Genomic DNA, 57,671 nt, shown 5'->3' on the forward strand with positions numbered 1-57,671 from the left:
GGTATCAATGAGTGGAATTATAAAAAATATCACTGTTCCATAAATCGAACCTGCTTTCAGACCAGGATAACGTAACTGTTTCTGTTCTTTTTTCATAAGGCACCTCCTAATTCTCATCTTGATCTTTCTTAGCTTTTGTAATGCGACGGGAGATGAGGAACTGTATGCTTGCTCCGAAGAAGATAGAACCGAGAATGCTTGATACACCATTTCTTATAGTGAGAAGAGACTGAAAATAGTCTTGACCTTCATCTATGAGTATACCGAGAAGAGGAATTATAAAAAACATCCATAGACCAAAGAACAAACCTGCTTTCAGACCAGGGTAATGTAGTTGCTTACTTTCTTTCTCACTCAGCATATCTGGATCAATAGCTGTAATCCCTGTTTTTTTCATTTGGTAGGTGACATAGCCAGCAGCGATGAGGGCAATCACTAAAATCATAGGAGGATAGATTAGAGCCACTTCTTGAGGATATTTATAGGCCAGAACGAGCGGAATAAGATTTCCGAAAATCATCAGATAAAAGAGGAAGATAAAGACTTGATTGCCGATACGATCAGCCTCGCGTCGTTTGTATTCGTCAAGTGGATCAGAAATACCGTATGTGCGCTTGATCAGTTTTTCAGTGAAGGTTTCTTTTTTCATAAGTTTGCTCCTTTTTTAAAAATTATCTTCCCAAAAGAGACTATTGAGGTCAGTTTGGAGGCTGCGGGCGAGATTGAGACAGAGTTCCAGAGTTGGGTTGTACTTGTCGTTCTCGATCATATTGATGGTTTGTCTCGAGACACCGATATCCTTGGCTAGCTCGAGCTGGGAAATACCCAATTCCTTGCGAAATTCTTTCACACGATTCATCTGGACTCCTTTCTGATTCATGTCGTATATATTTGACTACATTATATTCTTCTATAGAGTGAATGTCAAGCATATTTGACATATTTCTTAAAGAAATCTTACTTTTTTTGACCTATTTGTCTGACTAGTGCAAGCTGGTCGGATTTGTGGTAAAATAGATAAGATATGACAAAAGAATTTCATCATGTAACGGTCTTACTCCACGAAACGATTGATATGCTCGACGTAAAGCCTGACGGTATCTACGTTGATGCGACTTTGGGTGGAGCGGGCCATAGCGAATATTTATTAAGTAAATTAAGTGAAAAAGGACATCTCTATGCCTTTGATCAGGATCAGAATGCCATTGACAATGCGCAAAAACGTTTGGCACCTTACATTGAGAAGGGAATGGTGACCTTTATCAAGGACAACTTCCGTCATTTACAGGCACGTTTGCGCGAAGCTGGTGTTCAAGAAATTGATGGAATTTGTTATGACTTGGGAGTGTCTAGCCCTCAATTAGACCAGCGTGAGCGTGGTTTTTCTTATAAAAAGGATGCGCCACTAGACATGCGGATGAATCAGGATGCTAGCCTGACAGCCTATGAAGTGGTGAATCACTATGACTATCATGACTTGGTTCGTATTTTCTTCAAGTATGGTGAGGATAAATTCTCTAAACAGATTGCCCGTAAGATTGAACAAGCGCGTGAAGTCAAGCCAATCGAGACTACGACTGAGTTAGCAGAGATTATCAAGTCGGCTAAACCTGCCAAGGAGCTCAAGAAGAAGGGCCATCCTGCTAAGCAGATTTTCCAGGCTATTCGAATTGAAGTCAATGATGAACTGGGAGCGGCAGATGAGTCCATCCAGCAGGCTATGGATATGTTGGCTCTGGATGGTAGGATTTCAGTGATTACCTTTCATTCCTTAGAAGACCGCTTGACCAAGCAATTATTCAAGGAAGCTTCAACAGTTGAAGTTCCAAAAGGCTTGCCTTTCATCCCAGATGATCTCAAGCCCAAGATGGAATTGGTAGCCCGTAAGCCAATCTTGCCAAGTGCAGAAGAATTAGAAGCCAATAACCGCTCGCACTCAGCCAAGTTGCGCGTGGCCAGAAAAATTCACAAGTAAGAGGAAAAAGGATGGCAGAAAGAATGGAAAAAACAGGTCAAATACTACAGATGCAACTTAAACGGTTTTCGCGTGTGGAAAAAGCTTTTTACTTTTCCATTGCTGTAACCACTCTTATTGTGGCCATTAGTATTATTTTTATGCAGACCAAGCTCTTGCAAGTGCAGAATGATTTGACAAAAATCAATGCGCAGATAGAGGAAAAGAAGACCGAATTGGACGATGCCAAGCAAGAGGTCAATGAACTATTACGTGCAGAACGTTTGAAAGAAATTGCCAATTCACACGATTTGCAATTAAACAATGAAAATATTCGAATAGCGGAGTAAGATATGAAGTGGACAAAAAGAGTAATCCGTTATGCGACGAAAAATCGGAAATCGCCGGCTGAAAACAGACGCAGAGTTGGAAAAAGTCTGAGTTTATTATCTGTCTTTGTTTTTGCCGTTTTTTTAGTCAATTTTGCAGTCATTATTGGGACGGGCACTCGCTTTGGAACAGATTTAGCGAAGGAAGCTAAGAAGGTTCATCAAACCACCCGTACAGTTCCTGCCAAACGTGGGACTATTTATGACCGAAATGGAGTCCCGATTGCTGAGGATGCGACATCTTATAATGTCTATGCGGTCATTGATGAGAACTATAAGTCAGCAACGGGTAAGATTCTTTACGTAGAAAAAACACAATTTAACAAGGTTGCAGAGGTCTTTCATAAGTATCTGGACATGGAAGAATCCTATGTAAGAGAGCAACTCTCGCAACCTAATCTCAAGCAAGTTTCCTTTGGTTCGAAGGGCAATGGGATTACCTATGCCAATATGATGGCTATCAAAAAAGAGTTGGAAACTGCAGAGGTCAAGGGGATTGATTTTACAACCAGTCCCAATCGTAGTTACCCAAACGGACAATTTGCTTCTAGTTTTATCGGACTAGCTCAGCTCCATGAAAATGAAGATGGCAGCAAGAGTTTGCTGGGAACCTCTGGAATGGAGAGTTCCTTGAACAGTATTCTTGCAGGGACAGACGGCATTATTACCTATGAAAAGGATCGTCTGGGTAATATTGTACCTGGAACAGAACAAGTTTCCCAACAAACGGTAGATGGCAAGGATGTTTATACAACATTGTCTAGTCCGCTACAATCTTTCATGGAAACTCAGATGGATGCCTTTCTAGAAAAAGTAAAAGGTAAGTATATGACCGCGACCTTGGTCAGTGCAAAGACCGGTGAAATTCTCGCTACCACCCAACGACCTACCTTTAATGCAGATACTAAAGAAGGAATCACTGAGGACTTTGTTTGGCGTGACATTCTTTATCAAAGTAACTATGAACCAGGATCAGCCATGAAGGTTATGACGTTAGCTTCTTCTATTGATAATAATACCTTCCCAAGTGGAGAATACTTCAATAGCAGTGAATTAAAAATAGCGGATGTGACGACTCGAGATTGGGATGTTAATGATGGTTTGACTACTGGTGGGATGATGACTTTCTCACAAGGTTTCGCTCACTCCAGTAATGTTGGAATGAGTCTACTTGAACAAAAAATGGGAGATACTACTTGGTTGGATTATCTAAACCGCTTTAAATTTGGGGTCCCAACTCGCTTTGGCTTGACAGATGAATACGCTGGTCAACTTCCAGCTGATAATATTGTCAATATTGCTCAAAGCTCATTTGGTCAAGGGATTTCAGTAACACAAACACAAATGCTTCGTGCCTTTACAGCTATTGCTAATGATGGAGTTATGCTGGAGCCAAAATTTATAAGTGCTATTTATGATACTAACAATCAGTCTGTACGAAAGTCTAAAAAAGAGATTGTAGGAAAACCTGTATCTGAAGATGCAGCAAGCTTGACTCGTACTAACATGATATTAGTTGGGACGGACCCTCTATATGGAACTATGTATAATCACCACACAGGAAAGCCAATTATAACAGTTCCTGGACAAAATGTAGCAGTTAAATCCGGTACGGCTCAAATCGCTGATGAGAAAAATGGAGGATACTTGGTTGGTTCTACCAATTATATTTTCTCAGTTGTGACTATGAATCCTGCTGAAAATCCTGATTTTATCTTGTATGTAACGGTTCAACAGCCTGAGCATTATTCAGGTATTCAGTTGGGGGAATTTGCCAATCCTATCTTGGAAAGAGCAGTGGCTATGAAAGATTCCCTTAACCTCCAATCTACCGCTAAAACGTTAGATCAGGTAACCAATCAAAGCGCTTATGCCATGCCTAGCATCAAGGATATTTCACCCGGTGATTTGGCGGAAGCTTTACGTCGCAATATTGTGCAACCAATTGTTGTTGGTGCAGGTACGAAGATAAAAAATGCCTCTATTGAGGAAGGGAAAAATCTCGCACCAAACCAACAAGTTCTTCTTTTATCGGATAAGGTAGAAGAAATTCCAGATATGTATGGTTGGACAAAAACAACCGCAGAAGCTTTTTCTAAGTGGTTAAATATAGAACTTGAATTTGAAGGTTCAGGCTCTACTGTGCAGAAGCAGGATGTTCGTGCTAACACAGCTATCAAGGACATTAAAAAAATTACATTAACTTTAGGAGACTAATATGTTTATTTCCATCAGTGCTGGAATTGTGACATTTTTACTAACTTTAGTAGGAATTCCGGCCTTTATCCAATTTTATAGAAAGGCGCAAATTACAGGCCAGCAGATGCATGAGGATGTCAAACAGCATCAGGCAAAAGCTGGGACTCCTACAATGGGAGGTTTGGTTTTCTTAATTACTTCTGTTTTGGTTGCTTTCTTTTTCGCCCTATTTAGTAGCCAATTCAGCAATAATGTGGGAATGATTTTGTTTATCTTGGTCTTGTATGGCTTGGTCGGATTTTTAGATGACTTTCTCAAGGTTTTTCGTAAAATCAATGAAGGGCTTAATCCTAAGCAAAAATTGGCTCTTCAGCTTCTAGGTGGAGTTATCTTCTATCTTTTCTATGAGCGTGGGGGCGATATGCTTTCAGTATTTGGTTACCAAGTGCATCTAGGGATTTTCTATATTTTCTTCGCTCTTTTCTGGCTAGTCGGTTTTTCAAATGCAGTCAACTTGACAGACGGCATTGACGGTTTAGCTAGTATTTCAGTGGTGATTAGTTTGTCAGCTTATGGAGTTATTGCCTATGTGCAAGGTCAGATGGATATCCTTCTAGTAATTCTTGCCGTGATTGGTGGTTTGCTCGGTTTCTTCGTCTTTAACCATAAGCCTGCTAAAGTCTTTATGGGGGATGTGGGAAGTTTGGCTCTCGGTGGAATGCTGGCAGCTATCTCTATGGCCCTCCACCAAGAATGGACTCTCTTGATTATCGGAATTGTTTATGTCTTTGAAACAACTTCGGTCATGATGCAAGTCAGCTATTTCAAACTGACTGGTGGTAAACGTATTTTCCGTATGACGCCTGTCCATCACCATTTTGAACTTGGAGGATTGTCTGGTAAAGGAAATCCTTGGAGCGAGTGGAAGGTTGACTTCTTCTTTTGGGGAGTTGGGCTTCTAGCAAGTCTCCTGACCCTAGCAATTTTATATTTGATGTAAGAATGGCATCCTGATGTTTCAGGGTGTTTTTGCTGTTTAAAAAATATTGGTCAATTAAAGTCAAAACCCTTGACCTTTTCTGACCAATGTAGTATATTATGAACGTAAGGTAAATGAAAGCCTTACGTGAACACTTATACTCAATGAAAATCAAGAGCAAACTAGGAAGCTAGCCGCAGGCTGCTCAAAGCACAGCTTAGAGGTTGTAGATAAGGCGAAGCTGATGTGGTTTGAAGAGATTTTCGAAGAGTATAAAAAATATTGGTCAATTAAAGTCAAAACCCTTGACCTTTTCTGACTAATGTAGTATATTATGAACGTAAGGTAAATGAAAGCCTTACTCGAACACTTATTTAAAGTAAAATAGAAAGAGGTGGGGTCTATGTTTCATCTAGAAATCTTCAGAAGTAAAGATAGTCTACTCCTTCTTGAAAAAGAAAAACCAGAAATAGTACCTAGAGTAGCCATTTAGCTAGTCTAAATTTTTTAACACAAAGGTCAAAGATAGTCAATATCAGTAATCATAACTAAGTAAACAAAAAGAGGTAAAGAATATGAACAACAACTTTAATAATTTTAATAACATGGATGATTTATTTAACCAATTGATGGGTGGTATGCGAGGATATAGTTCTGAAAATCGCCGTTACTTGATTAATGGACGAGAAGTGACACCTGAAGAATTTGCTCACTATCGTGCAACCGGTCAATTGCAAGGGAATGTAGAAGCTAATGGACAAATGCAACAACAGGCTTCAGGTATAAAACAAGATGGTGTCCTTGCTAAACTAGGTCGAAACTTGACTGCAGAAGCGCGTGAGGGCAAGCTGGATCCAGTTATCGGACGGAACAAGGAAATTCAAGAAGCATCTGAAATCCTCTCACGCCGTACCAAGAACAATCCTGTTTTGGTCGGGGATGCAGGCGTTGGTAAGACAGCAGTTGTCGAAGGCTTGGCACAAGCCATTGTGAACGGAGATGTTCCAGCTGCTATTAAGAATAAGGAAATTATTTCCATTGACATCTCAGGTCTTGAGGCTGGTACTCAATACCGTGGTAGCTTTGAAGAAAATGTGCAAAATCTAGTAAACGAAGTAAAAGAAGTAGGAAATATTATCCTCTTCTTTGATGAAATTCACCAAATTCTCGGTGCTGGTAGCACTGGTGGAGATAGTGGATCTAAGGGGCTTGCGGATATTCTCAAGCCAGCCCTCTCTCGTGGAGAATTGACAGTGATTGGAGCAACGACTCAAGACGAATATCGTAATACCATCTTGAAAAATGCAGCTCTTGCTCGTCGTTTCAACGAAGTCAAGGTCAATGCTCCTTCAGCAGAGGATACTTTTAAAATCCTTCAAGGAATTCGTGATCTCTATCAACAACACCACAATGTCATCTTGCCAGACGAAGTTTTGAAAGCGGCAGTGGATTATTCTGTTCAGTATATTCCTCAACGTAGCTTGCCAGATAAGGCTATTGACCTTGTCGATGTAACGGCAGCTCACTTGGCGGCACAACATCCTGTAACAGATGTGCATGCTGTTGAACGTGAAATTGAGGCAGAAAAAGACAAGCAAGAAAAAGCAGTTGAGGCGGAAGATTTTGAAGCAGCTCTCAACTATAAAACACGCATCGCAGAATTGGAAAAGAAAATCGAAAACCACACAGAAGATATGAAAGTGACTGCAAGTGTCAACGATGTGGCTGAATCTGTAGAACGAATGACGGGTATTCCAGTGTCACAAATGGGAGCTACGGACATCGAACGTTTGAAAGATATGGGTCATCGTTTGCAGACGAAAGTTATTGGTCAAGATAAGGCCGTTGAAGCAGTAGCAAAAGCTATCCGTCGTAACCGTGCTGGTTTTGATGAAGGTAATCGCCCAATCGGTAGCTTCCTCTTTGTAGGTCCAACTGGAGTTGGTAAGACTGAACTTGCTAAGCAATTGGCGCTCGATATGTTTGGGACCAAGGACGCAATCATCCGTTTGGATATGTCTGAATACAGTGACCGCACAGCCGTTTCTAAGCTAATCGGTACAACAGCTGGTTACGTGGGGTATGATGACAATAACAATACTTTGACAGAACGTGTGCGTCGCAATCCTTACTCTATCATTCTCTTGGATGAAATTGAAAAGGCTGATCCTCAAGTCATTACCCTTCTCCTCCAAGTTCTAGATGATGGTCGTTTGACAGATGGTCAAGGTAACACTGTCAACTTCAAGAATACGGTGATTATCGCAACTTCAAACGCAGGCTTTGGTTACGAAGCTAACTTGACAGAAGATGCTGATAAACCAGAATTGATGGATCGTTTGAAACCTTACTTCCGTCCAGAATTCCTTAACCGCTTTAATGCAGTTATTGAGTTCTCACACTTGACTAAGGAAGATCTTTCTAAGATTGTGGATTTAATGTTGGCTGAAGTCAACCAAACCTTGGCCAAGAAAGACATTGACTTGGCAGTGAGCGAAGCTGCTAAAGAATACATGACTGAGGAAGGCTACGATGAAGTCATGGGTGTTCGTCCACTCCGTCGTGTGGTTGAACAACAAATCCGTGACAAAGTCACAGACTTCCACTTGGATAACCTTGATGCTAAACACCTAGAAGCTGACATGGAAGATGGTGTTTTGGTCATTCGTGAAAAAGCCTAATACTCTTCGAAAATCAAATTCAAACCACGTCAACGTCGCCTTGCCGTACTCAAGTACAGCCTGCGGCTAGTTTCCTAGTTTGCTCTTTGATTTTCATTGAGTATAAGACAAAATTTTGAGAATAAAAAAAGAAGGAGCCAGCTGAAAAAAACTGGTTCCTTTTATGTTTAAATCACATGACGTTCAAAGGCATCATCTGAAATCCCTTGTTCTAGAATAAGTTTTGCCCATTCTTTAGCAGAAAAGAGACTGTGATCCTTATAGTTTCCGCAAGATTCGATGGTTGTTCCAGGAACATCTTCCCAAGTAGTAGTTTCAGCGATTTCCTTGAGCGAATCCTTGATAACAGCCGCAATTTCAGCGCTAGTATGGCGCCCCCACATAATCATGTGGAAGCCTGTGCGGCACCCAAATGGTGAACAGTCAATCATACCGTCAATCCGGGTACGGATGAGTTTGGCTAAGAGGTGCTCGATAGTGTGCAGACCAGCGGTAGGGATTGAGTCTTCGTTTGGTTGCACCAAGCGAATATCATAATTGGAGATGACATCTCCCTTTGGTCCTGTTTCTTCCCCAATCAAGCGGACATAAGGTGCTTTAACAATAGTGTGGTCAAGTTCAAAACTTTCAACAATAACTTCTTTTGACATGGTAAATCCTTTCAGTTTTCTTCTTTCATTATAACATAAAGCTGGCTCCTGAGACAGAGAGAAAACCTCTCCGAGAGTGGAGAGGTTGAAATCGTTACTTACGATACAAGCGGTCGTATTGGTAGTATGGGTCAAAGGTTACGTTGATACCCAGTTTACGAAGGACATTTTTGTCTTCATCAGTCAAGATGATGGTTGAGTGGGCTTCGCTTCCTTTGAGGTTGCCAAGTTCTTCCATAGCACGAGCGGCATCAGGATTTTCTGTAGCTGTGATAGCTAGTGCAATCAAAATTTCATTTGAATGAAGGCGTGGATTGCGACTACCGAGATGATCGATTTTAAGACCTTGGATTGGCTTAACAACTTCAGGCTCGATGAGTTTTACTTCTTTAGCGATGTCAGCTGATTTCTTGATAGCGTTGATAAGAGCAGCGGCTGTAGGGCCAAAGAGTTCGGAGTTCTTACCTGTGACGATTTCTCCATTTGGCAATTCAAGAGCTAGGGCAGGGTCGCCAGTTTCTTCTGCCTTTTGACGGGCAACGACAGCAACCTTGCGGTCTGCAGGTGTGATACCTAGGTCGTTCATAAGCAACTCAATTTTCTTGACAGCAGATTCGCCCACTTTTTCGGCTTTAAAATCAAGAACTGTTTGATAGTAGCGACGGATAATTTCTTGTTTAGAAGCTTCGATAGCCGCTTCGTCATCAGTAATAGCGAAACCAACCATGTTGACACCCATGTCTGTTGGTGAAGCGTATGGAGATTCACTAAGGATACGTTCTAACATACGTTTGAGAACTGGGAAGATTTCAATATCACGGTTGTAGTTGACAGTGGTCTCTCCGTAGGTTTGGAGATGGAAGGGGTCAATCATGTTGACATCATCAAGATCCGCCGTTGCTGCTTCATAGGCCAAGTTAACGGGATGATGAAGAGGAAGATTCCAAACTGGGAATGTTTCAAATTTAGCATAACCAGACTTGATACCATTGATTTGGTCGTGGTACATGTTTGACATACAAGTTGCCAATTTTCCAGAACCAGGTCCAGGAGCGGTTACGACAATCAAGTTACGACTGGTTTTGATGTAGTCGTTTTTCCCCATACCTTCTGGAGAAATGATGTGATCCATATCTGTTGGATATCCTTTGATTGGATAATGAAGATAAGAATCAATTCCGTTTTTCTCAAGTTGGTTGCGGAAGGCATCTGCAGCAGGTTGGCCAGCGTATTGTGTAATGACAACGGAGCCAACGAAAATCCCTAATTCATTGAATTTGTCAATCAAACGGAGAACTTCTTGGTCATAAGAAATGCCCAAGTCACCACGTGCTTTAGAATGTTCGATGTTGCTCGCGTTAATGGCGATCACAACCTCAACTTGCTCTTTCAATTCTTGCAAGAGCTTGATTTTGTTGTCAGGCTCATAACCAGGAAGGACACGAGCAGCGTGGAAATCTTCTAACATTTTGCCGCCAAACTCCAAGTAGAGCTTGCCGTCAAATTGGTTAATGCGCTCCAAAATGTGGTCGCGCTGTAGATTCAAATATTGTTCAGAACTAAAAGCTTGTTTTTTCATTTTTTTACCTCTGACCTCTATTATAATAAAAAATTGGAAGTTAGGAAACTGCGGAGTTAAAAAAGGAATCAAAAAGATTAGGCAAACGCTTGCACTAAAATTCAAAAAACGCTATCATAGACTATAGATTATGAAAATAATGAGGTAAGAAGATGCAAGAAAAATGGTGGCACAATGCCGTAGTTTATCAAGTTTATCCTAAGAGCTTTATGGATAGCAATGGAGATGGAATTGGCGATTTGCCAGGAATTACCAGTAAGTTAGACTATCTAGCTAAGTTAGGAATTACAGCGATTTGGCTTTCTCCCGTTTATGACAGTCCGATGGATGATAATGGCTATGATATTGCTGATTATCAAGCGATTGCAGCTATTTTCGGGACTATGGAGGACATGGATCAACTGATCGCGGAAGCTAAGAAGCGTGATATCCGTATCATCATGGACTTGGTGGTCAATCATACCTCAGATGAACATGCTTGGTTTGTCGAGGCCTGTGAAAATCCTGATAGCCCTGAGCGAGATTACTATATCTGGCGGGACGAACCCAATGATTTGGATTCTATCTTTAGTGGTTCTGCTTGGGAATACGATGAAAAGTCAGGTCAATATTATCTCCACTTTTTCAGTAAGAAACAGCCCGATCTCAACTGGGAAAATGAAAAACTTCGTCAGAAAATTTATGAGATGATGAACTTCTGGATTGATAAAGGCATTGGTGGTTTCCGCATGGATGTCATTGACATGATTGGCAAAATTCCTGACGAGAAAGTAGTCAATAATGGTCCTATGCTCCATCCCTATCTCAAGGAGATGAATCAGGCGACCTTTGGAGATAAGAATCTCTTGACAGTAGGGGAGACTTGGGGAGCAACGCCAGAAATTGCTAAGCTCTACTCGGATCCAAAGGGCCAAGAATTGTCTATGGTCTTCCAGTTTGAACATATCGGTCTTCAGTATCAGGAAGGTCAGCCTAAATGGCACTATCAAAAAGAGCTGAATATTGCTAAGTTAAAAGAAATCTTCAACAAATGGCAGACAGAATTAGGAGTTGAGGACGGCTGGAATTCGCTCTTCTGGAACAATCATGACCTCCCTCGTATCGTCTCAATCTGGGGAAATGATCAAGAATACCGCGAAAAATCTGCCAAAGCCTTTGCCATCTTACTTCATCTCATGAGAGGGACACCTTATATCTACCAAGGTGAGGAAATTGGCATGACCAACTATCCGTTTGAAACACTGAACCAAGTAGAAGATATTGAATCCCTCAACTATGCGCGTGAAGCTCTTGAAAAAGGTGTTCCGATGGAAGAAATCATGGACAGTATCCGTGTCATTGGACGTGACAATGCCCGTACCCCTATGCAATGGGACGAGAGCAAAAACGCTGGTTTCTCAACAGGTCAACCTTGGTTGGCAGTGAATCCAAACTATCAAGCAATCAACGTTCAAGAAGCGCTAGCAAATCCAGATTCTATTTTCTATACCTATCAGAAACTGGTTCAAATCCGTAAGGAAAACAACTGGCTGATTCGAGCTGACTTTGAACTCTTGGAAACAACTGACAAGGTCTTTGCCTATATCCGTAAAGATGGCGGCCGTCGTTTCCTAGTTGTGGCTAACTTGTCCAATGAAGAGCAAGTCTTTGTAGTAGAAGGAAATGTCAAATCTGTCTTGATTGAAAACACCCTAGCTCAAGAAGTCTTTGAAAAACAAATCTTAGCTCCATGGGATGCTTTCTGTGTGGAAATGACTAACTAAAAAGTGAGAACCTTGAGCCTTAGAGCTTGAGGTTTTTTGCTAAAAGTTGTATAAAAAACTATTTTAAAAACATTTGTTAGAATTTTCTAACAAATTCTACAAGAAGTCTTGCATTTATAAAAAAATAGGGTATAATAGTGAAAATACTATTTTGAAGGAGATTATTTATGCAATCGAAAAAGTGGCTCTTAGGAGCAGGAGTGACCTTGAGCACAGCCATTCTTTTAACAGCTTGTGGGAAAAGTGAAAAGAATGCAGATGCTCCCAAAACATTTTCTTATGTTTATGCAGTTGATCCATCATCCTTGGATTATAGCCTTACAAGTAAAAGTTCAACTTCTGACGTAATAGGTAATGTCGTCGACGGTCTTTTAGAGAATGATAAATATGGGAATCTCATTCCTTCTCTAGCAGAGGATTGGTCAGTTTCTAAAGATGGCTTGACTTATACTTACAAATTACGTAAAGGTGTGAAGTGGTATACTTCAGAAGGAGAAGAGTATGCGGAAGTTAAAGCTCAGGATTTTGTTACAGGTCTGAAACATGCAGCAGACGGAAAATCCGATGGTCTTTCTTTGGTTGAGAAATCCATCAAAGGATTGGAGGCTTATGTTAGTGGTGAGACAAACGATTTCTCAACTGTAGGTGTGAAGGCTCTTGATGATTATACGGTAGAATATACCCTTAATCAACCGGAAAGTTTTTGGAACTCTAAAGTAACAACAGCAACCATGCTTCCTGTAAATGAAGAATTTTTGAATGCAACAGGCAAGGATTACGGAGCGCCAACTCCATCAAGTATTCTTTACAATGGCCCATATTTTTTGAAATCTTTGATTTCTAAATCTGTGATTGAATATGAAAAAAATCCTAACTATTGGGATAAGGACAATGTCAAAATTGATAATGTTAAATTGACATTCTATGATGGTTCAGATCAAGAATCCTTAATTCGTAGCTTTACACAAGGTGCCTATACCACTGCACGTCTTTTTCCAGCAAGCTCAAACTTTGAGTCAACTAAGAAAGAGTACGGAGATAAGATTGTCTATAGTCCACAAGAGGCAACAAGCTACTACCTCACTGTGAATGTAAACCGCCAGTCTTACAATAAAACAGCTAAAACAGATGAGTCACAAAAAACATCAACAAAAGAAGCTCTTCTCAATAAGAACTTCCGTCAGGCTCTTAATTTTGCATTTAATCGCCACGCCTATACAGCTCAATTAAACGGTGAAGAGGGTGCGGATAAGATTATTCGTAATAGTCTAGTGCCAGATAACTATGTTCAAGTAGCTGGGAAGACCTTCGGACAGTTGGCTCAGGATGAACTACTGAAATATGGAGAACAGTGGAAAGATGTGACTCTCACAGATGGTAAGGATACAATTTACAATCCAACAAAGGCTAAATCTGCATTTGAAAAAGCGAAGTCAGAATTGCAAGCTAAGGGAGTGAGTTTCCCGATTCATTTGGATGTGCCAGTAGAACAGACAGATGTAGTTGCGGTTCAACAAACCAATTCGCTAAAACAATCAATTGAAGAAACGCTTGGAACGGAGAATGTCATTATAGATGTTCTTCAAATGACAGATAATGAGAAGGAAAGTATTACTTCTCAAGCTAAAGTTCCAACCCAAAAAGATTATGATTTGAACGGAACAGGTTGGGGACCAGATTACCAAGATCCAGCAACCTATCTCAATATTTTAGATGCTAAGAAGGGTTCTGCCTTGAAACATCTAGGTATAACAAAGGGCAAGGATCCTGAAGTTGTGGCGAAAGTTGGCTTGGATGAATACAAGAAGCTCTTGGATGATGCGGCTTCTGAGACAAGTAATCTTGATAAACGATACGAAAAGTATGCCAAAGCACAGGCTTGGGTTACTGATAGTTCACTTCTTATTCCAGTTGCTTCTTCAGGGGGCTCTCCTATGGTTAGTCGTACTGTTCCATTTACCAAAGCTTATTCACAGGTCGGTATTAAGGGGGATCCATTTATTTTTAAAGGAATGGAACTTCAAAATGATATTGTGACAACTAAAGAGTATGATGCGGCCTTCAAAAAGTGGCAAAAGGAAAAACTGGAATCGAATGCTCAGTATCAAAAGGATTTAGAAAAGCACATAAAATAATGTGAATGAGAATCTTGCTTTCGTTAGGTTATCAGTTAATTTATTGATATTTAAATGATAAATCGTATAAAAACAAGGGAGAACTGTATGAAAGATAGAAATCCTTTGTTTTTTTATGACTAAAGTTTATAAACTTTCATTCTCAAAATTCAATTAACTTTACAAATTCCCACTATTTTGGTAAAATAAACTTATGTTATAAAAACTAACATAAAGGAGAAAGAAGATGACTACAAAAAAGCGTGTCCTTAGTGCAGGCCTGACTGTTGCGGCTGCTTTGCTTTTAACTGCTTGCGGACAATCAGGTTCAGATACAAAAACTTACTCATCAACCTTTAGTGGAAATCCAACTACATTTAACTATCTATTAGACTACTACGCTGATAATACAGCCATCATTACCAACCTAGTTGATGGTTTGCTTGAAAATGACAATTACGGGAATCTAGTTCCATCTTTGGCAGAAGACTGGTCTGTTTCGAGCGACGGTCTGACTTATACCTATAAACTGAGAAAAGATGCCAAATGGTTCACGGCTGACGGTGAAGAGTACGCCCCAGTCAAGGCCCAGGATTTTGTGACAGGTATCCAGTACGCAGTGGACAATAAATCACAGGCTATTGACTTGATTCAAAATTCAATCAAGGGCTTGAATGATTATATTACAGGAGTAGATTCTGACTTTTCTAAGGTTGGGGTGAAGGCCATTGACGACCAGACTGTTGAGTATACTTTGGTACGCCCAGAACCTTACTGGAATTCAAAAACAACCAACAGTATCCTTTTCCCAGTCAATGAAGAGTTTCTAAATTCAAAAGGGAAAGATTTTGGTACCCTATCTCCAGATAGCATTCTCTACAGCGGACCTTATTTGTTAAAAGATTTCACATCAAAATCATCGATTGAGTATGTGAAAAATCCGCATTACTATGATCATGACAAAGTATCGATTGAACACGTGAAATTAGCTTACTTTGATGGCTCAGACCAAGAATTGACCATTCGTAACTTTGAAAGTGGAGCCTATTCTATCGCTGGGGTTTATCCAAATAGTTCAAACTTTGCCAAGACCAAGGAGAAATATAAGGATAATATCGTCTATAGCTTGCAGGACAAGACTTCTTGGTATTTCAATTTCAACGTCAACCGCAAGGCCTACAACCATACATCTAAAACGACAGATGAGCAGAAGAAGTCGACTGAGACAGCTGTCTTGAACAAAAACTTCCGCCAAGCAGTGAACTTCGCCTTGGACCGCACAGCCTATTCTGCCCAGTCAAACGGGGAAGAAGCGGCTAGCAAGACCCTTCGTAACACCTTGGTGCCTCCTACATTTGTCCAAGTTGGAGACAAGACCTTTGGAGAAGTAGTCGCTTCTAAATTAGTCAACTATGGTACAGAATGGTCAGGTATTAACTTGGCAGATGCTCAGGATGCCTATTTCAACAAAGAAAAAGCCCAAGCAAAATTTGCGGAAGCTAAAAAAGAATTGGCAAGTCAAGGTGTGACTTTCCCAATTCACTTGGATGTGGCTGTTGATCAGACAAGTAAAAATGCTGTGACAGGCATGAACTCAGTTAAGCAGACCCTTGAGTCAGTTTTGGGTGATGATAACATTGTCATTGATGTTCAGCAACTTTCAACAGATGATTTTAATAACGTAGCCTTCTTAGCGCCAACAGCAGCTGATCGTGACTATGATTTGAACTTTGATGGTTGGGTAGGTGACTACCAAGATCCATCAACTTATCTCAATCCTTTCAATGCAGAGGATGGATTCTACCTCAAGATTTTTGGACTAGATGCCAAGGAAGACAAGGAAAAAATCACTAGCCTAGGTCTGGATACCTACACTAAGATGCTCAAAGATGCAGATAGTGAAAATAAAAATGTAGCCAAACGCTATGAAAAATATGCTGAAGCACAGGCTTGGATGATTGACAATTCTCTGATTATGTCAGCCATGTCAAGTGGTGGTACAGCATCTGTAACCAAAGTAACGCCATTTACAAGAGGGTATTCATTGGTTGGTATCAAGGGTGATGGCAATAACTACAAGTACATGAAACTGCAAAAAGACACTGTGACGACCAAACAGTTTGAAGAAGCTAAGACCAAATGGGAGCAAGAAAGCAAAAAAGCAATCGAAAAAGCTCAAAAAGAAGCAGAAAAACATGTTAAATAGTTAGAAATAGCCTTTTCAAGCAAAATCATAAAGACAAACATCAGTTTTGGTGCTTGTCTTTTTAAATCACTCGGCTATTGAAAACTGAGAAATGATTTGTTTTGTGCTAAAATAGATTGAAACTAAGATCCTCTCTTTTACTATAGTTAAGGAGATGTAAAGATAAGTGATAAGGAAGAGACTATGTACGACTATCTAATCGTTGGTGCTGGTTTGTCGGGAGCAATTTTTGCTTATGAAGCAACCAAGCGTGAAAAAAAAGTAAAAGTTATTGATAAACGTGACCACATTGGTGGAAATATCTACTGTGAGAATGTAGAAGGGGTTAATGTTCATAAATATGGTGCCCATATCTTTCATACTTCTAACAAGAAAGTTTGGGACTATGTCAATCAATTCGCTGAATTTAACAACTATATCAACTCGCCTCTAGCTAATTACAAGGGTAGCCTTTATAATCTACCTTTCAATATGAATACTTTCTATGCTATGTGGGGGACAAAAACTCCTCAAGAGGTCAAAGATAAGATTGCTGATCAAACGGCTCATATGAAGGACGTTGAACCTAAAAACTTAGAGGAACAGGCTATCAAGTTGATCGGTCCAGATATTTATGAAAAGTTGATCAAAGGCTACACTGAAAAGCAATGGGGACGTTCTGCGACTGACCTTCCACCCTTTATCATCAAACGTCTACCAGTTCGTTTAACCTTTGATAATAATTATTTCAATGACCGTTACCAAGGGATTCCAATTGGTGGTTACAACATCATCATCGAAAATATGCTCAAGAATGTAGAAGTAGAACTTGGTCTTGACTTTTTTGCCAATCGTCAGGAATTAGAAGCTTCTGCTGAAAAAGTTGTCTTTACAGGGATGATTGACCAATACTTCGATTATAAACATGGTGAGTTAGAATACCGTAGTCTTCGTTTTGAGCATGAAGTTCTTGATGAAGAAAACTATCAAGGAAATGCTGTTGTCAACTATACAGAACGAGAAATTCCTTATACTCGCATTATTGAGCATAAACACTTTGAGTATGGTACACAAGCTAAAACGGTCATTACTCGTGAATATCCAGCAGATTGGAAACGTGGTGATGAGCCTTATTATCCAATCAATGATGAGAGAAACAATGCTATATTTGCCAAATATCAGGAAGAAGCGGCAACAAATGACAAGGTTATTTTCTGTGGTCGTTTAGCAGATTATAAATACTACGACATGCATGTGGTTATTGAACAGGCTTTGAATGTAGTCGAGGAAGAGTTGGGACGTTAACGCAAGGATTCTGTCATTTTAGAATTTTTGCTATTTAAGATTTTTAGAAGTAATACTCAATGAAAATCAAAGAGCAAACTAGGAAACTAGCCGCAGGCTGTACTTGAGTACGGCAAGGCGACGTTGACGTGGTTTGAATTTGATTTTCGAAGAGTATAAGGTCAACAAGATTCTTTGCTGCTTATCAGAAGAGAACCTATGTTGGCTTTTTTGGCCTAAATGAACAATTTTATTTTTCAGAATATATCAAATATAACAAATAACTCTTAAAATTCAGAAAATTCTATTGACAGGACTTGAAAAAGAGTCTATAATGAATAAAAAAACAAAGGAGAATACTATGAAAACAAGAAAAGTATTGACTCTTGCGGGAGTAACCTTATTAGCAGCTGGTGTTTTAGCTGCTTGTTCTGGGGGTTCAGGCGCTCAAGGTGAAAAAACCTTTGCATTTACATACGAGACACATCCGGATAATCTCAACTATTTGACAACTGGTAAGGCAGCAACTTCTGAGATTACTAGTAATGTGATTGATGGATTGCTTGAAAATGATAAATACGGGAACCTTGTTCCTTCATTGGCAGAAGACTGGTCGGTCTCTAAGGATGGCTTGACTTATACTTATAAGATTCGTCAGGATGCCAAGTGGTATACATCTGAGGGAGAAGAGTACGCTCCTGTTAAGGCTCAGGACTTTGTAACAGGACTTAAATATGCAACAGATAAGAAAGCAGAAGCCCTTTACTTGGTACAGGATTCAATCAAAGGTCTGGATGCCTATGCCAAAGGTGAAATAACAGACTTCTCTCAAGTCGGGATTAAAGCGCTTGACGACCAAACAATCCAATACACCTTGAACAAACCTGAAACTTTTTGGAACTCAAAAACAACCATGGGTGTGCTTGCGCCAGTCAATGAAGAGTTTTTGAATTCAAAAGGGGATGATTTTGCCAAAGCTACGGATCCAAGTAGTCTCTTGTATAATGGCCCTTATTTGCTGAAATCCATTGTAACCAAATCCTCTGTTGAATTTGCGAAAAATCCGAACTACTGGGATAAAGACAATGTGCATATTGACAAGGTCAAATTGTCATTCTGGGATGGACAAGATACCAGCAAACCAGCAGAAAACTTTAAAGATGGTAGCCTTACAGCAGCTCGTCTTTATCCAACAAGTGCAAGTTTCGCAGAGCTTGAGAAGAGTATGAAAGACAATATTGTCTATACTCAACAAGACTCTACGACTTATTTAGTAGGAACAAATATTGACCGTCAATCTTATAAACACACATCTAAGACTAGCGACGAACAAAAGACATCTACTAAAAAAGCTCTCTTAAACAAGGATTTCCGTCAGGCTATTGCCTTTGGTTTTGACCGTACAGCTTATGCTTCTCAGTTGAATGGAGAAACTGGAGCAAGCAAAATCTTGCGTAATCTCTTTGTGCCACCAACATTTGTTCAAGCAGATGGGAAGAACTTTGGCGATATAGTCAAAGAAAAATTAGTGACTTATGGGGATGAATGGAAGGATGTCAATCTTGCAGATTCACAAGATGGTCTTTACAATCCAGAAAAAGCTAAAGCAGAATTTGCCAAAGCCAAATCAGCCCTACAAGCTGAGGGAGTACAATTCCCAATTCACCTAGATATGCCTGTTGACCAGACAGCAACTACAAAAGTTCAACGTGTCCAATCTATGAAACAATCCTTGGAAGCAACTTTAGGAACTGATAATGTCGTTATTGATATCCAACAATTGCAAAAAGATGAATTGCTTAATGTAACTCTATTTGCCGAAAATGCTGCTGGCGAAGACTGGGATTTATCAGATAATGTCGGTTGGGGTCCAGACTTTGCCGATCCATCAACCTACCTTGATATTATCAAACCTTCTGTAGGAGAAAGCACTAAAACATATTTAGGATTTGACTCAGGGGAAGATAATGTAGCTGCTAAAAAAGTAGGTCTATATGACTACGAAAAATTGGTTACTGAGGCTGGTGATGAGACTATAGATGTTGCTAAACGATATGATAAATACGCTGCAGCCCAAGCTTGGTTGACCGACAGTGCTTTGATCATCCCAACAACTTCTAAAACTGGTCGTCCAATCTTGTCTAAGATGGTACCATTTACAATACCATTTGCATTGTCAGGAAATAAAGGTACAAGTGACCCAGTCTTGTATAAATACCTTGAACTTCAAGACAAGGCAGTCACAGCAGATGAATATCAAAAAGCTCAAGATAAATGGATGAAAGAAAAAGCAGAATCCAATAAAAAAGCGCAAGAAGAACTTGCAAAACATGTGAAATAAAACAAAAAGAGACTGAGCAAAAGTCTTTAAAAGCAAAACGCATATTGTCAGGTGTTGAAAAGCCTTGATAGTATGCGTTTTAGTGTGGGAAAATGTACTTGACCTCTGTATTTTATTTTGAAAATGAAAAAATCCTGAGTTTAGATTTCTCAGGATTTTTCGTTTACTGTTGTGGTTGTGGTTGAACTTGAGGAGTTTGTGGAGCTGGATTTTGATTGACTCCTGGTGCATTTGGTGCTTGGTTTGGTCCATTAGTGCTAGCATCAGGACTTGTTGTTGGTGCTTGGCTAGTAGAACTTTCTGTACTTGTTGATGAGCTTTCTGTTGAAGATGATTGGGATGTTGTTTCAGTCCAAGTCGGTCTTGCTCCATTTTGGAAAACAAACTGCCCATTTCGATAAATGCCATCTGGCATATTCCAGTCCTCTGGGTTGCTTCCTTCAGACAGGTAAGTCATCATAGAGCGGTAAACTTTGGCAGCGACCGTAAGGCCATCGCCTACAAGTGGTGTCAGACGGTTAGAATAGCCTGTCCATACAGCCATTGAATATTTACGCGTATAACCAGCAAATAGTTCATCAGGTGCTACAAATTGAGAGGTCTTGATGTGATTTTCAATTTCCTCGTCTGTATAGTTAGAGGTTCCTGTTTTACCAGCCTGAGGGAGCCAAGCAAGATAGGCATTTCGTCCAGTTCCATAAGTCAAGACTGTTTTCATCATGTCGGTCATCATATAGGCTGTCGTTTCCTTCATGGCACGAGTTCCGACATTAGAGAACTCTTTTTCACTCCCATCACTAAAGACGACTTTATGGATATACATTGGTTTATAGTAAGTTCCACCATTTGCAAAGGCAGCGTAAGCAGCAGCCATCTTTTCACTACTTGCTCCATATTTTTTGTCTGACTCGGTTGTGTTACTTGAAATGGCATTTGAGTAGTGAAGACTTGGGTAGTCGATTCCGAGACCATTTAGGAAAGTCTTGGCGCGGTTGAGTCCGACCTTGTTTAGAGTTTCCACTGCTGGGACGTTTCGCGATTGTTGCAGGGCGTATTGCAAGGTGATGTTGCCAAAGTAGCCCCTATCCCAGTTATAAACAGGAGTATCTGTCCCAGGGTAGTTATAGGGCTCATCGTGAACGATAGTAGCAGTTGAATCGTAGACACCGTACTCCAAGGCAGGAGCATAGTCCGTGATTGGTTTCATAGTTGATCCCCAGTCGCGGTTTGTTTCCACTGCTTGGTTAATTCCGAAGGAAACATTACTTGACTGATGGCGTGCTCCTAGCTGGGCAATGACTTTACCGTTAGAAACATCAACAATGGTAGAAGCGACTTGCAATTCATCATCTGGATAGGCAACGTATTCGTCTGTATTGTAAATATCCCACAGATGTTTTTGAGCTTCTTGGTCTACATTTGTGTAGACATCCATCCCAGTTGTGAGCAGGTTATAGCCTGTTTCTTCTTCAACTTGATTGATGACTTCCTTGAGGTAATTATCCATGTAAGCAGGGTAATTACTTGCTGATTTGAGACTTTGTAGTCCATCAGTAATTGGTGTGTTGACTGCTTTCTCATACTGTTCAGCAGAGATGTAGCCTTGATTTTTCATTTCAGATAAGACCAAGTTTCGGCGGTCTTGAGCTGCTTCTGGATGTGAATAGGGGTCATATTGGTTTGGTGCCTGAGGCATTCCAGCCAGCAAGGCTAACTGAGGTAAACTTAAATTATTGAGGTCTTTACCATAGTAGTTTTGAGCTGCTGTCTGCATTCCATAGTTCCCATTAGACATGTAGACCTTATTTATATAGTAGGTCAAGATTTCTTGCTTGGTTGCTTTTTGTTCTAACTGAATCGCTAACCAAGCTTCCTGAGCCTTACGAGAAATAGTCTGGTCGGAAGTTGAGGTTGAAAAGTAAGTCAACTTAATCAACTGTTGGGTGAGAGTTGATCCACCTTGGAGGGAATTGCTTTGCAGATTGCGCAAGAAAGCTCCCAGGATACGGATGGTATCAATCCCCCTGTGGTCGAAGAAGCGATGGTCTTCGATAGAAACGATTGCCTTAACCAAATCTGTGGGAATATCATTAGCTTGGGCATTGACGCGGCGTTCAGAACCCAAGTCAGCAATGAGTTGATTTTTATTGTCGTAGATTTTACTAGAGGTTGTTGCAACTAGTTTACTCTCGGATAGGCTAGGAGCCTTGCTAACATAGTAGAAAAAAACTCCTCCGCCTAAGACAATGGCTGCGATAACCAAGCTTAAGAAGCTAATGCTCAGATACTTGATTAGGCGCAGAATCGTTGGTTTGTTCATCTTGTTTTACCACCTAATAAATGTTCTTTGATAACATTGAGATAAGGAATTTGAGGGAAGGCACCAGCCTTGATTTCATATCCATATTCTCGAATATATCCAAGTGGCATTGATTTTTGTCCCTTATCTTGATGATAGAAGCGAATCAAATCGAATGCCGGCAATAAGTAGGTTTCTTGCTGAGAAGAAAAGTGAAGAAGGACAAAGCAGATTCCTTGTTGGGCAAGGACTTGTTCCATATGCTGAATCTGATGTGGATGGAAATTTTTCATCGGAATCGCACGTTTTTGTTTTGTTTCCTTGGCTTCAAAGTCGATGTAATATCCATTATAAACGCCAGAATAGTCCGTCGTTGAAGCTTGTCGAAAATAGGCTTCAACAATCTTAGCACGACTTCGCTGTGGATAGTCCACTCGTACAATTTGAATAGGGGTTGGTTTCTTGTGTATAACAGCCAAGCCCTGAGACAAATAGTAGTCGTTGGTAGCATTGATCATCTTTTCAAAAGACATTCCTCGATTTGCGAAATTTTTGGGTTGAGAAAGAGATGTTTGTCTTTTTTGTGATGAAAGTTTATGTGGATAGTTGACCATAATTCTCCTTATTGGTACAATAACATCACTCTATTATACCATAAATTTGCACAGAAAGGGTTAAAAATGGCTACAGCTTTGGTTTTAGGCTATTCTGCTTTTGATTTGGGTTTGTTTTCTGACAAGGATCCTCGTCTTAAATTGATTAAAAAAGCGATACGTAAAGATTTAGAGGCTATGGCAGCAGATGGGGTGTCTTGGCTTGTGTTTACAGGAAGTTTGGGTTTTGAATATTGGGTTTTAGAGGTTGCTCAGGAGATGAAAACCGAGTACGGTTTCCAGTTGGCCACCATTTTTGCTTTTGAAACCCATGGGGAAAATTGGAATGAAGGCAATCAGATGAAACTGAGTCGTTTTAAGCAGGTAGACTTTGTCAAATATGCTTATCCTCGCTATGAGCACAAGGGGCAGTTAAGAGATTACCAGCAGTTTTTGCTGGAAAACACGACTAGTTCCTATCTTTTTTATGATGAAGAAAATGAAACGAAACTAGCTTATTTTTACCAAAAGATGAAAAATCAAGAGGACTATTTTATAAAGAGATTAACATTTGATCAATTAAATGAACTTGCTGAAAATTTTTCCGAAAATTGAAGCTTTGACCTTGATTTTTGTTTGCCTTTTTTTATATAATAATACTAGCAAGCGAGAATGGAGAGAGACATGGCAAGTATTATTTTTTCAGCGAAAGATATTTTTGAACAAGAGTTTGGGCGTGAAGTCCGTGGCTATAGCAAGGTAGAAGTTGATGAGTTTTTAGACGATGTCATCAAGGATTATGAAACCTATGCTGCCTTGGTCAAGTCACTTCGTCAGGAGATTGCGGATTTGAAGGAAGAATTAACTCGTAAACCGCAAGTGAGTTCGGCTCCAAGTCCTAGTCACCCAGATCCAATTGATGTGGCAGCTTCATCTTCTATGACGAATTTTGATATTTTGAAACGCCTGAATAGATTGGAAAAAGAAGTGTTTGGTAAACAAATTTTAGATAACTCAGATTTCTAAGTAGTTATTTGAGATGTGCAATTTTTGGATAATCGCGTGAGGAGAGTTGCTTTTCATGAGGAAAGTCCATGCTAGCACAGGCTGTGATGCCTGTAGTGTTTGTGCTAGGCGAAACCATAAGCCTAGGGACGAGAAATCGTTACGGCAGTTGAAATGGCTAAGTCCTTGGATAGGCCAGAGTAGGCTTGAAAGTGCCACAGTGACGGAGTCTTTCTGGAAACGGAGAGAGTGGAACGCGGTAAACCCCTCAAGCTAGCAACCCAAATTTTGGTCGGGGCATGGAGTACGCGGAAACGAACGTAGTATTCTGACTGCTATCAGCTAGAGCTGTTAGTGGTAGACAGATGATTATCGAAGGAAGTGGTCCTAGTCACTTCTGGAACAAAACATGGCTTATAGAAAATTGCATATAGGTTGGGGCTGAGAAATTTTCTCAACCTCATTTTTTAAAGTGGACATATAGAAAGGTCTTGCAAGACTGTAACATGAAAAAAGAATTTAATTTAATTGCAACTGTGGCAGCAGGACTTGAAGCTGTTGTAGGACGAGAAGTACGAGAGCTGGGCTACGATTGTCAGGTTGAAAATGGACGTGTTCGTTTTCAAGGAGACGTGAGAGCTATTATCGAAACCAACGTCTGGCTTCGGGCAGCAGATCGTATCAAGATTATCGTAGGAACGTTCCCAGCTAAGACTTTTGAAGAGCTGTTTCAAGGAGTTTTCGCTTTAGATTGGGAAAATTATTTACCACTCGGAGCTCGGTTTCCGATTTCAAAAGCCAAATGTGTTAAGTCCAAACTTCACAATGAGCCCAGTGTTCAGGCTATTTCTAAGAAAGCTGTTGTCAAGAAATTGCAGAAACACTACGCCCGTCCAGAAGGTATTCCGCTGATGGAGAATGGCCCAGAGTTTAAGATTGAGGTCTCTATTCTTAAAGACATAGCAACTGTCATGATTGATACGACAGGCTCTAGTCTCTTTAAACGTGGCTATCGTACCGAAAAAGGAGGCGCTCCTATCAAGGAAAATATGGCAGCAGCCATTTTACAACTCTCTAACTGGTATCCAGATAAGCCTTTGATTGATCCGACCTGTGGTTCGGGGACTTTCTGTATTGAGGCAGTTATGATTGCCAGAAAGATGGCACCAGGACTTCGTCGCTCTTTTGCCTTTGAGGAGTGGAACTGGGTCAGCGATCGCTTGATTCAGGAAGTGCGTACAGAAGCGGCTAAGAAAGTAGATCGTGAGTTGGAACTGGATATCATGGGCTGTGATATTGATGCTCGCATGGTGGAAATTGCTAAGGCCAATGCTCAGGCAGCTGGTGTTGCAGGGGACATTACCTTTAAGCAGATGCGCGTGCAGGATTTGCGTTCCGATAAAATCAATGGTGTGATTATCTCCAATCCGCCTTACGGGGAGCGTTTATCAGATGATGCAGGGGTGACCAAGCTCTATGCTGAGATGGGTCAGGTATTTGCACCACTGAAAACTTGGAGCAAATTTATCCTGACTAGTGATGAAGCCTTTGAAAGCAAGTATGGTAGCCAAGCGGATAAGAAGCGTAAGTTGTACAACGGAACCTTGAAAGTGGATCTGTATCAATATTTTGGTCAGCGTGTCAAACGGCAAGAGGTAAAATAGAAAGGGATACTCATGAGTAAGAAAAGACGAAATCGTCATAAAAAAGAAGGTCAAGAACCGCAATTTGATTTTGATGAAGCAAAAGAGCTAACAGTTGGTCAAGCTATTCGTAAAAATGAGGAAGTGGAAGCAGGAGTCTTGCCTGAAGATTCCATTTTGGACAAGTATGTCAAACAACACAAAGATGAAATTGAGGCGGATAAGTTTGCGACTCGTCAATACAAAAAAGAGGAGTTAGTCGAAACTCAGAGTCTGGATGATTTAATTCAAGAGATGCGTGAGGCTGTAGAGGAGTCAGAAGCTTCTTCGGAGGAAGTTCCATCTTCTGAAGACATCTTACCTCCCTTACCTCTGGACGATGAGGAGCAAGGCTTGGATCCTCTATTGCTAGAGGATGAAAATCCAACAGAAATGACTGAAGAAGCGGAAGAGGAGCAGAGTCTTTCTCGTCTGGAACAAGAAGAGTCAGAAGAGAAAAGCAAAAAAGACTTTGTTTTAACTGCTTTGGCGCTTGTATCAGTAATTATCTGTGTCAGTGCTTATTATGTCTATCGTCAAGTGAATCGCTCGACCAAGGAAATTCAGACTTCTCAATCAACTACAGCCAATCAATCGGATGTGGATGATTTTAATACACTTTATGACGCCTTTTACACAGATAGCAATAAAATTGCTTTGAAAAACAGCCAGTTTGATAAACTAAGTCAACTTAAAACCTTACTTGATAAGCTGGAAGGTAGTCGTGAACATACGCTTGCCAAATCTAAATATGATAGTCTAGCAACGCAAATCAAGGCCATTCAAGATGTCAATGCACAATTTGAAAAACCAGCTATTGTGGATGGTGTATTGGATACCAATGCCAAAGCCAAATCGGATGCTAAATTTACAGATATTAAAACTGGAAATACGGAGCTTGATAAAGTGCTAGATAAGGCTATCAGTCTTGGTAAGAGCCAGCAAACAAGTACTTCGAGCTCAAGTTCAAGTCAAACTAGTAGCTCAAGTTCAAGTCAAGCAAGCTCAAATACGACTAGTGAGACAAGCCCAAGTAGTTCAAATGCTGCCTCAAATGAGACTAGAAGTTCTCGTAGCGAAGTCAATATGGGCGTATCAAGTGCAGGGGTTGCTGTTCAAAGAAGTGCTAGTCGTGTTGCCTATAACCAGTCTGCTATTGATGATAGTAATAACTCTGCCTGGGATTTTGCGGATGGTGTCTTGGAACAAATTCTAGCGACTTCACGTTCACGTGGCTATATCACTGGAGACCAATATATCCTTGAACGTGTCAATATCGTTAACGGCAATGGTTATTACAACCTCTACAAGCCAGATGGAACCTATCTCTTTACCCTTAACTGTAAGACAGGCTACTTTGTCGGAAATGGCGCTGGTCATGCGGATGACTTGGACTACTAAGCAGTCGTTACAAAATTCTTTCTTTTCAAAAGTAAAAATGATAAAATAAAACAAATGAAACAAGAGGAGTGTCAAATGACAAAAGCTAACTTTGGTGTCGTAGGTATGGCCGTAATGGGTCGTAACCTTGCCCTTAATATTGAATCTCGTGGTTACACAGTTGCTATTTACAACCGTAGTAAAGAAAAAACTGAAGATGTAATTGCTTGCCATCCTGAAAAGAACTTTGTACCAAGCTATGATGTTGAAAGTTTTGTAAACTCAATCGAAAAACCTCGTCGTATCATGCTCATGGTTCAAGCTGGACCTGGTACAGATGCTACAATTCAAGCCCTTCTTCCACACCTTGACAAGGGTGATATCTTGATTGACGGTGGAAACACTTTCTACAAAGATACAATCCGTCGTAATGAAGAATTGGCAAACTCAGGTATCAACTTTATCGGTACTGGAGTTTCTGGTGGTGAAAAAGGTGCCCTTGAAGGTCCTTCTATCATGCCTGGTGGACAAAAAGAGGCCTACGAATTGGTTGCGGATGTTCTTGAAGAAATCTCAGCTAAAGCACCAGAAGATGGCAAACCATGTGTGACTTACATCGGTCCTGATGGAGCTGGTCACTATGTGAAAATGGTTCACAATGGTATCGAGTATGGTGATATGCAATTGATCGCAGAAAGCTATGACTTGATGCAACACTTGCTAGGTCTTTCAGCAGAAGATATGGCTGAAATCTTTACTGAGTGGAACAAGGGTGAATTGGACAGCTACTTGATCGAAATCACAGCTGATATCTTGAGCCGTAAAGACGATGAAGGTCAAGATGGACCAATCGTAGACTACATCCTTGATGCTGCAGGTAACAAGGGAACTGGTAAATGGACTAGCCAATCATCACTTGACCTTGGTGTGCCATTGTCACTCATCACTGAGTCAGTATTTGCACGTTACATCTCTACTTACAAAGAAGAACGTGTGCATGCTAGCAAGGTTCTTCCAAAACCAGCTACCTTCAAATTTGAAGGAGACAAGGCTGAGTTGATTGAAAAGATTCGTCAAGCCCTTTACTTCTCAAAAATCATTTCATATGCACAAGGTTTTGCGCAATTGCGTGTAGCTTCTAAAGAAAACAACTGGAACTTGCCATTTGCAGACATCGCATCTATCTGGCGTGATGGCTGTATCATCCGTTCTCGTTTCTTGCAAAAGATTACAGATGCTTACAACCGTGATGCAGACCTTGCCAACCTTCTTTTGGATGAGTACTTCTTGGATGTTACTGCTAAGTACCAACAAGCAGTGCGTGATATTGTAGCTCTTGCTGTTCAAGCTGGTGTACCAGTGCCAACTTTCTCAGCAGCTATTACTTACTTTGATAGCTACCGTTCAGCTGACCTTCCAGCTAACTTGATCCAAGCGCAACGTGACTACTTTGGTGCCCACACTTACCAACGTAAAGACAAAGAAGGAACCTTCCACTACTCTTGGTATGACGAAAAATAAGTAGGTCTGCCATGGGGAAACGGATTTTATTACTTGAGAAAGAACGAAATCTAGCTCACTTTTTAAGTTTGGAACTCCAAAAAGAGCAATACCGAGTTGATCAGGTTGAGGAGGGGCAAAAAGCCCTCTCCATGGCTCTTCAAACAGACTATGACTTGATTTTATTGAATGCTCATCTGGGGGATATGACGGCCCAGGATTTTGCAGACAAGCTGAGTCGGACTAAGCCAGCTTCAGTCATCATGGTCTTGGACCATCGCGAAGAATTGCAAGACCATATTGAGACAATCCAACGCTTTGCCGTTTCTTACATCTATAAGCCAGTCCTTATTGAGAATCTGGTAGCTCGTATTTCAGCGATTTTCCGAGGTCGGGACTTTATAGATCAACACTGTAGTCAGATGAAGGTTCCAACGTCTTATCGCAATCTGCGTATGGATGTAGAGCATCATACCGTTTATCGTGGCGAGGAGATGATTGCTCTGACGCGCCGTGAGTATGACCTTTTGGCTACTCTTATGGGAAGCAAGAAAGTTCTGACTCGTGAGCAGTTGTTGGAAAGTGTCTGGAAGTATGAAAGTGCGACCGAAACCAATATCGTGGATGTCTATATCCGTTATCTACGTAGCAAGCTTGATGTAAAAGGTCAGAAAAGCTACATTAAAACCGTTCGTGGTGTTGGTTACACCATGCAAGAATAGAAAAGCAGTTGCAGTTATGTAACTGCTTTTTTTGAAAGATTTCTATATATTGACATGCAGTCGGGTCTTTACTACAATCAGTTATGGAGGATAGGTCTAATGAAAATAATAAAAAAATTGATGCAAATCGCATTAGCAGTCTTTTTCTTTGGTTTGCTAGCGACAAGTGCAGTATTGGCGGATGATGCTGATTCAGAAGGCTGGCAATTTATCCAAGAAAATGGTAGAACCTACTATAAGAAGGGGAACCTCAAAGAAACCTACTGGCGAGTGATTGATGGAAAATACTATTATTTTGATTCTTTATCTGGAGAGATGGTTGTCGGCTGGCAATATATATCTGCTCCACACGAAGGGGTTACGATTGGTTCTTCTCTAAGGCAAGATATTGCTTTTAGACCAGATTGGTTTTACTTTGGTCAAGATGGGGTACTACAAGAATTTGTTGGTAAGCAAGTTTTAGAAGCAAAAACTGCTACAAATACCAACAAACATCATGGGGAACAATATGATAGTCCAGCAGAGAAACGAGTCTATTATTTTGAAGATCAGCGTAGCTATCACACTTTAAAAACTGGTTGGATTTCTGACGAAGGGCATTGGTATTATTTACAGGAGGATGGTAGCTTCGATGCTCGTATCGACAGTTTGACGGTTGGGGAGCTAGTGCGTGGCTGGATCAATGATAATTCAACTTGGTACTATCTGGATTCAACAAGTGCTGCAATGCAAACAGGTTGGCAATATCTTGGTAACAAGTGGTACTATCTCCGTTCATCGGGGGCCATGGCGACGGGTTGGTATCAGGAAGGCTCAACTTGGTACTACTTAGACCAGCAAAATGGTGATATGAAAACAGGTTGGGTATATGTTGGTAACCGTTGGTACTACCTTCGTTCATCAGGAGCTATGACAACTGGTTGGTATCAAGATGGATCAACATGGTATTACTTAGATAATAAAAATGGTGATATGACGACAGGCTGGTTCCAGGTCAATGGCAAATGGTACTATGCTTACAGTTCAGGTGCTTTGGCAGTGAATACCACTGTAGATGGCTACTCCGTCAACTATAATGGCGAATGGGTTCGATAAATAATGATAGTATTTTGTAATTTGAGATAAATTTTAAGTAAGAGTGCAGCTTCACGAAGTGATACTGGATAAAAAGTTTTTAAAATCAGAAAACCGCATATTATCAGGCGTCAAAAAAATTGGCAAAAACTTGATAATATGCGGTTTATTGTGGAAAGATTTACTTATTTACTTATTTTTAACAAAATTGAGTTTTTGCCCAGTTTTACATGACATGTTTTAGAAAAAGGTATATAATGTTAGTGTAATATCAAGTGTTTTTTTGAAAGCACCATAACAATTACAATTTTAGGCTTAAAAATCGAACCTTCTTTAAATGCTTAAATATTTAAGGGGGGGGGGTATAAGTACCCATTTGTAAAAAAGAAATGAGGTTGAAAATGAACTTTAAGTCAAGAAAATGTGAAGAAAACGGGAAAAAAGTTTTACGCTATTCTATTAGAAAACATCATTTGGGAGTAGCTAGTGTAGCAGTAGCTTCGGTGTTGTTTTTTGCAACTGGTGTGGCGACTGTTCAAGCGGATGGACCAGGAGTAGGCGAACCAGTATCAGGCACACCAGCCCCACCAAGTACACCAGGTTCAGCAAGTTCAGCAAGTACAACAAGCACACTAGGCACTTCTGGTGCTAATACTGGTGACACAGAAATAGAAAATACAAATACAGATACAGATACAGCTGCATCAACTGAGAGTAATGGAAATAATAGAGCTGCATTAACAGAAAATGGGCCTATTAAGCCAGAAGATAATGTTGAAGCAAGAAATAATAATGAGAAACCTAGAGGGCTTGAAAGAGCAACAGAACCAGCAAATTATGATGGTAAAGTAAGTCTTATTGGTCAATGGACAAGTGAATCACACGAAAAAAAAGATACTGAAAATACATATAAGAATGCTACAGATAAATTAGGGAGTCCCTTATCTAATCCAGGTCTTTTCCGTGGCGCTGCAAAAACTTTTCTTGGTTGGTCTGATATGCCGCCAGTAAATGGGAAAATTGCAGATGGTGCAAGACTGTTCTCGGCAGAAGACACTATAGCTACAGCCTTTCCGAATGGCTTGTCAGCTGATTCTAAGCTATATGGTGTTTATGCCAGTCTAAATGACCAAGATACACCTTTCCCTGCTGATAAATTTTCTATGGGATTTGCGATTATAGGTGGAATGAATAAATTTGCCATTAATGATAATAAGGTTCATATTGATACGAATGTAGAATCAGAAGAAGTATTACCTAATACTAATTTAAATAAAGAAATAAAAGACAAAGAAAAAAATACCCGCCGTATCATTGATGAGTATAAACCGGACAATAATGATACTACAAAAGTGAATGAAGTGGTTTTAAAAGCTGAGTTTGAAATGGATAAAACTACAGCGATGACTGTGTATAGAAATCCTCATGTAGGATATGTTGGTCCGGTTTTATCCAACACATACAAGGATAATAATTTTAAATTAGATGAAAAGAAAAAAACTTACACCTATGTAGACTTAAATGTGAATTTAGACAAAGATTTAGTTGTTCCGGAAAAATTATATGCAGAGTTTAATGGTTACTCATGGAGACCATTGTATGCTCTTGGAATTAAGGAAGATGGAACGAAGGAAATCCTAAATGTGTATTCAAAAGAAGGGACAGCCTTAGGAAATACAAAAGATAGCTTTAATTCAATCGTTAGTAATACGGACCCTAGAGTCACATTTGGTGTTGAAACTAAAGGTAACCATAATATAACATTTAGAATGATTCTTAGATCTTTAAACGGATATGATAGTAATAGACCGGAAAATGAACGAAATGAGAGTATAGCTGAGAGTGTAGTAAAACCGGATGAAGGTAAGTCTATTGCTGAAACAATTCTGCGCAATATGACACTTCGATCTCTTACATCAACAGAACTTAAAGCTTTATTCCCTAATAAGAGTGATGAAGAAATCAATCAGATGGTTGTTCGTATTAATCAAGATAAAGCCAAAGAGTTAGCAGATACAAATGGAAATACAGTACTAAAAGTAACAGGTTCTGTTGAGGGTAATGTTCATCCAAGTGCAGGTAGAATCGGTAGTGGCTGGTTAAGCCTGGATTCAGCTACAAATTTACCTATTAACAAAGTAGAAGCTAACGTTTTAGAACTAGGTTATGTTACATTTTATAATGTATCCTACCGATTCCAAAGTGGAACAGAGGGAAAAGTATTACCAGCAGTAATCGAAAACTATAAGCCAAAAGATACAGCTACTTACGAAAATGAAGCGAATGTAACACCAACACAACCGACAACTACAGAGTATATAGATGCAGAAAACGATGGGAAATGGGTATTCAAAAGTTACGATGCTGAAAATAAACAAGTAAATAAAGCAGATGTAGAATTTATAGGAACATGGGTATTCGAATCTAATAAATATGGTGTAACATATAAATTTGAAAGTGGGACACCAGGTAAGACATTGCCAGCAGCAATAGAAGGCTATAAACCAACAGACCAAAACCGTTATGTAGATAAATCAAATGTAACAACAATTCAACCAACAAAAACAGAGTATGTTGATGCAGAAAACGATGGGAAATGGGTATTCAAGAGCTACGATGCTGAAAATAAACAGGTAAATAAAGCAGATGTAGAGTTTGTAGGAACATGGGTATTCGTGGCTAATAAATACGGTGTAACATACAAATTCCAAAGTGGGACACCAGGTAAGACATTACCAGCAGCAATCGAAAACTATAAACCAATAGACCAAAACCGTTATGTAGATAAATCAAATGTAACAACAATTCAACCAACAAAAACAGAGTACGTTGATACAGAAAATGATGGTAAATGGGTATTCAAGAGCTACGATGCTGAAAATAAACAAGTAAATAAAGCAGATGTAGAGTTTATAGGAACATGGGTATTCGAAGCTAATAAATACGGTGTAACCTATAAATTTGAAAGTGGGACACCAGGTAAGACATTGCCAGCAGCAATAGAAGGCTATAAACCAACAGACCAAAACCGTTATGTAGATAAATCAAATGTAGATGCGATTCAACCAACTACAAAAGAGTACCCAGTTGCAGAAGAAGATGGAAAATGGGTATTTAAGAGTTACGATGCTGAAAATAAACAGGTAAATAAAGCAGATGTAGAGTTTGTAGGAACATGGGTATTCGAGGCTAAAAAATACGGTGTAACCTACAAATTTGTAAGTGGGACACCAGGTAAGACATTGCCAGAAGCGATAGAAGGCTATAAACCAACCGACCAAAATCGTTATGCAGATAAAGCAAATGTAGTTGCGACTCAACCGACAAAAACAGAGTACGTAGATGCGGAAAACGATGGTAAATGGGTTTTCAAGAGCTACGATACTGAAAATAAAGCAGTAAATAAAGCAGATGTAGAGTTTATAGGAACATGGGTATTCGAGGCTAATAAATACGGTGTAATCTACAAATTTGAAAGTGGGACACCAGGTAAGACATTGCCAGAAGCAATCGAAAACTATAAACCAACAGACCAAAACCGTTATGTAGATAAATCAAATGTAACAACAATTCAACCAACAAAAACAGAGTATGTTGATACAGAAAATGATGGAACATGGGTATTCAAGAGCTACGATGCTGAAAATAAACAAGTAAATAAAGCAGATGTAGAGTTTGTAGGAACATGGGTATTCGTGGCTAACGCACCGACTCCTAAGCCAGAACCGAAACCAGAGCCTAAGCCGGAGCCTAAGCCAGAACCGAAACCAGAACCGCAACCAACACCAACTCCGACCTCAATTTCTTCAGAAGATTGGAATCAAGGAAGTACTGAAGTGCACAAGAAGGATGAATTACCTCAGACAGGTAGTCAACAAGATGAATGGTTGGTAGCTCTAGGTGGCTTATCTATCCTAGGTGCCTTTACGGTATTTTCTAAAAAACGAGAAGAATAGGATATGCTAGAAATCGTTTAAATAATGAAATGATGGAAATATATCCCTATAATGGGAAAAGCGATTGTGAATGGAAACAATCGCTTTTTTTGTGAAAATATAATAAAATAGATAGGAGAGAATAAATACTTGTAGGAAAAAATAATACTCTTCGAAAATCAAATTCAAACCACGTCAGCGTCGCCTTACCGTACTCAAGTACAGCCTGCGGCTAGCTTCCTAGTTTGCTTTTTGATTTTCATTGAGTATGGGACGGCTTTTTCGTCTAGCAAAAGGAAAAAATGACAAAAAAAGTTGGTGTCGGTCAGGCACATAGTAAGATAATTTTAATAGGGGAACATGCGGTCGTTTACGGTTATCCTGCCATTTCCCTGCCTCTTTTGGAGGTGGAGGTGACCTGTAAGGTAGTTCCTGCAGAGAGTCCTTGGCGCCTTTATGAGGAGGATACCTTGTCCATGGCGGTTTATGCCTCACTGGAGTATTTGGATATCACAGAAGCCTGCATTCGTTGTGAGATTGACTCGGCTATCCCTGAGAAACGGGGGATGGGTTCGTCAGCGGCTATCAGCATAGCGGCCATTCGTGCGGTATTTGACTACTATCAGGCCGATCTGCCTCATGATGTACTAGAAATCTTGGTCAATCGAGCTGAAATGATTGCCCATATGAATCCTAGTGGTTTGGATGCTAAGACCTGTCTCAGTGACCAACCTATTCGCTTTATCAAGAACGTAGGATTTACAGAACTTGAGATGGATTTATCCGCCTATTTGGTGATTGCCGATACGGGTGTTTATGGTCATACTCGTGAAGCCATCCAAGTGGTTCAAAATAAGGGCAAGGATGCCCTACCATTTTTGCATGCCTTGGGAGAATTGACCCAGCAGGCAGAGGATGCGATTTCACAAAAAGATGCTGAAGAACTGGGACAAATCCTCAGTCAAGCGCATTTACATTTAAAAGAAATTGGGGTCAGTAGCCCTGAGGCAGACCATCTGGTTGAAACGGCTCTTAGCCATGGTGCTCTGGGTGCCAAGATGAGCGGTGGTGGGCTAGGAGGCTGTATTATAGCCTTGGCAGATAATTTGACACACGCACAAGAATTAGCAGAAAGATTAGAAGAGAAAGGAGCTGTTCAGACATGGATAGAGAGCCTGTAACAGTACGTTCCTACGCAAATATTGCTATTATCAAATATTGGGGAAAGAAAAAAGAAAAAGAGATAGTGCCTGCTACTAGCAGTATTTCTCTAACTTTGGAAAATATGTATACAGAGACGACCTTGTCGCCTTTACCAGCCAATGTAACAGCTGACGAATTTTACATCAATGCTCAGCTACAAAATGAGGTCGAGCATGCCAAGATGAGTAAGATTATTGACCGTTATCGTCCAGCTGGTGAGGGCTTTGTCCGTATCGATACTCAAAATAATATGCCTACGGCAGCGGGCCTGTCCTCAAGTTCTAGTGGTTTGTCCGCCCTGGTCAAGGCTTGTAATGCTTATTTCCAGCTTGGTTTGTCTCGGAGTCAGTTGGCACAGGAGGCTAAGTTTGCCTCAGGCTCTTCTTCTCGGAGTTTTTATGGACCACTAGGTGCCTGGGACAAGGATAGTGGGGGAATTTACCCTGTAGAGACAAACTTGAAACTAGCTATGATCATGTTGGTGCTAGAGGACAAGAAAAAACCAATCTCTAGCCGTGACGGGATGAAACTTTGTGTGGAGACTTCGACGACTTTTGACGACTGGGTTCGTCAGTCTGAGAAGGACTATCAGGATATGCTGATTTATCTCAAGGAAAATGACTTTGCCAAGATTGGAGAATTAACGGAGAAAAATGCTCTTGCTATGCACGCTACGACAAAAACAGCATCACCAGCCTTTTCTTATCTGACCGATTCATCTTATGAAGCGATGGACTTTGTTCGTCAACTTCGCGAGCAAGGAGAGGCCTGCTACTTTACTATGGATGCCGGTCCTAATGTCAAAGTTCTTTGTCAAGAGAAAGACTTGGAGCATTTATCAAAAATCTTCGGTCAACGTTACCGCTTGATTGTGTCAAAAACAAAGGATTTGAGTCAAGATGATTGCTGTTAAAACTTGTGGAAAGCTCTATTGGGCAGGTGAATATGCTATTTTAGAGCCCGGACAGTTGGCCTTGATAAAGGCCATTCCCATCTATATGAAGGGCGATATTGCTTTTTCTGACAGCTACCGTATTTATTCAGATCTGTTTGATTTCGCAGTAGATTTGGCGCCAAATTCTGACTACAGCTTGATTCAAGAAACGATTGCTTTAGTGGAAGATTTCCTGACTTATCGAGGTCAAACTTTAAGACATTTTTCTCTAGAAATTCGAGGAAAAATGGAACGGGAAGGGAAAAAGTTTGGTCTAGGTTCTAGCGGTAGCGTCGTTGTTTTGGTCATCAAGGCTCTGCTAGCTCTGTATAAGCTTTCGGTTGATCAGGAGCTTTTGTTCAAGCTGGCTAGCGCTGTCTTGCTCAAGCGCGGAGACAATGGGTCTATGGGGGACCTTGCCTGTATTGTGGCAGAGGATTTGGTTCTTTACCAGTCATTTGATCGCCAGCAGGTAGCAGCTTGGTTGAAAGAAGAAAATTTGGCGACTGTTTTAGAGCGTGATTGGGACTTTTCAATTTCACAAGTGAAACCAACTTTAGAATGTGATTTCCTAGTGGGATGGACCAAGGAAGTGGCTGTATCTAGTGATATGGTTCAACAAATCAAGCAAAATATCAATCAGAATTTTTTAAGTTCCTCAAAAGAAACAGTGGCTTCTCTGGTAGAAGCCTTGGAGCAGGGGAAATCCGAAAAAGTTATTGAGCAGGTGGAAACAGCCAGCAATCTCTTAGAAGGCTTGAGCGCAGATATTTATACGCCTTCGCTTAGACAGCTGAAAGAAGCCAGTCAAGATTTGCAAGCCGTTGCCAAAAGCAGTGGCGCTGGTGGTGGTGATTGTGGTATTGCCTTGAGTTTTGATGAGCAATCAACTGAAACCCTAAAAAACCGTTGGGCCGATCTGGGGATTGAGCTCTTATACCAAGAAAGGATAGGACATGACGACAAATCGTAAGGATGAGCACATCCGCTATGCCCTTGAGCAGAAAAGTTCCTATAATAGCTTTGATGAGGTGGAGCTGCTTCATTCTTCCTTGCCTCTTTACAATCTGGATGAAATCGATCTGTCGACAGAGTTTGCTGGTCGAAAGTGGGATTTTCCTTTTTATATCAATGCCATGACAGGTGGGAGTGAAAAAGGTAAAGAAATCAATCAAAAGTTGGCTCAAGTGGCAGAAGCCTGTGGTATTTTATTTGTAACGGGTTCTTATAGCGCAGCACTCAAAGATCCAGCAGATGACTCTTTTTCTGTCAAGTCTAGTCATCCCAATCTCCTCCTTGGAACCAATATTGGATTGGACAAGCCTGTCGAGTTAGGCCTTCAGACTGTAGAAGAGATGCATCCTCTTCTCCTGCAAGTGCATGTCAATGTCATGCAGGAATTGCTTATGCCTGAGGGAGAAAGGAAGTTCAGAAGCTGGCAATCGCATCTGGCAGACTATAGCCAGCAAATTCCTGTTCCTATTGTTCTCAAGGAAGTGGGCTTTGGAATGGATGCCAAGACCATCGAGAGAGCCTATGAACTGGGTGTTCGTACAGTGGATTTATCAGGTCGTGGTGGCACCAGCTTTGCCTATATCGAAAACCGTCGCAGTGGCCAGCGTGATTACCTCAATCAATGGGGACAGTCTACCGTGCAGGCCCTACTCAACGCCCAAGAATGGAAAGACAAGGTCGAACTCTTGGTTAGTGGAGGCGTTCGGAATCCGCTGGATATGATTAAGTGTTTGGTCTTTGGTGCCAAAGCTGTAGGACTGTCACGAACAGTTCTGGAATTGGTTGAAACCTATTCAGTTGAAGAAGTGATTGGTATTGTTCAAGGCTGGAAAGACGATCTGCGTTTGATTATGTGTGCTCTTAATTGTGCCACCATAGCAGATTTGCAAAAAGTAGACTATCTTCTTTATGGAAAATTAAAAGAAGCAAAGGATCAGATGAAAAAGGCGTGACCACCGCCTTTTTTCCATCCTCAGACTGAGGTGACTTTTTTGAAGTGTGATAAAATAGAAAGGAGAGGATCAACCTATGAGAAAATTTAAAATCTTTTTATTTATCGAAGCCTGTCTTTTGACGGGAGCTCTGATTTTGATGGTTTCAGAGCATTTTTCACGTTTTCTGCTGATTTTATTCCTCTTTTTGCTTTTGATTCGCTATTACACTGGTAAAGAGGGCAATAATCTTCTTTTAGTGGTGGCAAGCATTCTCTTCTTTTTCATCGTCATGCTCAATCCTTTTGTGATTCTAGCTATTTTTGTTGCGGTCATCTATAGTCTCTTTCTTCTTTACCCGATGATGAACCAGGAAAAAGAGCAGACAAATTTGGTTTTTGAAGAGGTTGTGACGGTTAAGAAGGAGAAAAATCGTTGGTTTGGCAATCTCCATCATTTTTCAAGTTATCAAACTTGCCAGTTTGATGATATCAATCTCTTTCGTCTCATGGGCAAGGACACCATTCATCTGGAGAGGGTGATTCTAACCAATCATGACAATGTCATTATCCTCAGAAAGATGGTAGGAACGACCAAAATCATTGTACCTGTAGATGTGGAAGTCAGCCTTAGCGTTAACTGTCTCTATGGGGATTTGAATTTTTTCAATCAGCCCAAGCGAGCCCTTCGCAATGAACACTATCATCAAGAAACAAGAGACTATCTCAAGAGTAACAAGAGTGTCAAGATTTTCTTGACTACTATGATTGGGGATGTGGAGGTGGTCAGAGGATGAAAAAACAAGCCTATGTAATCATTGTTCTCACCTCCATCTTATTTGTCTTGTTTTTCTCCCACAGCTTGATGGAAATCCTTGATTTTGACTGGTCTATTTTCTTGCATGATGTCGAAAAAACAGAAAAATTTGTCTTTTTGTTGTTGGTGTTCAGCATGTCCATGACCTGTCTCTTAGCCCTATTTTGGCGAGGTATTGAAGAGCTTTCTCTAAGAAAAATGCAGGCTAATCTCAAGCGTTTATTGGCAGGGCAAGAAGTGGTTCAAGTTGCAGATCCAGATTTGGATGTCAGTTTCAAGTCCTTGTCAGGTAAACTTAACCTTTTGACAGAAGCTCTTCAAAAGGCTGAAAATCACAGCCTTGCTCAGGAAGAGGAAATCATCGAGAAAGAACGGAAGCGAATTGCTCGGGATTTGCACGATACCGTCAGTCAGGAGTTGTTTGCGGCTCACATGATTTTGTCAGGTGTCAGTCAACAGGCTTTGAAATTGGATAGAGAAAAGATGCAGATCCAGTTGCAGAGTGTCACAGCTATTGTAGAAACTGCCCAGAAGGATTTACGGGTCTTGCTCTTGCATTTGCGACCAGTTGAGCTGGAGCAGAAGAGTCTGGTTGAAGGAATCCAAATCCTCTTAAAAGAGCTTGAGGACAAGAGTGATCTCAGAGTTAGTCTTAAGCAAAATGTGACGCAATTGCCCAAGAAAATCGAGGAGCATATCTTCCGTATCCTGCAAGAGTTGATCAGCAATACCCTTCGCCATGCCCAGGCATCTTGTCTGGATGTCTATCTCTATCAGACAGATGTTGAATTTCAACTGAAGGTGGTGGACAATGGGATTGGTTTTCAGTTAGGGAGTTTAGACGACTTGAGTTATGGACTACGCAATATCAAAGAGCGGGTTGAAGATATGGCAGGGACGATTCAGTTATTAACAGCTCCCAAGCAAGGACTGGCAGTTGATATCCGTATTCCCCTGCTCGATAAGGAATGATAAAGGAGTGAAGATGAAAATTTTACTAGTAGATGACCATGAAATGGTCCGATTGGGCTTGAAAAGCTACTTTGACCTCCAAGATGATGTAGAAGTTGTAGGGGAAGCGTCCAACGGGTTTCAGGGTATTGACTTAGCCTTGAAATTGCGTCCAGATGTTATTGTCATGGATATCGTCATGCCCGAAATGAATGGAATTGACGCGACTTTGGCCATCCTCAAAGAATGGCCTGAAGCCAAGATTTTGATTGTGACTTCTTACTTGGACAATGAAAAAATAATGCCGGTTTTGAATGCTGGTGCCAAAGGCTATATGCTCAAGACTTCTAGTGCAGACGAACTGCTCCATGCCGTCCGTAAGGTGGCTGCTGGCGAGCTGGCTATTGAACAAGAGGTCAGCAAGAAGGTCGAATACCACCGCAATCACATAGAACTACATGAGGACCTGACTGCGCGTGAGCGAGATGTTCTCCAACTCATCGCCAAGGGCTACGAAAATCAGCGCATCGCAGACGAACTTTTTATCTCTCTCAAGACGGTCAAGACGCACGTGTCTAACATTCTTGCCAAACTTGAGGTTAGCGATCGTACACAAGCTGTGGTCTATGCCTTTCAGCATCATTTGGTAGGGCATGAAGAGTTTTAGTAGTTATATAAAATAATGTTGGAGAAATGACTTGATTTAGTACCAAAGAAACGAGTAAGCACCTCTAGCGTGATAAAATAATTTTTTCACAATATTTTTATGTTATTTGTTGACATTCATTTTATAGAGGAGTAGAATAGAGTTAGAAATATTTAGATTAACATATATATTATAAAGTATAAAAAATCCAAAAGGAGGTTAAAATCATGTCTCCGTAAATTATCAAAATAAGGTCACTAGAGCGTTAAGGAATTTTGAAGAAAGGATTTTTGTCATGAAAAAATATATTACTTATGCAGCTTTATTACTTACTTCAGGAGCTTTGTTATCAACTACTTATGTAGTTAGTGCAGAAACTACAACGTCTACCACTAAAGTGACTACATCACAAACAACTTCACAGTATACAAGCGAGAAAGAAGCAATTGATCAACTTGTTAAAGAAGGTAAAATTAAGGTTGAAGATGCAGAACAAGTTAAGTTGGTAGGATTTTCTCCTAGAGAATTAACTCAAGAAGAAAGTAATCAAGAAAAAATAGCATTTAATCAAAACCGAGATGATAAAGGAACTTGGATGCTAACAGATGGTCGCTGGTGGTTCAAATATACTTCAGGTGGGTATGCTAAACATTGGGAATACTTAGATAAGAAATGGTATTATTTTGATGATCAAGGTTGGATGAAATCAAATGAGTGGATTAACCCAGATGGTAATTGGTACTATCTTTCAAATGATGGTTCCATACTAACTGATTACAATAGAGTTAATGGGAAACCTTATTTCTTCAGACCTAACGGTGTTTGCGTAGAAAATCAGGGGCAGGCAATCGCTGAGTGTGCAGAAACCTTTGTAGGTAAAATCCCATATGTTTGGGGTGGGACAGATTTGAATAGTGGTGTAGATTGCTCAGGATTTACGATGGCTATTCATGCTAAGTTCGATATTTATATTGGTAGAACAACTGGAGAACAAGCTGAAGGAGGGAAATTTATATATAGTGGCTCACAACTTCCTGGAGATTTAATATTGTACAATGGCGACCAAGGTTCAAATCAACATGTGGGTATTTATGTTGGTGGTGGAAATGTAGTTCATGCTCCACGTCCAGGTCAATATGTTTCTTATATGAATCAATATGGAATGGATCAAAATACAATTCGTAGATATTGGTAATATTGTCTAATTTTTCACAATATTATTGACTTTGACAATGAAAAGTATTAGAATATAGCTAAATAAAGAGGGGAAACCCTCTTATAGCTATTCAATAAAGGAGGAAATGGCTATGAAAAAATCTAAATTACTTACTCTTGGTTTGCTTGCAGGTGCTGGTCTGCTTTTGTCTATCAACCAAGCACAGGCTGCAGATACTTGGGTTAAAAATGGTGCTGACTGGAATCTTTCTCAAGATGGCAGCCTAGCTAAAAATAAGTGGGTGCAAAATGCTGGCTCTTGGTATCATTTCGACGGTTCTGGTAACATGCAGACAGGCTGGTACAAAGAAGGTAATACATGGTATTCGCTCGCAGATAGTGGCGCTATGCGTACTGGCTGGTACAAGGAAGGTAGCACATGGTATTCGCTCGCAGATAGTGGCGCCATGCGTACAGGTTGGTACAAAGAAGGGTCTACATGGTATTACCTCAAAGGCAGTGGCGCTATGGCAACAGGATGGGCGACTGCAAATGGTGAATGGTCTTACTTTGAAAAATCAGGTGCTATGGTCGCAGACAGAGCTGTTCCAGCCAGCGATGGAGAAAGTTATATCATTGGTAAGGATGGCTATATGTTGACTTTAAAAAATAGCCCTTATAAAAATGATGATATTGTCCGTTTAGGTGATGGATATGAGTATCTGATTACATCAAAATTTGACGGAAATAACTTTACTGATGTTATCGTGGCTAAAAACACTTGGTATATCAAACCTGAGTTCAAGAAGTTTTCCGACAAATACGGGGATGAGGTTGCAAATACTACCTTAGCTTTAGTGGATAATAAAGAAGAAGGACAAGAAATTGATCCTAAAGCTGTTATTCGTAATTTCCAAAATCTACCAGGTCGATATTACTTTGGAGCAGATGGTCGTAGAGTATTACCACTTCCAGAGATGACAACTAGATCAGAAATCAAAAAAGTTGGCAATAATCTTTATCTAGAAGACCCAGGTGTACGACTTCGATTTGATAACTTCACAATCAATAACAATAAACTATACTATTTAGATAATGGACAAGGTAAGCTCAAAACAGGTTACTTTGTATTGATTGATGACGGTATGGCTACAACCCTCCATCACTTACTTGTATATGCAGACCAATCTGGTGAGGTTCTTAAGATGAAACGCTTGCCATCAAGATTTTCAGATTATTTTGACAAAGAAATCGATGGTTTCTATGGTCAAAAAATTAAGATTACACAGCCAAATAAGTATGAATATTACAAGGTTCTTGTGGTTAAATAATACAAAACGAATCGCCTAATGAGGGATGTGTGGGCGATTCGTTTTTTACTGTAATCAGCCATTATTAAACATCTTTTATAAGATTATATTCGAAACCTAAAGAAAACTAAGAAGAAACCGTACCTCCCCCATCATTGAAAAGCGCATTCGTTACTTGAAAAAAGTCGCTCGTTTATGTTATAATAGACTGTATTTAAAAAATTTTAAGGAGAAATGACAGAATGTCTGTATCATTTGAAAACAAAGAAACAAACCGTGGTGTCTTGACTTTCACTATCTCTCAAGACCAAATCAAACCAGAATTGGACCGTGTCTTCAACTCAGTGAAGAAATCTCTTAATGTCCCAGGTTTCCGTAAAGGTCACCTTCCACGCCCTATCTTCGACAAAAAATTTGGTGAAGAATCACTTTACCAAGACGTTATGAACGCTCTTTTGCCAAACGCTTATGAAGCAGCTGTAAAAGAAGCTGGTCTTGAAGTGGTTGCACAACCAAAAATTGATGTAACTTCAATGGAAAAAGGTCAAGACTGGGTTATCACTGCTGAAGTTGTTACAAAACCTGAAGTAAAATTGGGTGACTACAAAAACCTTGAAGTATCAGTTGATGTAGAAAAAGAAGTAACTGACGCTGACGTTGAAGAGCGTATCGAACGCGAACGCAACAACTTGGCTGAATTGGTTATCAAGGAAGCTGCTGCTGAAAACGGCGACACTGTTGTCATCGACTTCGTTGGTTCTATCGACGGTGTTGAATTTGACGGTGGAAAAGGTGAAAACTTCTCACTTGGACTTGGTTCAGGTCAATTCATCCCTGGTTTCGAAGACCAATTGGTAGGTCACTCAGCTGGTGAAACTGTTGATGTCGTTGTAACATTCCCAGAAGACTACCAAGCAGAAGACCTTGCAGGCAAAGAAGCTAAATTCGTGACAACTATCCACGAAGTAAAAGCTAAAGAAGTTCCAGCTCTTGACGATGAACTTGCAAAAGACATCGACGAAGAAGTTGAAACACTTGCTGAATTGAAAGAAAAATATCGCAACGAATTGGCTGCTGCTAAAGAAGAAGCTTACAAAGATGCAGTTGAAGGTGCAGCAATTGATAAAGCTGTAGAAAACGCTGAAATCGTAGAACTTCCAGAAGAAATGATTCACGAAGAAGTTCACCGCTCAGTAAACGAATTCCTTGGAAACTTGCAACGTCAAGGTATCAACCCTGACATGTACTTCCAAATCACTGGAACTACTCAAGAAGACCTTCACAATCAATACCAAGCAGAAGCTGAGTCACGTACTAAGACTAACCTTGTTATCGAAGCAGTTGCCAAAGCTGAAGGATTTGATGCTTCAGAAGAAGAAATCCAAAAAGAAGTCGAGCAATTGGCAGCAGACTACAACATGGAAGTTGCACAAGTACAAAGCTTGCTTTCAGCTGATATGTTGAAACATGATATCACAATCAAAAAAGCTGTTGAGTTGATTACAAGCACAGCAACAGTAAAATAATCTTAATAAACAAAAAACCCACCTGATTAGGTGGGTTTTCTTATGCACTATTTTCCAAAAATCTCTCTGAGGTCTGCGTCTGTAATCCCAATCATAGCTGGAATACTGGTCCAGTTTTCTTCGGTTAGGATGTAGGATTGTTCAGAGTTACTTGATGTGACTGTTTCAGAGACAACTGGTTGCTTTTCTTCAACATTCTCCAATAAATCACTGAAGCGTTCAATCAGATAGGTTTTTCGGGCAGTTCCAATGTGTTGGGTAGCATAATCAAAGGCCTGCAATTCACCTAGTAAGATAAGCTTGCTTTTGGCGCGTGTAATGGCTGTATAGATGAGATTGCGCTCCAGCATACGCCTACTAGCACTGGTGATCGGTAGGATGACAACAGGGAACTCACTTCCCTGTGATTTATGGATGCTCATGGCATAGGCCAGGCGAATCTTGTACCATTCGTTACGTGGGTAAGAGACTTCATTGCCATCAAAATCAATAACAATCTCGTCTTGTTTCGACTCGGTGTATTTACCAGGAATCAGGTCTGTGATGGCTCCTAAATCTCCATTAAAGACATTGATTTCAGCATCGTTGACCAAGTGAATGACCTTATCTCCCTTACGATAGTGGCACTGGGGAGCTTCAAAACTGAGTTGGTCTTTTTGTGGTGGGTTCAGGAGGTCTTGCATGAGTTGGTTGATGGCATCAATCCCTGCCGTCCCTCGGTACATGGGAGCCAGAACTTGGATATCACGGGCAGGAATGCCACTTCTGAGGGCAGCGCCTAAGATCTTTTCAATGGTAGCTGGAATATGGCCGCTAGCAATTTCAAAGTAGGAACGGTCTGCTTTTTTCTGGGTGAAATCGGCTGGCAAGATGCCCTGTCGAATTTGACTAGCTAGGGTGACGATGGTTGATTCTTCGCTTTGCCGATAAATTTTTTCCAAGCGAGTCTGAGGAATCAAAGGAATATGAAGCAGGTCAGCTAGAACCTGTCCAGGACTGACAGACGGTAGCTGGTCACTGTCTCCCACGATGAGAATTTTACTGTTAGAAGAGATGTTTGAGAAGAGTTGGTTGGCCAGCCAAGTATCCACCATGGAAAATTCATCCACGATGATAAAGTCAGCATCCAGATAATCTTCCAGATGACTGGTATCATCGTCACCTGTCATTCCCAAGTGGCGGTGTATGGTCGCGCTAGGCAAGCCTGTTAATTCATTCATGCGCCTAGCAGCTCGTCCAGTTGGAGCAGCAAGAAGAATAGGTAGGTTGCTTTTTTTTCTAAGGTCAAGTCCTTCTAAAAGGGCATAGACAGCGATGATTCCATTGATAACAGTTGTCTTACCAGTACCAGGTCCACCTGTCAGGATAAAGACCTTGTTTTGGATAGCATCGCAGATAGCTTGTTTTTGAATGCTATCGTACTCAATCCCCAGTTCTTGCTCGACAGTAGTGATATGTTTTTGAATGGTTTCTAAATCATGACTCTTCTGTTTTCCTTTTTCAAGGATACGAACCAAGTGGCTGCGGATGCCTTCCTCAGCGAAAAAGAGACTATTATCAAAGATTTTTGTATCAATCTGCTGAACCTTGTCTTCTTCGATGAGGTAGGAGAGTTCTTGGGCTACTTGGCTGGGATCCAGTTCCACGGGGCGAGAAGACTCAAGGAGAGTAAGGGTTTGTTCTAGCAAATCCCGTGCTTCAACATAGGTGTCCCCTGTTTCCATACAGGCCTGAAAAAGACTATGAACTAGACCGGCACGGAAGCGTTCAGGAGCCTGACTTTCTATGCCTAGTTCCTCCGCTAATTGGTCAGCAATGGTAAAGCCCAAACCCTTGATATCCTCAACCAGTTGATAGGGATAATTTTCAACCACATCAAGGGTTTCTTCCTTGTAAAAGTCTTGAATCTGAAAGGCTAGTTTATTGGGAATACCGTAGTTGGCCAGTTTAGCTAAAACCATCTCCGTTCCGTAGTTGAGACGGAGAGTGGAGACGAAAGCCTCGCGATTTTTGGCAGATAGTCCTGAGATACCTTCTAGCTTTTCTGGGTGTTGCAGAATTTCGTCAATGGTATTGTCGCCATAGGTGTCCACTATTTTCTGAGCTGTCTTGAGACCAATCCCCTTGAAATGGCTACTTGAAAAGTACTTAACCAGACCCTTGCTAGTTGGTTTTGCTCTTTCATAACGGCTGATTTGCAGTTGCTCCCCATACTTGGAGTGCTGGACAATTTGCCCCCAAAAAGTATAGTCTTCTCCCTCAATCACATCAGCCATGGTGCCAGTAACAATGATTTCAAAATCATCAAAATCCTCTGCGTCCGTATCTTCGATTTCTAGGAGGAGGATGCGATAAAAATTGCTGGGATTTTCAAAAATAATCCGTTCAATGGTTCCTGAAAAATAAACTTCCATAAGATTCCTTTGCATAAATAGGTGAGAGTTAATACTCTTCGAAAATCTCTTCAAACCATGTCAGCTTCGCCTTGCCGTATATATGTTACTGACNNAACCTGCGGCTAGCTTCCTAGTTTGCTCTTTGATTTTCATTGAGTATAACTTTGTTTCTATCTTAATCAAACTGGATAGTGAATAATCATATTCTCACGATAGAAGAAGAGGCTGAGATTCTTGATTCTCGGCCTCTTAGGATTTTTAAAATGTTCCGATACGGGTGATTGGCCAGAAGCGGAATTTAGCTTCCCCTGTGATATCTTTTGCTTTAAAGGTACCTACATGGCGGCTGTCGCTCGAAACCAAGCGGTCATCTCCGAGGAGAAGGTATTCTCCTTCTGGGACAGTAAAGCTAAAGTTGGTATTATAGTTGACATCAACTGTGAAGGCTTGGGCTTTTTCAGCAATACTTCTAAAGAAAGTTCCTTTATTTCCTTCAAATCCCTTTCCTGAGTAAGTGCTTTGGAGTTTGTCATCCTTGAAGCGTTTGATGTAGTCAGCTAGGTAAGGTTCGTACGTCTCTTTATCATTGATGTAAAGTTTATCATTTTCGTAACGGATGGTGTCGCCAGGCATTCCGATAACACGCTTGACGATATCCTTATTGCCATCTTCTTCATGGGCCACCACGATATCAAAACGGTCAATAGGGAGGTGCTTAACGACAAAGAGAATTTCGCCATCTGCTAGGGTAGGATCCATGGAATGTCCTTCTACGCGGACATTACTCCAAAAAAAGATACGGCTCAAAGCTAGTAATGACAGAATCAGGAGGAATAATCCCCACTCTTTTAGGAAATGTTTAAATGAATTCATAATTTACCTTTCTAAGCGTTTTTTCGCTTTTTCAGTATTTTTAAAGTGCAGTTTGGCGCAGAAATTGAGTCCCTGCATACCATAGGCTTGCAAAATTTGGCTAGCTACCTTATCAGAAGTCGTTCCAGCTCCACTTGGAAGTTGATAACCCAGTTCTCGTCCCAGATTTTCAAGATTTTCCAGAAAGAGATCACGCGCAATGATAGAAGAAACTGCGACAGCCAAGTATTTTCCTTCAGCCTTTTCTTCTAAGCTGATAGGATTGCTGAAACGATTGGCCTCTTGTGCTAAGTACTTGTCATAATTTTTAGCACTGGTAAAGGCATCAATCACAATTTTCTCAGGCTGAACACCTTTTTGAAGGAGGAGATAGATAGCCTGATTATGGAGGGCTACCTTAACCGAAACAGCATTGTAGCGGTCTCCGATGACCTCGTTGTACTTACTGGGTGAGAGAAGCAGTGCCTGGTGCTGGATTTTTTCTTTGAGGATAGGAGCAATCTGACGAATCTTTTGGTCGGTCAGAGTTTTAGAATCTCCCACACCGAGTTTTCGCAAGAAGGCATGCTGGTCGGGTGTGACAAAGGAAGCCACAACTGCAAGCCCACCAAAGTAGGAACCATTTCCAACCTCATCTGTCCCAATCAAAGGGAAATTTTGTCCGCTGGTTTCCTCTACAACTTGATAGCCAAAGAAACTGGCGTATTTCTCAGCTCCTTCACCCTGAAGCAAGACCTTTCCAGAAGTATAGATAGAAACCGTTGCCTGAGGCAGTCTCAAAAAGTAGCGGATATAGGGATTCTTGCTGGGAGCTAGACTGGTTTGATAGTGTTCAAGAAAAGCCTGAATCTCCTTTTCACTTGGTGTGAGTGTTATACTTGCCATAGTTTCTATTGTACCATAAAAGCAGGCAAATTTGTAAAAACTGACAAAATTAGCGAATTTTGGTATAATATCGTGAGGTGAATTTTATGGCAAATCTAAATCGATTCAAATTTACATTCGGGAAAAAATCATTAACCTTGACAAGCGAGCATGATAATCTCTTTATGGAGGAAATCGCCAAGGTTGCGACAGAAAAATACCAAGCAATTAAAGAACAAATGCCTAGTGCAGACGATGAAACCATCGCTCTTTTGTTGGCAGTTAACTGTTTATCAACTCAACTCAGCCGTGAGATTGAATTTGACGATAAGGAGCAAGAATTAGAAGAACTCCGTCACAAGCTTGTGACTTGCAAGCAAGAACAGAGCAAGATTGAGGATTCCTTATGATTTCACTCTTTCTTCTATTGGTCTTGGCTTGGGGGTTTTATATCGGCTATCGGAGAGGCCTGCTCTTACAAGTTTATTACCTGATTTCAGCCATGGCATCGGCTTTTGTGGCTGGTCAGTTTTATAAGGGACTGGGAGAGAAATTTCATTTGTTGCTTCCTTATGCAAATCCGCAGGAAGGTCAGGGAACTTTCTTTTTCCCATCGGATCAACTCTTTCAGTTGGATAAGGTCTTTTATGCAGGTATCGGCTACTTACTTGTATTTGGGATTGTTTATAGCATCGGTCGTTTGCTTGGTCTCCTCTTACACTTACTTCCTAGTAAAAAACTGGGTGGCAAGTTGTTCCAAGTTTCAGCAGGTATCTTGTCCATGTTGGTGACCTTATTTGTCTTGCAAATGGCCTTGACTATCTTGGCGACCATTCCCATGGCAGCTATACAAAATCCTCTTGAAAAGAGTATCGTCGCAAAACATATCATCCAGAGCATACCAGTAACAACCAGTTGGCTCAAACAAATCTGGGTGACAAATTTAATCGGATAAAAAGGGCAGGAATTTTCCTAGCCCTTTGTTTACAGATTTGACTCGAATCTATCAGAATATAAAAAGCTACCACACCTAGACATTCAAAGACAAGGAAATAAAGATGAATAAGAAAATATTAGAAACATTAGAGTTCAATAAGGTCAAGGCCTTGTTTGAACCCCATTTGTTGACCGAGCAGGGCTTGGAGCAATTGAGACAGCTGGCTCCGACTGCTAAAGCAGATAAAATCAAACAGGCTTTTGCTGAGATGAAGGAGATGCAGGCTCTTTTCGTAGAGCAACCGCATTTTACTATTCTCGCAACTAAGGAAATTGCAGGAGTCTGCAAGCGGTTGGAGATGGGAGCAGACCTCAATATCGAGGAGTTCCTCCTCTTGAAGCGCGTGCTTCTTTCTAGCAGAGAACTGCAAAGTTTTTATGCCAATCTGGAAAATGTCAGTTTGGAAGAGTTAGCCCTTTGGTTTGAGAAATTACACGATTTTCCGCAATTACAAGGAAATCTCCAAGCCTTTAATGATGCAGGTTTCATTGAAAATTTTGCCAGTGAAGAATTGGCGCGCATCCGTCGAAAAATCCATGACAGCGAGAGTCAGGTACGCGATGTCTTGCAAGATTTGCTCAAGCAAAAAGCGCAGATGTTGACAGAAGGGATTGTTGCCAGCAGAAATGGCCGTCAGGTTTTACCAGTCAAAAACACCTACCGCAATAAGATTGCAGGTGTTGTTCATGATATTTCTGCTAGTGGAAACACCGTCTATATCGAACCCCGTGAGGTGGTCAAACTGAGCGAAGAAATTGCTAGTTTGCGAGCAGATGAGCGCTATGAAATGCTTCGCATTCTCCAAGAAATCTCGGAGCGTGTTCGCCCTCATGCGGCTGAGATTGCCAATGACGCTTGGATTATCGGCCATCTGGACTTGATTCGTGCCAAGGTTCGTTTTATCCAAGAAAGGCAAGCAGTCGTTCCTCAGCTGTCAGAAAATCAGGAAATTCAACTGTTCCATGTATGTCATCCTTTGGTCAAAAATGCCGTCGCAAATGATGTCCATTTTGGTCAAGATTTAACAGCGATTGTTATTACAGGTCCCAATACAGGTGGGAAGACTATCATGCTCAAAACTCTGGGCTTGACGCAGGTCATGGCTCAATCCGGCTTGCCGATTTTAGCAGATAAGGGAAGTCGTGTGGGTATTTTTGAAGAAATCTTTGCTGATATTGGCGATGAGCAATCTATTGAGCAGAGCTTGTCTACCTTCTCTAGCCACATGACCAATATTGTGGATATTCTTGGCAAGGTCAACCAGCATTCGCTCTTGCTCTTAGATGAGTTGGGGGCTGGTACAGATCCCCAAGAGGGAGCCGCTCTTGCCATGGCTATTCTGGAGGACCTTCGCCTGCGTCAAGTCAAGACTATGGCGACGACCCACTATCCAGAACTCAAGGCCTACGGTATTGAGACAGCCTTTGTGCAAAATGCCAGCATGGAGTTTGATACTGCAACTCTACGCCCGACCTATCGCTTTATGCAGGGAGTTCCTGGACGAAGCAATGCCTTCGAAATCGCTAAACGTCTAGGCCTATCTGAAGTTATCGTAGGGGATGCTAGTCAGCAGGTTGATCAGGACAATGATGTCAATCGTATTATTGAGCAGCTGGAAGAGCAGACGCTAGAGAGCCGCAAACGCTTGGACAATATCCGTGAGGTGGAGCAAGAAAATCTCAAGATGAACCGTGCTCTCAAAAAACTTTACAATGAGCTCAATCGTGAAAAGGAAACCGAGCTTAACAAGGCGCGTGAACAGGCTGCTGAGATTGTGGACATGGCCCTAAGTGAGAGTGACCAGATTCTCAAAAATCTCCACAGTAAGTCCCAGCTCAAACCTCATGAAATCATTGAAGCCAAGGCCAAGCTGAAAAAATTGGCTCCTGAAAAAGTGGACTTGTCTAAAAACAAGGTCCTTCAAAAGGCCAAGAAAAAACGTGCTCCAAAGGTGGGAGATGATATCGTTGTTCTCAGTTATGGACAGCGTGGTACCTTGACCAGTCAACTCAAAGATGGTCGCTGGGAAGCCCAAGTTGGCTTGATCAAGATGACCTTGGAAGAAAAAGAATTTGACCTCGTTCAAGCCCAGCAAGAAAAGCAAGTCAAGAAGAAACAGGTCAATGTGGTGAAACGAACTTCTGGACGAGGACCTCAAGCCAGACTGGACCTTCGAGGCAAGCGCTATGAAGAGGCTATGAATGAGCTAGATGCCTTTATCGACCAAGCCCTGCTCAATAATATGACCCAAGTCGATATCATCCATGGTATCGGAACAGGTGTCATCCGTGAAGGTGTCACCAAATACCTACAAAGAAACAAGCATGTCAAGAGTTTTGGCTATGCCCCACAAAATGCTGGAGGCAGTGGTGCGACTATTGTGACTTTTAAAGGATAGCAGTATTCTGGACTTTATAAAGTAAAAACTGTTGAACTAATTTTTACTAATAAACACATTGACAAAAGCCAACATTTTTTGTAAAATAAGAATCAATTAAATACCAACACCGAATGAAGTTTAATAGAAGTGGGGAATCGTTTGATTTTCCATGACTGTAAATGGACGGAACTCTGGAGAGACCGTAAAGGCACCGAAGGGGCAAGGCAGGCAACTGCTCAAACTCTCAGGTAAAAGGACAGAGCTAGGATAGACCGCTTTTTAGCATTTATCTAAGCATTCCAGAGTACATGTATCTTGCATGTGCTCTTTCTTTTGGGGTTGAAACGATAGGAGAAGGAAATGTTAGAATTGCTTAAATCAATCGATGCTTTTGCTTGGGGACCGCCCCTCTTGATTTTATTAGTCGGAACAGGGATTTACCTAACTATTCGGCTAGGACTCTTGCAGGTTTTGCGTCTGCCCAAGGCCTTTCAGCTTATTTTTATCCAGGATAAGGGACATGGTGATGTATCTAGTTTTGCAGCTCTGTGTACAGCTTTGGCATCAACCGTTGGGACAGGGAATATCATAGGGGTTGCGACGGCTATCAAGGTTGGGGGACCAGGAGCCCTCTTTTGGATGTGGATGGCGGCTTTCTTTGGAATGGCTACAAAGTATGCGGAGGGACTCTTGGCCATCAAATACCGCACCAAGGACGACCATGGTGCAGTAGCGGGAGGTCCCATGCACTATATCCTTCTAGGGATGGGAGAAAAGTGGCGTCCCCTTGCTGTTTTGTTTGCAGTAGCAGGAGTACTGGTTGCTCTCTTGGGAATCGGAACCTTCACCCAAGTCAACTCGATTACAGAATCTATCCAAAATACAACGGCTATTTCGCCAGCCATCACAGCTCTCGTCTTGTCTGTCTTTGTAGCGATTGCAGTCTTTGGTGGACTCAAGTCCATTTCAAAGGTTTCAACTACTGTTGTTCCTTTTATGGCTATCATTTATATTTTGGGAACTCTTACAGTTATTTTCTTTAATATTGGGAAAATCCCTGCCACAATCGCTTTAGTCTTTACCTCAGCTTTTAGTCCCCTTGCTGCGGTAGGTGGATTTGCTGGTGCTAGCGTTCGGATGGCTATTCAAAATGGTGTGGCGCGTGGTGTGTTCTCAAATGAATCTGGTCTGGGTTCTGCTCCCATTGCAGCTGCTGCGGCTAAGACAAATGAACCAGTAGAGCAAGGTTTGATTTCTATGACAGGAACCTTTATTGATACTCTCATTATCTGTACTCTGACTGGTTTGACCATCTTGGTGACTGGTGTTTGGAGTGGTGACTTAAATGGGGTTGCCTTGACTCAGTCAGCTTTCTCAACAGTCTTTTCACACTTTGGGCCTGCCCTTTTGACCATCTTCCTTGTACTTTTTGCCTTCACAACGATTCTAGGTTGGAACTATTACGGAGAACGCTGTTTCGAGTTCCTCTTTGGTGTTCGTTTTATCTGGCTCTACCGTGTGGTCTTTGTGCTCATGGTCTTGTTGGGAGGATTTATCGAGTTGGATATGGTTTGGATTATCGCAGATATTGTCAATGCCTTGATGGCTCTGCCAAACTTGATTGCCCTATTAGTCTTGTCGCCAGTCGTTATTGCTGAAACTAAAAAGTATTTTGATAAATAATGAAATCACACAGCTCGTGTGATTTTTTTGCCTATAAATGATTTTTATCAAGCTGATATATAATATATATTATGCAAGTGATTGGAAGTGTGATAAACTAATATACAACGAAAATCTTATGAGAGAATAAAGCTTTATCTTAAATAAACTTAGGAATCAGGATTTTATAAGATTTTCCAATAATACTAGTGTCAATAACAAGAAAAGAGGTATCTTATGACAACATTTACAATCCATACAGTAGAATCAGCACCAGCAGAAGTGAAAGAAGTTCTTGAGACAGTAGAAAAAGACAACAATGGCTATATTCCCAACCTAATCGGTCTTTTGGCCAATGCCCCGACTGCTTTAGAAGCCTACCGAACTGTCGCATCTATCAACCGTCGCAACAGCCTGACACCCGTTGAGCGTGAAGTGGTGCAAATCACGGCAGCCGTGACAAATGGTTGTGCCTTCTGCGTCGCAGGTCATACAGCTTTTTCCATCAAACAAATCCAGATGAATGATGACTTGATTCAAGCTCTTCGCAATCGTACTCCAATTGAGACAGATCCTAAATTGGATACCCTAGCTAAGTTTACTTTGGCAGTTATCAATACCAAGGGTCGTGTAGGAGATGAAGCCTTGTCTGAGTTTTTAGAAGCTGGTTACACTCAACAAAATGCTTTGGATGTGGTTCTTGGTGTCAGCCTAGCAAGTCTCTGTAACTATGCCAACAACCTAGCCAATACCCCAATTAACCCAGAATTGCAACCTTATGCTTAATTTATATCTGAGTAAAAAATGAAGTCTGAAATAATCGGACTTCGTTTTTTTAAGTCCTCATTTAAGCGCTTTTATGCTATACTGAAACTAACATGATTATTGGAGGTTAGGATGAAAAAACTCCCCTTGGTATTTTCTGGTTGTTTGCTAGGTTTGGCAGGAGCTGGAAATCTCGTTTTAGATACGTTGCCGGTTCTGTCCCATCTTTTTAGTCTGACAGGTTTGATTTTGTGGATTTACTTTCTGATTTTGCATCTCTTTAATTGGAAGGAAACCAAGCAAGAATTGACCAAGTCTCCTCTTTTGTCAGGAATGGCGACCTTTCCCATGGCTGGGATGATTTTATCGACCTATGTCTTTCGCGTCTTCCCTCATCTTCCTTTGGTTGCGCAAGGACTCTGGTGGTTTTCATTTCTCTTGGATTGGGCCTTGATTGCTGGTTTCACCATCAAGTTTGCCTGTCCAGGTCGGAGGGTTCATGCGACTCCAAGCTGGACGGTACTTTATGTGGGGATAGCAGTAGCAGCCTTGACCTATTCTCTTGTAGGCATCATCGAAATTGCCTATGCGACCTTGAGTTTTGGTTTTCTCCTAACCTTCTATCTCTATCCCCTTATTTATAGCGATTTAAAGAAACATCCACTCCCACTAGCCTTGCTTGGACAAGAAGGAATCTATTGCGCTCCCTTCTCTCTACTCTTGGCTTCTCTAGTTCGAGTTGGAGGAGAGAGTCTACCCACTTGGCTCTTAATCGTTATGATTTTGGCTTCTCAATCCTTCTTTTTCTTTGTTTTAACTCGCCTACCCAATATTTTAAAACAAGGTTTTCAACCAGCCTTCTCAGCCCTCACCTTCCCGACCATTATCACAGCTACTTCGCTTAAGATGGCTCAGGGACTCTTGAAACTTCCATTTTTGGATTATTTGGTACTGGCTGAAACCGCTATTTGCTTAATTATTTTAATCTTTGTATTAGGCGCATATCTGAATTGGTTACGAAAAAAGGTCTAGCTAGAAATAGCTAAACCTTATTTTTTATGGTTTGATAACTTCAGCTCCACCCATGTATGGACGAAGAGCTTCTGGAATAGTTACAGAACCATCTTCATTTTGGTAGTTTTCAAGAATAGCAGCCACTGTACGTCCAACTGCAAGTCCAGAACCGTTCAAGGTATGGAGCAATTTTACCTTGCCATCAGCTTCATCACGGTAACGGATTTGGGCACGACGGGCTTGGAAATCTTCTGTGTTTGAACAGCTTGAGATTTCACGGTAGGTATTTTGCGCTGGAATCCAAACTTCCAAGTCGTAAGTCTTGGCAGCTGAGAAGCCCATATCTCCTGTAGAGAGCACAACGACACGGTATGGAAGGTTGAGTTTTTGAAGAATGTTTTCAGCGTTGGCCGTCATTTTTTCCAATTCTTCGTAAGATTCTTCTGGTTTGGCAAATTTGACCATTTCAACCTTGTGGAATTGGTGCAAACGAATCAAGCCACGAGTATCACGACCAGCTGAACCAGCCTCAGAACGGAAAGAAGGACTCATAGCAGTGAAGTAGATTGGCAGGTCTTTACCGTCCAGGATTTCATCACGGTAGTAGTTTGTCAGAGGAACTTCAGCTGTAGGAATAAGGACATAATTGCTGTCGCTGAGTTCAAAAGTGTCTTCCTTGAATTTTGGATATTGACCAGTACCAAACATAGAGTCATGGTTAACCATGTAAGGCGTGATGACTTCCGTATAGCCTTCCTTTCCATGCTCATCCAACATAAAGTTGTAGATAGCACGTTCCAAACGAGCACCGAGGCCTTTATAGAAGAGGAAGCGAGCTCCTGTTACCTTACCACCGCGTTCCCAGTCAAGGATGCCAAGGTCTTCACCAAGATCCCAGTGAGCTTTAGGTTCGAAGTCAAACTCGCGTGGAGTCCCCCAACTGCGAACTTCCACATTGTCATCTTCATCAGCCCCAACAGGAACACTGTCAGCTGGGATGTTAGGAAGAGTCGTTGTAAATTCTGTCAATTTAGCATCGATGTCTGCCAATTCAGCATCCAAGGCTTTGACCTCAGCAGATAGAGTTTGCATGGCAGCAATCTTGTCATCTGCATTTTCCTTGTTGCGCTTAGCTTGGGCAATCTCAGCAGAAACTGTGTTGCGTTCTGCTTTTAAAGTTTCAACCTTGACCAAGATGTCACGACGTTTAGCATCGATTTCTTTCATCTCATTCAAGACAGCAGCATCTACACCACGTGTAGCCAATTTTTCTGCGACAGCATCAAAATCTGTACGAATACGTTTGATATCTAACATAAGAACTCCTTTATGAAAAAAGCACACCTGACAAAGCGTTGGAGTGGCAGGGCCACGGTTCCATCCAACTTCACAGGTGTGCACTTGATTGTGTATGTAATTGTTACTAACGGTAGAATTTCACCTATCCCTCCTATCTGCTCGCAGCATCCGCAGACTTTCTGAAAGAAGAAGATAACCTACTTATCCGTTGCTATGATTATACTAAAGTTTCTACTTTTTTGCAAATAGATTTTTAAATTTTTGGCTAATTGTCTGAATCAGGGTCGGAAGTTTGACGACCTTGTCATTCCCCAGTTTTTCACGAGCAATTTTGAGAATGGCACCTGAATCTTTTGAAGCAAAGAGGAATTTTCCTTTGTCTGTAAAGACTTCGAAGTGGCGACTGATTTTCCTCCCAGTGACATTGGCTCCAATCTGGTTGATATGGCTCCAAGGAATCTGGATAAATTGTTCGACATTGACATCGGGGTAAAATTCTAAGGCCTGATCTCCGACCAGGAATTTCCCAACTTTCCCAGCGATAGAGAGGTAGGAAGTGCCTGTCGTGCTGAGAAGCACTGTTTTGTTAAGAGATTGGGCCATGATTAGTCTTCCTTACTTTCGCC

The 57,671-nt window shown here is 41.0% G+C and carries 47 protein-coding genes, 1 other RNA gene and 1 riboswitch (2 of these 49 cut by a window edge); of the genes, 35 read left to right on the forward strand and 13 right to left on the reverse strand.

Annotated elements, in window-relative coordinates; genetic code table 11:
* The 3 genes in view from HT720_RS00295 to HT720_RS00305 are tightly spaced (at most 15 nt apart) and all read right to left on the reverse strand, a layout consistent with a single transcriptional unit that may run on beyond the window.
* On the reverse strand, positions 1 to 96 hold the 5' portion of the coding sequence (locus HT720_RS00295; protein WP_000712157.1) for a hypothetical protein. The gene continues 147 nt to the left of window position 1, outside the view; only the first 96 of its 243 coding nucleotides appear in the window; its start codon is at positions 94 to 96; the stop codon falls past the left edge of the window.
* 10 nt (positions 97 to 106) lie between these two features.
* Positions 107 to 649, reverse strand: coding sequence for a DUF3278 domain-containing protein (locus tag HT720_RS00300; RefSeq protein WP_050167212.1), 543 nt, complete (start codon positions 647 to 649; stop codon positions 107 to 109).
* A gap of 15 nt (positions 650 to 664) precedes the next feature.
* The gene (locus HT720_RS00305) at positions 665 to 859 is read right to left on the reverse strand and encodes a helix-turn-helix transcriptional regulator (RefSeq protein ID WP_001082471.1); all 195 of its coding nucleotides are present in this window, start codon (positions 857 to 859) and stop codon (positions 665 to 667) included.
* Between the two features lie 165 nt (positions 860 to 1,024).
* Between HT720_RS00305 and rsmH the strand changes: the two genes are divergently transcribed.
* The 5 genes from rsmH (at position 1,025) to HT720_RS00330 (ending at position 8,202) form a co-directional block, all read left to right on the forward strand.
* Complete coding sequence (rsmH, locus tag HT720_RS00310) at positions 1,025 to 1,975, forward strand: 16S rRNA (cytosine(1402)-N(4))-methyltransferase RsmH (protein ID WP_000159399.1); 951 nt, start codon at positions 1,025 to 1,027, stop codon at positions 1,973 to 1,975.
* Between the two features lie 11 nt (positions 1,976 to 1,986).
* Entirely contained in the window at positions 1,987 to 2,304 is a 318-nt protein-coding gene (gene ftsL, locus HT720_RS00315) for a cell division protein FtsL (RefSeq protein ID WP_000840840.1), read from the forward strand.
* A 3-nt stretch (positions 2,305 to 2,307) separates the two neighbouring features.
* On the forward strand, positions 2,308 to 4,560 hold the full coding sequence (gene pbp2X, locus HT720_RS00320) for a penicillin-binding protein PBP2X (RefSeq protein ID WP_173274373.1): 2,253 nt from the start codon (positions 2,308 to 2,310) through the stop codon (positions 4,558 to 4,560).
* Between the two features lies 1 nt (position 4,561).
* A complete protein-coding gene (gene mraY / locus HT720_RS00325) occupies positions 4,562 to 5,542 on the forward strand; it encodes a phospho-N-acetylmuramoyl-pentapeptide-transferase (RefSeq protein ID WP_173274374.1) in 981 nt (326 codons plus the stop codon).
* A 554-nt stretch (positions 5,543 to 6,096) separates the two neighbouring features.
* Positions 6,097 to 8,202 (forward strand): ATP-dependent Clp protease ATP-binding subunit, encoded by a 2,106-nt coding sequence (locus tag HT720_RS00330; RefSeq protein WP_173274375.1) that lies wholly within the window; start codon positions 6,097 to 6,099, stop codon positions 8,200 to 8,202.
* Positions 8,203 to 8,369: 167 nt separating this feature from the next.
* Here HT720_RS00330 and HT720_RS00335 read toward each other — a convergent pair whose 3' ends face one another.
* Positions 8,370 to 8,852, reverse strand: a complete 483-nt coding sequence (locus HT720_RS00335) for an S-ribosylhomocysteine lyase (RefSeq protein WP_000032562.1) — start codon at positions 8,850 to 8,852, stop codon at positions 8,370 to 8,372.
* A gap of 94 nt (positions 8,853 to 8,946) precedes the next feature.
* A complete protein-coding gene (locus tag HT720_RS00340; protein ID WP_173274376.1) occupies positions 8,947 to 10,431 on the reverse strand; it encodes a DUF1846 domain-containing protein in 1,485 nt (494 codons plus the stop codon).
* A gap of 152 nt (positions 10,432 to 10,583) precedes the next feature.
* On the opposite strand from HT720_RS00340, the gene HT720_RS00345 reads away from it, so the two are divergent.
* From HT720_RS00345 to HT720_RS00365, 5 genes are all read left to right on the forward strand, one after another.
* Complete coding sequence (locus HT720_RS00345; protein WP_173274377.1) at positions 10,584 to 12,194, forward strand: alpha-glucosidase; 1,611 nt, start codon at positions 10,584 to 10,586, stop codon at positions 12,192 to 12,194.
* Positions 12,195 to 12,361: 167 nt separating this feature from the next.
* Positions 12,362 to 14,329, forward strand: coding sequence for a peptide ABC transporter substrate-binding protein (locus HT720_RS00350; protein ID WP_001190859.1), 1,968 nt, complete (start codon positions 12,362 to 12,364; stop codon positions 14,327 to 14,329).
* A gap of 226 nt (positions 14,330 to 14,555) precedes the next feature.
* Complete coding sequence (locus HT720_RS00355) at positions 14,556 to 16,514, forward strand: peptide ABC transporter substrate-binding protein (protein ID WP_173274378.1); 1,959 nt, start codon at positions 14,556 to 14,558, stop codon at positions 16,512 to 16,514.
* Between the two features lie 183 nt (positions 16,515 to 16,697).
* On the forward strand, positions 16,698 to 17,798 hold the full coding sequence (gene glf, locus HT720_RS00360; RefSeq protein WP_173274379.1) for a UDP-galactopyranose mutase: 1,101 nt from the start codon (positions 16,698 to 16,700) through the stop codon (positions 17,796 to 17,798).
* 340 nt (positions 17,799 to 18,138) lie between these two features.
* Complete coding sequence (locus HT720_RS00365) at positions 18,139 to 20,118, forward strand: peptide ABC transporter substrate-binding protein (protein ID WP_173274380.1); 1,980 nt, start codon at positions 18,139 to 18,141, stop codon at positions 20,116 to 20,118.
* 163 nt (positions 20,119 to 20,281) lie between these two features.
* On the opposite strand, the gene pbp1a is transcribed toward HT720_RS00365, so the two are convergent.
* Both pbp1a and recU read right to left on the reverse strand, forming a co-directional pair.
* A complete protein-coding gene (gene pbp1a, locus HT720_RS00370) occupies positions 20,282 to 22,438 on the reverse strand; it encodes a penicillin-binding protein PBP1A (RefSeq protein ID WP_173274381.1) in 2,157 nt (718 codons plus the stop codon).
* On the reverse strand, positions 22,435 to 23,031 hold the full coding sequence (recU, locus tag HT720_RS00375; protein ID WP_000248777.1) for a Holliday junction resolvase RecU: 597 nt from the start codon (positions 23,029 to 23,031) through the stop codon (positions 22,435 to 22,437). The genes pbp1a and recU overlap by 4 nt, the downstream gene beginning before the upstream one ends.
* Before the next feature lie 66 nt (positions 23,032 to 23,097).
* Between recU and HT720_RS00380 the strand changes: the two genes are divergently transcribed.
* The 19 genes from HT720_RS00380 to tig all read left to right on the forward strand — a co-directional run bounded on the left by HT720_RS00380 (position 23,098) and on the right by tig (position 44,795).
* Positions 23,098 to 23,625 carry a DUF1273 domain-containing protein gene (locus tag HT720_RS00380; RefSeq protein WP_000179549.1) on the forward strand — a complete coding sequence of 176 codons (528 nt, stop codon included), beginning with the start codon at positions 23,098 to 23,100 and terminating at the stop codon, positions 23,623 to 23,625.
* A gap of 69 nt (positions 23,626 to 23,694) precedes the next feature.
* Positions 23,695 to 24,036: a cell division regulator GpsB gene (gene gpsB / locus HT720_RS00385; RefSeq protein WP_173274382.1), complete on the forward strand. Its 342-nt coding sequence runs from the start codon at positions 23,695 to 23,697 to the stop codon at positions 24,034 to 24,036.
* A gap of 20 nt (positions 24,037 to 24,056) precedes the next feature.
* Positions 24,057 to 24,437: RNase P RNA component class B (gene rnpB / locus HT720_RS00390), an RNA gene on the forward strand.
* Between the two features lie 84 nt (positions 24,438 to 24,521).
* Positions 24,522 to 25,679 carry a class I SAM-dependent RNA methyltransferase gene (locus tag HT720_RS00395; protein WP_173274383.1) on the forward strand — a complete coding sequence of 386 codons (1,158 nt, stop codon included), beginning with the start codon at positions 24,522 to 24,524 and terminating at the stop codon, positions 25,677 to 25,679.
* Positions 25,680 to 25,691: 12 nt separating this feature from the next.
* Positions 25,692 to 27,098, forward strand: coding sequence for a mid-cell-anchored protein MapZ (gene mapZ / locus HT720_RS00400; protein WP_173274384.1), 1,407 nt, complete (start codon positions 25,692 to 25,694; stop codon positions 27,096 to 27,098).
* 75 nt (positions 27,099 to 27,173) lie between these two features.
* The gene (gene gndA / locus HT720_RS00405; protein WP_050219820.1) at positions 27,174 to 28,598 is read left to right on the forward strand and encodes an NADP-dependent phosphogluconate dehydrogenase; all 1,425 of its coding nucleotides are present in this window, start codon (positions 27,174 to 27,176) and stop codon (positions 28,596 to 28,598) included.
* 11 nt (positions 28,599 to 28,609) lie between these two features.
* The gene (locus HT720_RS00410; RefSeq protein WP_173274385.1) at positions 28,610 to 29,299 is read left to right on the forward strand and encodes a response regulator transcription factor; all 690 of its coding nucleotides are present in this window, start codon (positions 28,610 to 28,612) and stop codon (positions 29,297 to 29,299) included.
* A 99-nt stretch (positions 29,300 to 29,398) separates the two neighbouring features.
* Positions 29,399 to 30,394, forward strand: coding sequence for a choline-binding protein CbpF (cbpF, locus tag HT720_RS00415; RefSeq protein WP_173274386.1), 996 nt, complete (start codon positions 29,399 to 29,401; stop codon positions 30,392 to 30,394).
* Positions 30,395 to 30,774: 380 nt separating this feature from the next.
* Positions 30,775 to 34,329, forward strand: a complete 3,555-nt coding sequence (locus HT720_RS00420; protein WP_173274387.1) for an SHIRT domain-containing protein — start codon at positions 30,775 to 30,777, stop codon at positions 34,327 to 34,329.
* Between the two features lie 281 nt (positions 34,330 to 34,610).
* A complete protein-coding gene (mvk, locus tag HT720_RS00425) occupies positions 34,611 to 35,489 on the forward strand; it encodes a mevalonate kinase (protein ID WP_000163312.1) in 879 nt (292 codons plus the stop codon).
* Positions 35,471 to 36,424 (forward strand): diphosphomevalonate decarboxylase, encoded by a 954-nt coding sequence (gene mvaD / locus HT720_RS00430; RefSeq protein WP_000373448.1) that lies wholly within the window; start codon positions 35,471 to 35,473, stop codon positions 36,422 to 36,424. Before mvk ends, mvaD begins: the two co-directional genes overlap by 19 nt.
* Entirely contained in the window at positions 36,411 to 37,418 is a 1,008-nt protein-coding gene (locus HT720_RS00435; RefSeq protein WP_000562398.1) for a phosphomevalonate kinase, read from the forward strand. Before mvaD ends, HT720_RS00435 begins: the two co-directional genes overlap by 14 nt.
* Positions 37,402 to 38,412, forward strand: coding sequence for a type 2 isopentenyl-diphosphate Delta-isomerase (gene fni, locus HT720_RS00440; RefSeq protein ID WP_000210663.1), 1,011 nt, complete (start codon positions 37,402 to 37,404; stop codon positions 38,410 to 38,412). Before HT720_RS00435 ends, fni begins: the two co-directional genes overlap by 17 nt.
* Before the next feature lie 76 nt (positions 38,413 to 38,488).
* Positions 38,489 to 39,187: a cell wall-active antibiotics response protein LiaF gene (liaF, locus tag HT720_RS00445; protein WP_001224643.1), complete on the forward strand. Its 699-nt coding sequence runs from the start codon at positions 38,489 to 38,491 to the stop codon at positions 39,185 to 39,187.
* Positions 39,184 to 40,179: a sensor histidine kinase gene (locus HT720_RS00450; protein ID WP_173274388.1), complete on the forward strand. Its 996-nt coding sequence runs from the start codon at positions 39,184 to 39,186 to the stop codon at positions 40,177 to 40,179. The genes liaF and HT720_RS00450 overlap by 4 nt, the downstream gene beginning before the upstream one ends.
* A 13-nt stretch (positions 40,180 to 40,192) precedes the next feature.
* Complete coding sequence (locus HT720_RS00455; RefSeq protein ID WP_173274389.1) at positions 40,193 to 40,825, forward strand: response regulator transcription factor; 633 nt, start codon at positions 40,193 to 40,195, stop codon at positions 40,823 to 40,825.
* A 274-nt stretch (positions 40,826 to 41,099) separates the two neighbouring features.
* Positions 41,100 to 41,999: a C40 family peptidase gene (locus HT720_RS00460; protein ID WP_173274390.1), complete on the forward strand. Its 900-nt coding sequence runs from the start codon at positions 41,100 to 41,102 to the stop codon at positions 41,997 to 41,999.
* A 112-nt stretch (positions 42,000 to 42,111) separates the two neighbouring features.
* Positions 42,112 to 43,290 carry an N-acetylmuramoyl-L-alanine amidase family protein gene (locus tag HT720_RS00465; RefSeq protein WP_173274391.1) on the forward strand — a complete coding sequence of 393 codons (1,179 nt, stop codon included), beginning with the start codon at positions 42,112 to 42,114 and terminating at the stop codon, positions 43,288 to 43,290.
* A 221-nt stretch (positions 43,291 to 43,511) separates the two neighbouring features.
* Complete coding sequence (gene tig / locus HT720_RS00470) at positions 43,512 to 44,795, forward strand: trigger factor (RefSeq protein WP_023945612.1); 1,284 nt, start codon at positions 43,512 to 43,514, stop codon at positions 44,793 to 44,795.
* A gap of 47 nt (positions 44,796 to 44,842) precedes the next feature.
* Here the strand turns inward: tig and HT720_RS00475 are convergent, their stop codons facing one another.
* The 3 genes from HT720_RS00475 to rnhC form a co-directional block, all read right to left on the reverse strand.
* On the reverse strand, positions 44,843 to 47,209 hold the full coding sequence (locus HT720_RS00475; protein ID WP_173274392.1) for an ATP-dependent RecD-like DNA helicase: 2,367 nt from the start codon (positions 47,207 to 47,209) through the stop codon (positions 44,843 to 44,845).
* A 240-nt stretch (positions 47,210 to 47,449) separates the two neighbouring features.
* On the reverse strand, positions 47,450 to 48,064 hold the full coding sequence (lepB, locus tag HT720_RS00480; protein ID WP_173274393.1) for a signal peptidase I: 615 nt from the start codon (positions 48,062 to 48,064) through the stop codon (positions 47,450 to 47,452).
* Between the two features lie 3 nt (positions 48,065 to 48,067).
* Positions 48,068 to 48,949 (reverse strand): ribonuclease HIII, encoded by an 882-nt coding sequence (rnhC, locus tag HT720_RS00485; protein WP_173274394.1) that lies wholly within the window; start codon positions 48,947 to 48,949, stop codon positions 48,068 to 48,070.
* 86 nt (positions 48,950 to 49,035) lie between these two features.
* On the opposite strand from rnhC, the gene zapA reads away from it, so the two are divergent.
* From zapA to HT720_RS00515, 6 genes are all read left to right on the forward strand, one after another.
* Positions 49,036 to 49,338 carry a cell division protein ZapA gene (zapA, locus tag HT720_RS00490; protein WP_000002019.1) on the forward strand — a complete coding sequence of 101 codons (303 nt, stop codon included), beginning with the start codon at positions 49,036 to 49,038 and terminating at the stop codon, positions 49,336 to 49,338.
* Positions 49,335 to 49,883, forward strand: coding sequence for a CvpA family protein (locus tag HT720_RS00495; protein ID WP_173274395.1), 549 nt, complete (start codon positions 49,335 to 49,337; stop codon positions 49,881 to 49,883). Before zapA ends, HT720_RS00495 begins: the two co-directional genes overlap by 4 nt.
* A gap of 103 nt (positions 49,884 to 49,986) precedes the next feature.
* Positions 49,987 to 52,323: an endonuclease MutS2 gene (locus tag HT720_RS00500; protein ID WP_173274396.1), complete on the forward strand. Its 2,337-nt coding sequence runs from the start codon at positions 49,987 to 49,989 to the stop codon at positions 52,321 to 52,323.
* A gap of 163 nt (positions 52,324 to 52,486) precedes the next feature.
* Positions 52,487 to 52,575, forward strand: a riboswitch (glycine riboswitch).
* A gap of 90 nt (positions 52,576 to 52,665) precedes the next feature.
* Positions 52,666 to 53,988, forward strand: a complete 1,323-nt coding sequence (locus tag HT720_RS00505; protein ID WP_050223065.1) for a sodium:alanine symporter family protein — start codon at positions 52,666 to 52,668, stop codon at positions 53,986 to 53,988.
* Between the two features lie 216 nt (positions 53,989 to 54,204).
* A complete protein-coding gene (locus HT720_RS00510) occupies positions 54,205 to 54,753 on the forward strand; it encodes a carboxymuconolactone decarboxylase family protein (RefSeq protein WP_000206765.1) in 549 nt (182 codons plus the stop codon).
* Between the two features lie 111 nt (positions 54,754 to 54,864).
* The gene (locus HT720_RS00515; RefSeq protein WP_173274397.1) at positions 54,865 to 55,764 is read left to right on the forward strand and encodes a TDT family transporter; all 900 of its coding nucleotides are present in this window, start codon (positions 54,865 to 54,867) and stop codon (positions 55,762 to 55,764) included.
* A 24-nt stretch (positions 55,765 to 55,788) separates the two neighbouring features.
* Here the strand turns inward: HT720_RS00515 and serS are convergent, their stop codons facing one another.
* The 3 genes from serS to HT720_RS00530 all read right to left on the reverse strand — a co-directional run.
* Entirely contained in the window at positions 55,789 to 57,063 is a 1,275-nt protein-coding gene (gene serS / locus HT720_RS00520; RefSeq protein ID WP_173274398.1) for a serine--tRNA ligase, read from the reverse strand.
* A gap of 213 nt (positions 57,064 to 57,276) precedes the next feature.
* Positions 57,277 to 57,648 carry a DUF956 family protein gene (locus HT720_RS00525; RefSeq protein ID WP_000079358.1) on the reverse strand — a complete coding sequence of 124 codons (372 nt, stop codon included), beginning with the start codon at positions 57,646 to 57,648 and terminating at the stop codon, positions 57,277 to 57,279.
* A gap of 2 nt (positions 57,649 to 57,650) precedes the next feature.
* Positions 57,651 to 57,671 carry the end of an aspartate kinase gene (locus HT720_RS00530; RefSeq protein WP_000869666.1) on the reverse strand. The gene runs 1,344 nt beyond the window's last position, so the window shows 21 of its 1,365 coding nt (coding positions 1,345-1,365); the start codon falls outside the window, past its right edge; it ends in the stop codon at positions 57,651 to 57,653.

The sequence above is a fragment of the Streptococcus sp. 68 genome (assembly GCF_013277415.1).
Lineage (GTDB): Bacteria > Bacillota > Bacilli > Lactobacillales > Streptococcaceae > Streptococcus.

Coding starts and splice junctions, on each gene's coding strand:
- glf (WP_173274379.1), top strand. CDS start 16,698: ATGTACGACTATCTAATCGTTGGTGCTGGTTTGTCGGGAGCAATTTTT.
- HT720_RS00410 (WP_173274385.1), top strand. CDS start 28,610: ATGGGGAAACGGATTTTATTACTTGAGAAAGAACGAAATCTAGCTCAC.
- zapA (WP_000002019.1), top strand. CDS start 49,036: ATGGCAAATCTAAATCGATTCAAATTTACATTCGGGAAAAAATCATTA.
- HT720_RS00475 (WP_173274392.1), bottom strand. CDS start 47,209: ATGGAAGTTTATTTTTCAGGAACCATTGAACGGATTATTTTTGAAAAT.
- pbp1a (WP_173274381.1), bottom strand. CDS start 22,438: ATGAACAAACCAACGATTCTGCGCCTAATCAAGTATCTGAGCATTAGC.
- HT720_RS00460 (WP_173274390.1), top strand. CDS start 41,100: ATGAAAAAATATATTACTTATGCAGCTTTATTACTTACTTCAGGAGCT.
- lepB (WP_173274393.1), bottom strand. CDS start 48,064: ATGAATTCATTTAAACATTTCCTAAAAGAGTGGGGATTATTCCTCCTG.
- rsmH (WP_000159399.1), top strand. CDS start 1,025: ATGACAAAAGAATTTCATCATGTAACGGTCTTACTCCACGAAACGATT.
- HT720_RS00465 (WP_173274391.1), top strand. CDS start 42,112: ATGAAAAAATCTAAATTACTTACTCTTGGTTTGCTTGCAGGTGCTGGT.
- ftsL (WP_000840840.1), top strand. CDS start 1,987: ATGGCAGAAAGAATGGAAAAAACAGGTCAAATACTACAGATGCAACTT.
- HT720_RS00380 (WP_000179549.1), top strand. CDS start 23,098: ATGGCTACAGCTTTGGTTTTAGGCTATTCTGCTTTTGATTTGGGTTTG.
- liaF (WP_001224643.1), top strand. CDS start 38,489: ATGAGAAAATTTAAAATCTTTTTATTTATCGAAGCCTGTCTTTTGACG.
- HT720_RS00300 (WP_050167212.1), bottom strand. CDS start 649: ATGAAAAAAGAAACCTTCACTGAAAAACTGATCAAGCGCACATACGGT.
- recU (WP_000248777.1), bottom strand. CDS start 23,031: ATGGTCAACTATCCACATAAACTTTCATCACAAAAAAGACAAACATCT.
- HT720_RS00515 (WP_173274397.1), top strand. CDS start 54,865: ATGAAAAAACTCCCCTTGGTATTTTCTGGTTGTTTGCTAGGTTTGGCA.
- HT720_RS00500 (WP_173274396.1), top strand. CDS start 49,987: ATGAATAAGAAAATATTAGAAACATTAGAGTTCAATAAGGTCAAGGCC.
- HT720_RS00495 (WP_173274395.1), top strand. CDS start 49,335: ATGATTTCACTCTTTCTTCTATTGGTCTTGGCTTGGGGGTTTTATATC.
- HT720_RS00450 (WP_173274388.1), top strand. CDS start 39,184: ATGAAAAAACAAGCCTATGTAATCATTGTTCTCACCTCCATCTTATTT.
- HT720_RS00395 (WP_173274383.1), top strand. CDS start 24,522: ATGAAAAAAGAATTTAATTTAATTGCAACTGTGGCAGCAGGACTTGAA.
- mvk (WP_000163312.1), top strand. CDS start 34,611: ATGACAAAAAAAGTTGGTGTCGGTCAGGCACATAGTAAGATAATTTTA.
- gndA (WP_050219820.1), top strand. CDS start 27,174: ATGACAAAAGCTAACTTTGGTGTCGTAGGTATGGCCGTAATGGGTCGT.
- serS (WP_173274398.1), bottom strand. CDS start 57,063: ATGTTAGATATCAAACGTATTCGTACAGATTTTGATGCTGTCGCAGAA.
- HT720_RS00365 (WP_173274380.1), top strand. CDS start 18,139: ATGAAAACAAGAAAAGTATTGACTCTTGCGGGAGTAACCTTATTAGCA.
- mapZ (WP_173274384.1), top strand. CDS start 25,692: ATGAGTAAGAAAAGACGAAATCGTCATAAAAAAGAAGGTCAAGAACCG.
- HT720_RS00525 (WP_000079358.1), bottom strand. CDS start 57,648: ATGGCCCAATCTCTTAACAAAACAGTGCTTCTCAGCACGACAGGCACT.
- HT720_RS00435 (WP_000562398.1), top strand. CDS start 36,411: ATGATTGCTGTTAAAACTTGTGGAAAGCTCTATTGGGCAGGTGAATAT.
- HT720_RS00350 (WP_001190859.1), top strand. CDS start 12,362: ATGCAATCGAAAAAGTGGCTCTTAGGAGCAGGAGTGACCTTGAGCACA.
- HT720_RS00420 (WP_173274387.1), top strand. CDS start 30,775: ATGAACTTTAAGTCAAGAAAATGTGAAGAAAACGGGAAAAAAGTTTTA.
- mraY (WP_173274374.1), top strand. CDS start 4,562: ATGTTTATTTCCATCAGTGCTGGAATTGTGACATTTTTACTAACTTTA.
- HT720_RS00510 (WP_000206765.1), top strand. CDS start 54,205: ATGACAACATTTACAATCCATACAGTAGAATCAGCACCAGCAGAAGTG.
- HT720_RS00335 (WP_000032562.1), bottom strand. CDS start 8,852: ATGTCAAAAGAAGTTATTGTTGAAAGTTTTGAACTTGACCACACTATT.
- mvaD (WP_000373448.1), top strand. CDS start 35,471: ATGGATAGAGAGCCTGTAACAGTACGTTCCTACGCAAATATTGCTATT.
- HT720_RS00505 (WP_050223065.1), top strand. CDS start 52,666: ATGTTAGAATTGCTTAAATCAATCGATGCTTTTGCTTGGGGACCGCCC.
- fni (WP_000210663.1), top strand. CDS start 37,402: ATGACGACAAATCGTAAGGATGAGCACATCCGCTATGCCCTTGAGCAG.
- pbp2X (WP_173274373.1), top strand. CDS start 2,308: ATGAAGTGGACAAAAAGAGTAATCCGTTATGCGACGAAAAATCGGAAA.
- HT720_RS00330 (WP_173274375.1), top strand. CDS start 6,097: ATGAACAACAACTTTAATAATTTTAATAACATGGATGATTTATTTAAC.
- HT720_RS00345 (WP_173274377.1), top strand. CDS start 10,584: ATGCAAGAAAAATGGTGGCACAATGCCGTAGTTTATCAAGTTTATCCT.
- HT720_RS00355 (WP_173274378.1), top strand. CDS start 14,556: ATGACTACAAAAAAGCGTGTCCTTAGTGCAGGCCTGACTGTTGCGGCT.
- HT720_RS00305 (WP_001082471.1), bottom strand. CDS start 859: ATGAATCGTGTGAAAGAATTTCGCAAGGAATTGGGTATTTCCCAGCTC.
- HT720_RS00455 (WP_173274389.1), top strand. CDS start 40,193: ATGAAAATTTTACTAGTAGATGACCATGAAATGGTCCGATTGGGCTTG.
- rnhC (WP_173274394.1), bottom strand. CDS start 48,949: ATGGCAAGTATAACACTCACACCAAGTGAAAAGGAGATTCAGGCTTTT.
- cbpF (WP_173274386.1), top strand. CDS start 29,399: ATGAAAATAATAAAAAAATTGATGCAAATCGCATTAGCAGTCTTTTTC.
- HT720_RS00340 (WP_173274376.1), bottom strand. CDS start 10,431: ATGAAAAAACAAGCTTTTAGTTCTGAACAATATTTGAATCTACAGCGC.
- gpsB (WP_173274382.1), top strand. CDS start 23,695: ATGGCAAGTATTATTTTTTCAGCGAAAGATATTTTTGAACAAGAGTTT.
- tig (WP_023945612.1), top strand. CDS start 43,512: ATGTCTGTATCATTTGAAAACAAAGAAACAAACCGTGGTGTCTTGACT.